The sequence below is a fragment of the Nocardia sp. NBC_00565 genome (assembly GCF_036345915.1).
Lineage (GTDB): Bacteria > Actinomycetota > Actinomycetes > Mycobacteriales > Mycobacteriaceae > Nocardia.
On sequence record NZ_CP107785.1, the window covers coordinates 2,344,546 to 2,401,294 of the forward strand.

Annotated in this window: 55 protein-coding genes and 2 pseudogenes (2 of these 57 running past the window's edge); 34 read left to right on the plus strand and 23 right to left on the minus strand. The window is 65.4% G+C overall.

Annotation, left to right across the window (positions count from 1 at the left end; all coding sequences use genetic code 11):
- Positions 1–260, plus strand: the 3' portion of a protein-coding gene (locus OG874_RS11270) for an NDMA-dependent alcohol dehydrogenase (RefSeq protein ID WP_330255067.1). It extends 883 nt beyond the left edge of the window; the window shows 260 of its 1,143 coding nt (coding positions 884–1,143); the start codon falls outside the window, past its left edge; the stop codon is at positions 258–260.
- A gap of 9 nt (positions 261–269) precedes the next feature.
- The gene (locus tag OG874_RS11275) at positions 270–1,064 is read left to right on the plus strand and encodes a hypothetical protein (protein WP_330255068.1); all 795 of its coding nucleotides are present in this window, start codon (positions 270–272) and stop codon (positions 1,062–1,064) included.
- Positions 1,065–1,130: 66 nt separating this feature from the next.
- Here OG874_RS11275 and OG874_RS11280 read toward each other — a convergent pair whose 3' ends face one another.
- On the minus strand, positions 1,131–1,922 hold the full coding sequence (locus OG874_RS11280; RefSeq protein ID WP_330255069.1) for an SDR family NAD(P)-dependent oxidoreductase: 792 nt from the start codon (positions 1,920–1,922) through the stop codon (positions 1,131–1,133).
- Positions 1,923–2,165: 243 nt separating this feature from the next.
- Between OG874_RS11280 and OG874_RS11285 the strand changes: the two genes are divergently transcribed.
- From OG874_RS11285 to OG874_RS11320, 8 genes are all read left to right on the plus strand, one after another.
- A complete protein-coding gene (locus tag OG874_RS11285) occupies positions 2,166–3,380 on the plus strand; it encodes an amidohydrolase family protein (RefSeq protein WP_330255070.1) in 1,215 nt (404 codons plus the stop codon).
- A 13-nt stretch (positions 3,381–3,393) separates the two neighbouring features.
- Entirely contained in the window at positions 3,394–3,609 is a 216-nt protein-coding gene (locus OG874_RS11290; protein ID WP_442943328.1) for a hypothetical protein, read from the plus strand.
- 107 nt (positions 3,610–3,716) lie between these two features.
- Positions 3,717–4,907: a cytochrome P450 gene (locus tag OG874_RS11295; protein WP_330255071.1), complete on the plus strand. Its 1,191-nt coding sequence runs from the start codon at positions 3,717–3,719 to the stop codon at positions 4,905–4,907.
- On the plus strand, positions 4,907–5,101 hold the full coding sequence (locus tag OG874_RS11300; protein ID WP_330255072.1) for a ferredoxin: 195 nt from the start codon (positions 4,907–4,909) through the stop codon (positions 5,099–5,101). The genes OG874_RS11295 and OG874_RS11300 overlap by 1 nt, the downstream gene beginning before the upstream one ends.
- Positions 5,102–5,507: 406 nt before the next feature.
- Positions 5,508–6,764 (plus strand): cytochrome P450, encoded by a 1,257-nt coding sequence (locus OG874_RS11305; protein ID WP_330255073.1) that lies wholly within the window; start codon positions 5,508–5,510, stop codon positions 6,762–6,764.
- Positions 6,761–7,558 (plus strand): enoyl-CoA hydratase/isomerase family protein, encoded by a 798-nt coding sequence (locus tag OG874_RS11310; RefSeq protein WP_330255074.1) that lies wholly within the window; start codon positions 6,761–6,763, stop codon positions 7,556–7,558. Before OG874_RS11305 ends, OG874_RS11310 begins: the two co-directional genes overlap by 4 nt.
- A gap of 49 nt (positions 7,559–7,607) precedes the next feature.
- Complete coding sequence (locus tag OG874_RS11315) at positions 7,608–8,021, plus strand: Zn-ribbon domain-containing OB-fold protein (protein WP_330255075.1); 414 nt, start codon at positions 7,608–7,610, stop codon at positions 8,019–8,021.
- A gap of 37 nt (positions 8,022–8,058) precedes the next feature.
- On the plus strand, positions 8,059–8,982 hold the full coding sequence (locus OG874_RS11320; protein ID WP_330255076.1) for an SDR family NAD(P)-dependent oxidoreductase: 924 nt from the start codon (positions 8,059–8,061) through the stop codon (positions 8,980–8,982).
- A gap of 82 nt (positions 8,983–9,064) precedes the next feature.
- Here OG874_RS11320 and OG874_RS11325 read toward each other — a convergent pair whose 3' ends face one another.
- From OG874_RS11325 to OG874_RS11335, 3 genes are all read right to left on the minus strand, one after another.
- Entirely contained in the window at positions 9,065–9,994 is a 930-nt protein-coding gene (locus OG874_RS11325) for a hypothetical protein (RefSeq protein WP_330255077.1), read from the minus strand.
- A gap of 106 nt (positions 9,995–10,100) precedes the next feature.
- Positions 10,101–11,288, minus strand: a complete 1,188-nt coding sequence (locus OG874_RS11330; protein ID WP_330255078.1) for a phosphotransferase — start codon at positions 11,286–11,288, stop codon at positions 10,101–10,103.
- 34 nt (positions 11,289–11,322) lie between these two features.
- Positions 11,323–11,463 carry a hypothetical protein gene (locus tag OG874_RS11335; RefSeq protein WP_330255079.1) on the minus strand — a complete coding sequence of 47 codons (141 nt, stop codon included), beginning with the start codon at positions 11,461–11,463 and terminating at the stop codon, positions 11,323–11,325.
- 100 nt (positions 11,464–11,563) lie between these two features.
- On the opposite strand from OG874_RS11335, the gene OG874_RS11340 reads away from it, so the two are divergent.
- Positions 11,564–11,932 carry a hypothetical protein gene (locus OG874_RS11340; protein WP_330255080.1) on the plus strand — a complete coding sequence of 123 codons (369 nt, stop codon included), beginning with the start codon at positions 11,564–11,566 and terminating at the stop codon, positions 11,930–11,932.
- A 250-nt stretch (positions 11,933–12,182) separates the two neighbouring features.
- Here OG874_RS11340 and OG874_RS11345 read toward each other — a convergent pair whose 3' ends face one another.
- From OG874_RS11345 to OG874_RS11380, 8 genes are all read right to left on the minus strand, one after another.
- Positions 12,183–12,386: a ferredoxin gene (locus OG874_RS11345; protein WP_330255081.1), complete on the minus strand. Its 204-nt coding sequence runs from the start codon at positions 12,384–12,386 to the stop codon at positions 12,183–12,185.
- The gene (locus OG874_RS11350) at positions 12,383–13,936 is read right to left on the minus strand and encodes a class I adenylate-forming enzyme family protein (RefSeq protein WP_330255082.1); all 1,554 of its coding nucleotides are present in this window, start codon (positions 13,934–13,936) and stop codon (positions 12,383–12,385) included. Before OG874_RS11350 ends, OG874_RS11345 begins: the two co-directional genes overlap by 4 nt.
- Positions 13,933–15,084: an acetyl-CoA acetyltransferase gene (locus OG874_RS11355; protein WP_330255083.1), complete on the minus strand. Its 1,152-nt coding sequence runs from the start codon at positions 15,082–15,084 to the stop codon at positions 13,933–13,935. The genes OG874_RS11350 and OG874_RS11355 overlap by 4 nt, the downstream gene beginning before the upstream one ends.
- Positions 15,081–16,109, minus strand: a complete 1,029-nt coding sequence (locus tag OG874_RS11360) for an acyl-CoA dehydrogenase family protein (RefSeq protein ID WP_330255084.1) — start codon at positions 16,107–16,109, stop codon at positions 15,081–15,083. Before OG874_RS11360 ends, OG874_RS11355 begins: the two co-directional genes overlap by 4 nt.
- A gap of 16 nt (positions 16,110–16,125) precedes the next feature.
- Positions 16,126–17,298: an acyl-CoA dehydrogenase family protein gene (locus OG874_RS11365; protein WP_330255085.1), complete on the minus strand. Its 1,173-nt coding sequence runs from the start codon at positions 17,296–17,298 to the stop codon at positions 16,126–16,128.
- 84 nt (positions 17,299–17,382) lie between these two features.
- Positions 17,383–18,096, minus strand: coding sequence for an aldolase/citrate lyase family protein (locus OG874_RS11370; protein WP_330257259.1), 714 nt, complete (start codon positions 18,094–18,096; stop codon positions 17,383–17,385).
- 53 nt (positions 18,097–18,149) lie between these two features.
- Positions 18,150–18,965 carry a 2-oxo-hept-4-ene-1,7-dioate hydratase gene (gene hpaH, locus OG874_RS11375; protein ID WP_330255086.1) on the minus strand — a complete coding sequence of 272 codons (816 nt, stop codon included), beginning with the start codon at positions 18,963–18,965 and terminating at the stop codon, positions 18,150–18,152.
- 9 nt (positions 18,966–18,974) lie between these two features.
- Positions 18,975–19,862 (minus strand): alpha/beta fold hydrolase, encoded by an 888-nt coding sequence (locus OG874_RS11380; RefSeq protein ID WP_330255087.1) that lies wholly within the window; start codon positions 19,860–19,862, stop codon positions 18,975–18,977.
- 280 nt (positions 19,863–20,142) lie between these two features.
- Here OG874_RS11380 and OG874_RS11385 point away from each other — a divergent pair, with 280 nt between their 5' ends.
- From OG874_RS11385 to OG874_RS11455, 15 genes and pseudogenes are all read left to right on the plus strand, one after another.
- Complete coding sequence (locus tag OG874_RS11385) at positions 20,143–20,427, plus strand: hypothetical protein (protein WP_330255088.1); 285 nt, start codon at positions 20,143–20,145, stop codon at positions 20,425–20,427.
- Positions 20,428–20,480: 53 nt separating this feature from the next.
- A complete protein-coding gene (locus OG874_RS11390) occupies positions 20,481–21,602 on the plus strand; it encodes a thiolase family protein (protein ID WP_330257260.1) in 1,122 nt (373 codons plus the stop codon).
- The gene (locus OG874_RS11395; protein ID WP_330255089.1) at positions 21,599–22,090 is read left to right on the plus strand and encodes an OB-fold domain-containing protein; all 492 of its coding nucleotides are present in this window, start codon (positions 21,599–21,601) and stop codon (positions 22,088–22,090) included. The genes OG874_RS11390 and OG874_RS11395 overlap by 4 nt, the downstream gene beginning before the upstream one ends.
- Entirely contained in the window at positions 22,087–23,379 is a 1,293-nt protein-coding gene (locus tag OG874_RS11400; RefSeq protein ID WP_330255090.1) for an aromatic ring-hydroxylating oxygenase subunit alpha, read from the plus strand. Before OG874_RS11395 ends, OG874_RS11400 begins: the two co-directional genes overlap by 4 nt.
- 3 nt (positions 23,380–23,382) lie before the next feature.
- Entirely contained in the window at positions 23,383–23,892 is a 510-nt protein-coding gene (locus tag OG874_RS11405) for an aromatic-ring-hydroxylating dioxygenase subunit beta (RefSeq protein ID WP_330255091.1), read from the plus strand.
- Positions 23,893–23,950: 58 nt separating this feature from the next.
- Positions 23,951–25,504, plus strand: a complete 1,554-nt coding sequence (locus OG874_RS11410; protein WP_330255092.1) for a class I adenylate-forming enzyme family protein — start codon at positions 23,951–23,953, stop codon at positions 25,502–25,504.
- 8 nt (positions 25,505–25,512) lie between these two features.
- A pseudogene (locus OG874_RS11415) lies at positions 25,513–26,958 on the plus strand (class I adenylate-forming enzyme family protein); the annotation flags it as partial.
- A gap of 132 nt (positions 26,959–27,090) precedes the next feature.
- Entirely contained in the window at positions 27,091–27,873 is a 783-nt protein-coding gene (locus tag OG874_RS11420; RefSeq protein ID WP_330257261.1) for an enoyl-CoA hydratase/isomerase family protein, read from the plus strand.
- Between the two features lie 23 nt (positions 27,874–27,896).
- On the plus strand, positions 27,897–29,387 hold the full coding sequence (locus OG874_RS11425; protein ID WP_330255093.1) for an aldehyde dehydrogenase: 1,491 nt from the start codon (positions 27,897–27,899) through the stop codon (positions 29,385–29,387).
- A gap of 38 nt (positions 29,388–29,425) precedes the next feature.
- The gene (locus OG874_RS11430; protein ID WP_330255094.1) at positions 29,426–30,628 is read left to right on the plus strand and encodes a thiolase family protein; all 1,203 of its coding nucleotides are present in this window, start codon (positions 29,426–29,428) and stop codon (positions 30,626–30,628) included.
- A 108-nt stretch (positions 30,629–30,736) separates the two neighbouring features.
- Positions 30,737–31,624 carry an alpha/beta hydrolase gene (locus OG874_RS11435; protein ID WP_330255095.1) on the plus strand — a complete coding sequence of 296 codons (888 nt, stop codon included), beginning with the start codon at positions 30,737–30,739 and terminating at the stop codon, positions 31,622–31,624.
- A 31-nt stretch (positions 31,625–31,655) separates the two neighbouring features.
- The gene (locus tag OG874_RS11440) at positions 31,656–32,240 is read left to right on the plus strand and encodes a flavin reductase family protein (protein WP_330255096.1); all 585 of its coding nucleotides are present in this window, start codon (positions 31,656–31,658) and stop codon (positions 32,238–32,240) included.
- A gap of 7 nt (positions 32,241–32,247) precedes the next feature.
- Positions 32,248–33,438: an acyl-CoA dehydrogenase family protein gene (locus OG874_RS11445; protein ID WP_330255097.1), complete on the plus strand. Its 1,191-nt coding sequence runs from the start codon at positions 32,248–32,250 to the stop codon at positions 33,436–33,438.
- A 13-nt stretch (positions 33,439–33,451) separates the two neighbouring features.
- Positions 33,452–34,375: an LLM class F420-dependent oxidoreductase gene (locus OG874_RS11450; protein ID WP_330255098.1), complete on the plus strand. Its 924-nt coding sequence runs from the start codon at positions 33,452–33,454 to the stop codon at positions 34,373–34,375.
- Between the two features lie 9 nt (positions 34,376–34,384).
- Positions 34,385–34,972: a PaaI family thioesterase gene (locus OG874_RS11455; protein WP_330255099.1), complete on the plus strand. Its 588-nt coding sequence runs from the start codon at positions 34,385–34,387 to the stop codon at positions 34,970–34,972.
- A 117-nt stretch (positions 34,973–35,089) separates the two neighbouring features.
- Here OG874_RS11455 and OG874_RS11460 read toward each other — a convergent pair whose 3' ends face one another.
- Positions 35,090–35,731, minus strand: a complete 642-nt coding sequence (locus OG874_RS11460; RefSeq protein WP_330255100.1) for a TetR/AcrR family transcriptional regulator — start codon at positions 35,729–35,731, stop codon at positions 35,090–35,092.
- 95 nt (positions 35,732–35,826) lie between these two features.
- Between OG874_RS11460 and OG874_RS11465 the strand changes: the two genes are divergently transcribed.
- Positions 35,827–37,299 carry an MFS transporter gene (locus OG874_RS11465; protein WP_330255101.1) on the plus strand — a complete coding sequence of 491 codons (1,473 nt, stop codon included), beginning with the start codon at positions 35,827–35,829 and terminating at the stop codon, positions 37,297–37,299.
- Here the strand turns inward: OG874_RS11465 and OG874_RS11470 are convergent.
- Together OG874_RS11470 and OG874_RS11475 are read right to left on the minus strand one after the other, a co-directional pair.
- Entirely contained in the window at positions 37,271–37,555 is a 285-nt protein-coding gene (locus OG874_RS11470; RefSeq protein ID WP_330255102.1) for a hypothetical protein, read from the minus strand. The genes OG874_RS11465 and OG874_RS11470 overlap by 29 nt on opposite strands.
- A gap of 26 nt (positions 37,556–37,581) precedes the next feature.
- Entirely contained in the window at positions 37,582–38,385 is an 804-nt protein-coding gene (locus OG874_RS11475; RefSeq protein WP_330257262.1) for a Gfo/Idh/MocA family protein, read from the minus strand.
- Between the two features lie 291 nt (positions 38,386–38,676).
- Between OG874_RS11475 and OG874_RS11480 the strand changes: the two genes are divergently transcribed.
- Genes OG874_RS11480 through OG874_RS11495 form a run of 4 tightly spaced genes read left to right on the plus strand, consistent with a single transcriptional unit; the run spans position 38,677 to position 44,005 of the window.
- A complete protein-coding gene (locus OG874_RS11480) occupies positions 38,677–39,867 on the plus strand; it encodes an ABC transporter substrate-binding protein (RefSeq protein ID WP_330255103.1) in 1,191 nt (396 codons plus the stop codon).
- A 12-nt stretch (positions 39,868–39,879) separates the two neighbouring features.
- Positions 39,880–42,675, plus strand: a complete 2,796-nt coding sequence (locus OG874_RS11485; protein ID WP_330255104.1) for a branched-chain amino acid ABC transporter permease/ATP-binding protein — start codon at positions 39,880–39,882, stop codon at positions 42,673–42,675.
- Complete coding sequence (locus OG874_RS11490) at positions 42,672–43,394, plus strand: ABC transporter ATP-binding protein (protein WP_330255105.1); 723 nt, start codon at positions 42,672–42,674, stop codon at positions 43,392–43,394. The genes OG874_RS11485 and OG874_RS11490 overlap by 4 nt, the downstream gene beginning before the upstream one ends.
- Positions 43,395–43,426: 32 nt before the next feature.
- Positions 43,427–44,005: a TetR/AcrR family transcriptional regulator gene (locus tag OG874_RS11495; protein WP_330255106.1), complete on the plus strand. Its 579-nt coding sequence runs from the start codon at positions 43,427–43,429 to the stop codon at positions 44,003–44,005.
- Between the two features lie 46 nt (positions 44,006–44,051).
- Here OG874_RS11495 and OG874_RS11500 read toward each other — a convergent pair whose 3' ends face one another.
- The 4 genes and pseudogenes from OG874_RS11500 to OG874_RS11515 all read right to left on the minus strand — a co-directional run bounded on the left by OG874_RS11500 (position 44,052) and on the right by OG874_RS11515 (position 50,608).
- Positions 44,052–46,136 carry a tannase/feruloyl esterase family alpha/beta hydrolase gene (locus OG874_RS11500; RefSeq protein ID WP_330255107.1) on the minus strand — a complete coding sequence of 695 codons (2,085 nt, stop codon included), beginning with the start codon at positions 46,134–46,136 and terminating at the stop codon, positions 44,052–44,054.
- 508 nt (positions 46,137–46,644) lie between these two features.
- Positions 46,645–48,903, minus strand: a complete 2,259-nt coding sequence (locus OG874_RS11505; RefSeq protein ID WP_330255108.1) for an acyl-CoA dehydrogenase — start codon at positions 48,901–48,903, stop codon at positions 46,645–46,647.
- Positions 48,904–48,971: 68 nt separating this feature from the next.
- Positions 48,972–49,746, minus strand: a pseudogene (locus tag OG874_RS11510) (acyl dehydratase).
- Position 49,747: 1 nt separating this feature from the next.
- A complete protein-coding gene (locus OG874_RS11515; protein ID WP_442943329.1) occupies positions 49,748–50,608 on the minus strand; it encodes an HpcH/HpaI aldolase/citrate lyase family protein in 861 nt (286 codons plus the stop codon).
- Positions 50,609–50,800: 192 nt separating this feature from the next.
- On the opposite strand from OG874_RS11515, the gene OG874_RS11520 reads away from it, so the two are divergent.
- Together OG874_RS11520 and OG874_RS11525 are read left to right on the plus strand one after the other, a co-directional pair.
- A complete protein-coding gene (locus OG874_RS11520; protein ID WP_330255109.1) occupies positions 50,801–51,979 on the plus strand; it encodes an acyl-CoA dehydrogenase family protein in 1,179 nt (392 codons plus the stop codon).
- 30 nt (positions 51,980–52,009) lie between these two features.
- Entirely contained in the window at positions 52,010–52,765 is a 756-nt protein-coding gene (locus tag OG874_RS11525) for a GntR family transcriptional regulator (protein WP_330255110.1), read from the plus strand.
- Positions 52,766–52,827: 62 nt separating this feature from the next.
- Here OG874_RS11525 and OG874_RS11530 read toward each other — a convergent pair whose 3' ends face one another.
- The 4 genes from OG874_RS11530 to mftA all read right to left on the minus strand — a co-directional run bounded on the left by OG874_RS11530 (position 52,828) and on the right by mftA (position 56,654).
- Complete coding sequence (locus OG874_RS11530) at positions 52,828–54,501, minus strand: FAD-dependent oxidoreductase (protein ID WP_330255111.1); 1,674 nt, start codon at positions 54,499–54,501, stop codon at positions 52,828–52,830.
- 125 nt (positions 54,502–54,626) lie between these two features.
- Entirely contained in the window at positions 54,627–55,019 is a 393-nt protein-coding gene (locus OG874_RS11535; RefSeq protein WP_330255112.1) for a WhiB family transcriptional regulator, read from the minus strand.
- A gap of 9 nt (positions 55,020–55,028) precedes the next feature.
- Positions 55,029–56,501 carry a mycofactocin biosynthesis glycosyltransferase MftF gene (mftF, locus tag OG874_RS11540; RefSeq protein ID WP_330255113.1) on the minus strand — a complete coding sequence of 491 codons (1,473 nt, stop codon included), beginning with the start codon at positions 56,499–56,501 and terminating at the stop codon, positions 55,029–55,031.
- Between the two features lie 33 nt (positions 56,502–56,534).
- Positions 56,535–56,654, minus strand: a complete 120-nt coding sequence (mftA, locus tag OG874_RS11545) for a mycofactocin precursor MftA (protein WP_330255114.1) — start codon at positions 56,652–56,654, stop codon at positions 56,535–56,537.
- Positions 56,655–56,723: 69 nt separating this feature from the next.
- Between mftA and mftR the strand changes: the two genes are divergently transcribed.
- A protein-coding gene (gene mftR / locus OG874_RS11550; RefSeq protein WP_330255115.1) for a mycofactocin system transcriptional regulator crosses the window boundary here: on the plus strand, positions 56,724–56,749 show its start. 673 nt of this gene lie beyond the right edge of the window; 26 of the gene's 699 nt are visible here — the first part of the coding sequence; it begins with the start codon at positions 56,724–56,726; the stop codon falls past the right edge of the window.

Sequence of the window (56,749 nt, forward strand, 5' to 3'; positions counted from 1 at the left end):
TCTCGGTCAACATGATGGATTTGACCCTGACCGAGAAGCGGATCATCGGAACCCTGTACGGCTCGGCGAATCCGCGAGCCGATATCCCGAAGATCCTCGAGCTCTGGAGCGCCGGGCAAGTCGACCTCGATTCGGTGGTGACCAGGACCTATCCGCTGGAGAAGATCAACGACGGGTACGACGACATGCGCGGCGGCCGGAACCTCCGTGGCGTGCTCCGATACCCGGCTGCCGACGCACTGTCGCGGTCGGCTGAATAGGAGCTCATCATGGAATGGGACATGCCGGTGCACTCGAGTCCTACGGGGCCGTCCGCGGTGTTCACGATCGGTTGTTTGGTGATCCTCGTCGGCCTGATCGTGTGGTGGGCCCTGTCGGGCGAATCCAAACGTGGCCCGGCGCTTCCGCTGTTCATGCTGGGAACCGCGATCTCGGCGGTAGCGGTGGAACCGGTTTTCGACAACACGCTGCTCTATTGGTATCCCCCCGACAACGGACTGGGCGTCTTCGCGGCCTACGGCCGCACGGTGCCATGGTTCGTCCCGCTCGGGTACGCGTGGTTCTTCGGTGGAATCGCCTACGTCGTGTGGCGGTATCTGCAACTCGGTGTCGACCGGCGGCAGGTGTGGTGGACATTCGCCGTTGTCGCGCTGATCGACGCGCTCGCGACCTCGCTGGCCGGCTGGCTCGACTTGAGCGGGTTCTACGGTCCACAGCCGTTCATGTTCGGCGGCGTGAACGTGTGGTTCGCCTTCGCGGACGCGACCGGCGTACTGGTCGGTGCCACCATTCTGTTTGTGCTTACGCCGCTGTTGTCGGGCCGAAACTGGTTGTGGCTCCTGGTTATTCCGTCGATCTCCTACGGTGCGGTGCTCGGCGGAGTCTCCGGGCCGGTGACCCTCGGCCTGCATTCGGACTGGCCGACGCCGGTGCGTTGGCTGGCGGGTGCGGTGACGATAGGTCTGTGCTGCGCCGTCATACACGGATGCTCGTATCTCACCGCCGGGGCACGTCCCACCGAGTTGTGGGCTGAGAAGGGCAGCCGGGAATCGGCGTCCTCGTAGCGAGTCGAACGGCGGGGCGAGGGACAGTGGGGAGCGCTCGGCGCGTTGCCCACTGTCCGGCTCAGGTCAGAAGTTCGTGCCGCCGTCGATATTGATCAGCGCACCGGTGAGGAAGCCGGCCCGGGGCGAGAGCAGGAACGCGATCAGCTCGCCTACCTCGTGCGGCTGTCCCGGTCGGCCCAATGCCGCCGTGAAGCCCCATTCTTCGACCATGACTCGTTCGAGGGCTTCGTCGTGCGGATAGCCGCGCTCCTTCGCGATGTAATCCCGGACCGCACGCAGCGTCTCGGTCTCCACGGCGCCAGGGCAGACACAATTCGCTCGGACGCCATGTTTTCCGTACTCCTTCGCGATCCCTTTGGTGAAGACGGCGACGGCGCTCTTGAGACCGGCGAACGGCAGTCGCGCGATCTCGGGTGATCGAATCGAATAGGCGGCCGTGGTGACGATAGTGCCTTTGGTTGAGACCAGGTGGGGCAGTGCGGCTTCGATCGTTCGGGTCGTGCCGAGCAGGACGTCGCGGAACGCGGCGGTCCACGTCTCATCGCTTGCCGAAATCGGCTCGTGCCCGGTCGTGCCCGTGGTGATCGCGACACCATCGAGTCGCCCGAGGAATTCGACTGCCTCCTCGACCGAGCGCGCCGCGCCGCCGTGCTTGCCGACATCGAAGGACAGGCTGGTCGCGCGTGCGGCGCCGGCCTCGAGGATTTCGGCGGCGGCCTTGCTGCCTCGTTCCTGATCTCGGCCGACAACGACGACCGCTGCTCCGTCTTCGGCCAGCGATCGTGCGGCGGCAAGCCCGATCCCTGCGGTTCCACCGACGACGAGATAGCCCTTTTCGCGAACTGACAGATCCATGAACCAGATTCCCTCTCGCAATGACACGTAGTGACGGTGTTGTCAGAATATGGGTTTCGAGGGTTCCTGTATAGGTCGGCAGGAGCTATCTAAAGGCGATCAGATCTGGCATCCAACCACGTAGAGACCACATGTTGACTGTTGTGACTGCGATCACTAGAGTACACGGTGTCAGAAGTTGATCCTGGATCCGATCGTGTCGACGCACTCCGGGGTTATCGTTTTTAAGCCAAGGGAGGCGTTGTGCCGCTGCAAGATTCCATGCAGATGATTTCGGTGGATGATCATTTGATCGAGCCACCGTCGGTGTGGGTTGATCGGTTGCCGAAGAAGTTCGTCGAGGACGGCCCGCGCATCGTCGAGATGGATATGTCCCAGAGCGGTGGCGATGAGGAACTGTCGAGGGTGCTTCTCGACGCGGCGCGCGCCGGCAGCACGGGCCAGAAGCGGCTCGCCGAGGTCTGGGTGTACGAGGGCCGGGTGTATCCGAATATCGGATTGAACGCGGTGGCGGGGAAGAAGCCGCAGGAATACGGCATGGATCCGACGCGGTATTCCGACATGCTGCCGGGCTGCTACGACCCGGTGGCCCGGGTCGCCGATATGGATGTGGACGGTGTCCAAGCGGCACTGTGTTTCCCGTCGTTCCCCCGCTTCTCTGGCACCGTCTTCCTGGAGGGTAAGGACAAGGAGCTGGCGTTGCTGTCGGTGCGGGCGTGGAATGACTTCCACCTCGATGAGTGGGCGGCCGCCGCGCCGGATCGATTCATTCCGCTGATGATCCTGCCGCTGTGGGACCCGGTGGCCGCGGCCGCCGAGATCTACCGCTGCGCCGCGAAGGGCGCCAAGGCGATCTCGTTCCCGGAATGTGCTGTGCCGCTTGGGTTGCCGTCGTTCTACACCGACCACTGGGATCCCGTCTTCGCCGCCGCGCAGGAGACGGGCATGCCGCTGTGCATGCACTTCGGGTCGTCGGGCCGTGCGCCGATCACCTCGCCCGAGGCGCCGATGGCGGTGATGATCTCGCTGTTCGGCACGAACTCGATGTACGCGACGGCCGATCTGTTGTTCTCTCCGGTCTTCTACAAGTTCCCGAATCTGAAGGTGGCCCTGTCCGAGGGCGGCGTTGGTTGGGTGCCATATCTGCTCGAGCGGATCGACCAGGTGTGGGAGAAGCACCGCTGGTACCAGAACATCAACAAGGAAGTGCGCCCGTCGGACCTGTTCCGGGAGCACATCTGGGGCTGCTTCATCGACGACTCCGAGGGCATCGTGCGGCGGGACGCGATCGGTGTCGACAACATTCTGTGGGAGTGCGACTACCCGCACTCGGATTCGAACTGGCCCAACAGCCGGGAGTTCACCGCGAAGCTACTGCAGGACGTTCCGGACGCGGAGGCCCACAAGATCGTGGAGTTGAACGCGCGCAAGCTGTACAACTTCCCCCGGGTCGGCTGAGAGGCGGATCGTCGTGGCTGGCAAGGATATCGACGCGGCAGACTGGATCGATCAGGATCTGCTCACCAGGGACGAAGCGGGCGAACGTCTGGACGAGGAGATCGTTCGGGTCAGGGCCCGGCTACGGGATCTCGAGTCAGGTCCCGGGGATGATCCCGCGGTCGCGTCATCGGTGGCAATGGTCTCTCGTCGCCTCGCGGCGATGGAGTCGATTCGCAACTCGCTCTAGGCTTCCGGGCCACCGTGCCGGGTCTTGAGGGCTGAATTATTTAGCTATACAGTTTGCTAGCGGCCGGTTGCCATCGGTCTACGAGCGGGAAGTAACAAGGGTCAGTGATGACAACCGAAGCATCAGGTGTGATCAATACGGATAACCTGCCGATGGCGCAGGACCGTGACGGTTCCTGGCGCACGATGCGCCGGCATCCGTTGGTCGAGGTCGAAGGCGGTTACGCGGTGACCCATCGCGATCTTGTCGAGACCGTACTCAAGCAGCCGGGGATCTTCTCCTCGAAGAAGGCCTTCGATGTGCTGGCCAGCCCGATTCCGCTGGTTCCGGTGGCCTTCGATCCGCCGGAGCAGACCCGCTACCGGCGGATTCTGCAGCCGTTCTTCAGTCCGCGGGTCATCAAGCCGATGGAGCCCGAGCTCCGCAGACAGGCGATCGAGCTCATCGAGCCGATCGCGAAGCGGGGCAGCTGTGACTTCGTTGCCGAGGTCGGTGGTGTCTTCCCGGTTCAGGTCTTCCTGACCTTGTTCGGACTTCCGCTGGAGATGCGCGATCAGTTCGTCGAATGGAAGGACGCGGTTCTCGGTCTCACCAGCGCCAGCGGCCAGACCTCGGTCGGCGCCGCCGCCGACGAGGGGCTGCAGAAAGCGGCCGAGCTGTTCATGTACCTGTCGGAGCTGATCCAGCAGCGGCGCGGTCAGCCAGGTGACGATGTGCTCAGCCGGGTGCTTGCGCTGGAGGGCGAGGATGCCTTGAGCGACGAGGAGGCCATCGGATTGTGCTTCCTCTTCGTGCTGGCCGGCCTCGACACCGTGATGGATGCGCTCGGTTTCGGTATGCAACGCCTGGCCGAGAACCCGGACAAGCGTCAGCAGATCCTGGATGATCCCGCGCTGATTCCGGCCGCGACCGAGGAATTGCTGCGGCTGGATCCGCCTGCGCCGTTCATTCCGCGCGTGACTGCCGAGGAGACGGTGCTGGACGGGCAGTTGCTGCCGGCCGGAACCCGGGTGACCGCCTATCTGGCCGCCGCGAACCGGGATGAGGACCGGCATCTCGACCCGTACGCCGTCGACTTCCATCGCGGCGAGAACCCGCACATCAGTTTCGGCATGGGCGTGCACCGCTGCCTGGGATCGCATCTCGCGCGGCTGGAGATGCACATCGTCTACGAAGAGTGGCACCGGCTCATCCCGCACTACCGCATCACCTCCGGCACAACTCCCCAAGTCCATTGGCCGCGTGGGACAACGGGGCTCGAGTCGCTGCACCTTACTTTTGACGGGAAGGACACCTGATGAAGGTCTCGATTGATCACAGTGTGTGCACCGGCCATGGCATGTGCTACATGAGCGCGCCGGATGTCTTCACCGACGATGAGCAGGGGTACGGACAGGTCATCGGGGATCGGGTGGTGGCCGACGAACTGGCCGAGTCGGCTCGCCACGGCGCGAACAGCTGCCCGGAGCGAGCGATCACTGTCGAGGACTGATCGTCGCTCGAAGTGGCGGGCGTCGCCATGCCGGCGGATGGCATTCTGTTGCTCCGCCGCTCGCAGTACATGCGAGCGGCGGGGCTGTTTCTCGTTGTCGGCGGGTGTGGTGAAAGCCGGACAGCAGGTACCGGGCATGTGGTGCCACGTGAATCGCGCTCGGTGAACAGGGATCAGCTGCCGTGACTTTAGTGACACTGATGGCAAGTGTTGGCCATAGTCAAGATCTAAAATTAGGAAAACGCGCAGGTGAAGCCAGTTGCAAATTAGTGACACTAGTGCCAGAATCGAAGTCGGTGATCGGATCGCCGGACAGTCCCCTTTCGCGGCGGTCCGGTCACCGGCCGCGATCCGGCACCGGCCGGACGTCACTGCACATGTGGGAACGACAAGCGAGGAACAGCGGATGATCGGAGCCGACGAGGCCGCGGACGTGCTCATTAATTTCGACTGGTGGCAGCAGACCGACCGTGCGGAGCGTGACGCGAAGTTCGACGCGCTTCGGCGGCACGCCGGACGGGTATTCGTGCCACTCGGCGACCCGAAGACGGGATCCTCGAAAGGGTTCTGGGCGTTGGTTCGGTATGAAGATGTGCTGGAGGTGAGCCGTCGCCCCGAGGACTTCGCATCCGGCGAGGGCACCCAGATCTTCGATCAGCCTGCCGCGTTGCGCGAATATCGCGGATCGATTATCGACATGGACAATCCCGAGCACTCCCGCATGCGGAAGATCGTGTCTCGTGGATTCACCAATAAGAACCTCGAGTCGATTCGAGATCTGGTCGAGTCGACGACCCATGAAATTCTGGACGAAATGCCGGCTTCGGGGGAGTGCGACTTCGTCGACAACTTCGCGGCACTGCTGCCGCTCCGCATTATCAGTAATATGCTGGGAATTCCGCGTGCGCACGAAGCCGATATTCTCGCGGCCACCAATACGATCCTGGGTGCCTCCGACGCCGAGTACATTCCGGACCAATCCGGAGCGGGCATCGGCGCCGCGGTAACGAAGGCGAGCGAGGATCTGATCCAGCTGCTCCAGAGTTTGTCCGAAGAGCGGATCGCCGAACCGCGCGACGACTTGATCACCATGATGGTTGCTGCCAAGGAGGGGGACAATTTGACCCCCCAGGAAATGGCGAAGTTTTTCATTCTACTGGTCGGGGCGGGTAACGAAACCACGCGAAATGCCTTGACTCATGGTGTGTATGCGCTGAGCCAGCATCCTGACCAGCGAGACACCTGGATGGCCGACTACCGCAGCCATGCCCGCACCGCCATCGAGGAGATTCTGCGCTGGGCCAGCCCGGTGATCCACATGCGTCGCACGGTTACCAGTGATGGCGTGCAGCTCGGTGAGCAGGTGTTCGCCAAGGGCGACAAGGTTGTCCTGTGGTACACATCGGCGAACCGTGACGAGAGCAAGTTCGCCGACCCGTACGTTTTCGACATCACCCGCAACCCGAATCCGCACCTGGCCTTCGGCGCACCGGGACCGCATTTCTGCCTGGGCGCACATCTGGCCCGACTGGAGCTGGATGTCGCCTTCGAGGCGCTGTTCGCGCGCTTCCCCGACATTCACGCGGTCGGTGCTCCAACCATGCTGCGATCGAACTTCGTGAACGGCATCAAGCACCTGAACGTGAGGTACACGCCGAAATGACCGAAACGGTCTTGCGGAAGACGGAAAATGGCGTCCTCACGATCACACTGAATCGCCCGGAGGCCGCGAATGCCATCCGGCCCGACGACCGGGACGGGCTTATCGAACTGTTCGCCGCGGCCGACGCGGACCCGGAGATCCGGGTGGTCGTGCTGCGCGCGAACGGCAAGCACTTCTGCTCCGGCGCGGATGTCGTGAAACTCGCCGACGGTCACGCGAAGAACGTCAAGCGGGTCACCGATCCGATGCGCCGGATCATGACCGGCGCACAGCGCTTGATCGCCTCGGTGCTCGACTGCGGAAAGCCGGTGATCACCGTGGTGCACGGCGCGGCCGCCGGCATCGGTGCGCACCTGGCATACGCCTCGGATCTGGTGCTCGCCACTGACACGGCCTACTTTTCGGAGTCGTTCGTCAAACGTGGACTGGTGGTCGACGGGGGCGGCGCCTACCTGCTGCCGCGCCTGATCGGAATGCAGCGGGCCAAGGAGATGGTGTTCTTCGGAGACAAGCTTTCGGCCGCCGAGGCATTCGGGCTCGGGTTGGTGAACCGGGTTGTTCCGGAAGAAGAGCTGGAGTCGGTGATCGACGAGATCACCGGTCGGCTGGCCACCGCGCCGACGAGTTCGATTGCGCTGACGAAGCGTCTGTTCAACAGCTCCCTGGACGGCGATCGCGCCGCGGCATTTCTGGCCGAAGCGATGGCCCAGGAAATTCAGTCGTACTCGGCCGATGCCAAGGAGGGCGTGCGCTCGTTCGTCGAGCGGCGCCCCGCCGAATACCACGGCTGGTGACGCTGATGAATACGGCAGCGACGCGGCGATCGCGCCAGGAGGATCAGTGATGTCGAAAAATCGTGCCGATGTTCCCGTTGTCGAGGGCATCAGTCGCCAGTACTGGGACGCGGCTCGCGAAGGCAGACTGCTCATCGCGCAGTGCGCGGACTGCGGGCGAGTTCACCACTACCCCAGGGTGTTGTGCCCCTTCTGCTGGAGCGAGGCGGTCTCGCCGATCGAAGCAACAGGTACCGGGGCCGTCTACTCGTATTCCACGGTGTACGTGAACGACCTCGAGCCGTTCAAGTCGCGGCTGCCGTATGTGGCCGCGGTCGTCGAACTCGACGAGGGACCTCGCGTTGTCACCAATATCGACGGCATCGAACCTGACCAGGTGCGGGTCGGAATGCCCGTGCGGGCCGCATTCCGGGAAATCGTCGACCAGACCTATGCGGTCGTCTTCACGCCGATCGAGTCGTGACGGCAGCACATACCGATTCTGAGGAGGATCGCTAGACATGAGCGGATTGCTCGACGGAAAAGTCGCACTTGTGACAGGCGCTGGGCACGGGATCGGGCGTGGACACGCGCTCGAACTGGCCAAGCATGGCGCGACGGTGATCGTCAACGACCTTGGCACCTCGATCGAGGGCGAGGGGACCGGCAAGGTCGCTGATGAGGTGGTGCGCATCATCGAGGACCGCGGTGGTAAGGCGATCTCGGATTTCAGTGATGTCGGCGATGAAGAGCAGGTCGATCTGCTGGTCGAGCGAGCGTATTCCCAGCTCGGCCGGCTCGACATCGTTGTCAATAATGCGGGCATTGTCCGCGACCGGGCGGTCTGGAACATGAGCGCCGACGATTTCGACCTGGTGATGCGAGTGCACGTCCGCGGCACTTGGCTGACGAGCCGGGCGGCGGCCAGGAAGTGGCGGGACGAATCGAAGGCAACGGGTGCGAAGGTGTACGGCCGCATCATCAATACGACCTCCGGTGCGGGCCTGCAGGGTCACTTCGGACAGACGAACTACAGCGCCGCGAAGGCGGCCATCGTCGGATTGACCCAAACGCTGAGCCTCGAACTCGCATCCATCGGTGTGACCGTGAATGCCATCAGCCCGGGCGGGCGCACCCGCATGTCTGCGACCATGGCAGGCGCGGCCGCGCCGATCGAGCCCGGCGAGCGCGCCGACGAGGAGTTCGACCCGAAGGACCCGTCCCTGGGCTCCCCGGTTGTCGCGTGGCTGGCCAGCCCCGAAGCCGGTCATGTCAGCGGTCAGGTCGTCCGAGCAATGGGTGAGACGATTCAGCTGATGCGCGGCTGGACTCCGGTTGCCACGGTGTCGAGCAATGGAAAGCGTTGGGACGCGGACAAACTCGGTGTCGTCCTGGGAACGGACGTATTCGGCACTCGCGCGGCCGGCCTGCGGTTCGGCGGGTAGGACGGCGAGTACCGGGTACGTGCCGAGATGGTGGTCGATGAAGCCCGCCGTCGGCGGGGAGGAACGCGCGACCTCTCACACCTCAGGGGACGTAGATGCTGTCGTGTCCGGTCAGCATGTGCATCGCGACCAGCGGAACGATCAGTAGCACGAAGAAGCTGACCTGGAAGACGACGAACCAGGCGCCGAACCTGGCCGCCTCGAATTTCCATCGCGGGATCGTTATTTCGTACTCGAGCAGGGCGTCGTGTTGTTCCCGTTTGCCGATCCGTGTGCTGCGTTGTGCGGCGAGGGCCACCAGGCCTCGGTCGCTCTGGCCCGGTCCGGTCGAATCAGGGGTGGCCGCCGCGGGTTTCGGTCGCGTGAAGCGGTCGAGCCGGAAGAAGCGTTCGAAGTGGTTGAGCGTGCGGACTGGGGGCTTGCCCGCCCAGTAGGCGATGAGGTTGGGCCAGAACGTCATCAAGCCCACCGTCCACAGCAGGGTGACTTGGCCCCCTTCCGCGAACCGGAGCACGGGACCGAATCCGGGATCGTAGGTCCACCAGCCCATCCGTGCGGCGATGCCCTCGACGAAGATGTCCCAGACATAGTTGACCGGCAGGGCCAGCACCGCCATCGACTTCAACAGGCTCCAGCCGAGACGTTCGACCAGCATCTGGCCGAGGGCGAGCACCACCAGTGCGTGCACGGTCCAGTAGACCGCGTACGCGAACGGCATGAACATCGGATCGTTGGGCGTCTTCAACGGCAGCCAGTCGAGCAGATGGTGCTGTCTGAAGACCGGACTGTAGACGAGCTGCTGGCCCCAGTCGCCGACCGTCTCCATCCAGTAGACCAGCATGCTATTGACCAAAAATAGAAAACCCCAGGTCAGCCGCCGTCGCCGGATCACGTCGAGCACGGCGGCCAGCAGGATCAGCCCCCCGGCCACCGGTATCACCCAGTCGAAGAACCAGGTGCCGCTCGGCGCGAGAAGGGCGGGGGGTGTGGGCGGGCTGGCATGCAGAAGCATCGGCGGTTCTCCCGGCTTGTCGCCGCTGGGCGACAGTTCATCTAGATTCGAGCGATCGTCGGCTCTGTCCGCGTTGACCCTGCTGCGGCACAACGCGGAAGCGATCTCAGCCGAGTGCCGCGCGGAGGGCTTTGTCGACTTCGAGATCCTCGATGGTGGCGTTCGCGCGCCGGAAGGCAGCGTCGACATTGGCGGGATTTTGGAGGCCCGGCCATACGGTGCAGATAGCGGCCGAGTCCCAGGCGTCGAAGGCGAAATACCGATAGTCGTCCCATGCCTGATCGAAGGTCGGGGCGTCGGGCACTCCCTGTTCGTTCAAGGTCTCCAAATAGCGGCGCAGCAGGTCCTTCTCGTGCTGACGGCGCAGCTCCGTCCCTAGCGAGTGGGTGAGGAAATACGACACCTCTCGCATGCCGGGTGCCCTGCCGACGACCTGCCAATCGAGCAGACCCGCCCGGCCGTCGGCCAGCCGGAAGGTATTGCCGAGATGGGAGTCGCCGTGGATCAGTGTGAGCGGACCGTCTTCCCAGCGCGCGTGCAGCTGCCAGTCGTGTTCGTTGACGAACTCGGCCATCCGGTGCACGGCGCCCGGAAGTTCATACTCACCGGATCGCATCAGTGTCTTGCGCATCTTGCGGAACTGTCCCAGCATCAGGCCGAATCCGGGGCGTCTGCTCTGCGTGACCGCATAGGCAAGGTCTGTGGCGAAGCGAGGGCTCTCCCAGAAGGTGGCATGCAAGGAACCGAGGGCGACCATGAGGCCTTCGGCGTGTTCGAGCGTGCAGTCATCGGCCATGGCGTAGGTGGTGTGGCCGTCCGCGACGAGGTCTTGTAAGAGGAGTAGGTGGCGTGCTCCATGGCCGGCATGTGCCGCGAATGCGGTCGGTGCCACGCCGTCGGGCAGGGTGGGGCGGGCCGTCAGATAGAACTTCACTTCGTTGACGGCCATGTCGAGCGCGGCGACCATGGTGCGATTCTTGCCGCTCAGCGGGGTGGACTTCACGAACAGTGAATCCGGTAGTCCGGCATCGCGCCCCGCCGTATTCCAGCCGACCCGGACCCGGCGACGGTCGGTCGTACCAGTGGTGCCGCCGACGTCTCGAACGTCCTCGGCGATGGCTCCTGGCGCACGATCGGCGAAGACCGACGTGATCCATTTCGGCGTGACGTCTTTGGCGGCGTGCGGCTTGGGCCCCGGTGCCCACGGTGACAATGCGAGTGCGACCTGACCGAGCGCACGCGCCAGGGTCGTCGTCTGGTGCCACCGGTGGGGCCGGCCGAATGTGTTGTTCATGGATGTTGGGCCTTCTTCGACAGAGATGACTGGATCACGTAACGGTGAGGAGATAGACCACGAGGAAAAGTGCGGCGATTCCGCCGACACACGCCAGGAGCAAGGCGAAGGTCTGCTTCGCCAGTGCTTCTTTGCCTGCCGGTGGCAGCATCCTTGCCACGACTTCGTCGTTCATCTTGTGCTCCATCACGGTTTCCTCGAGCCTCGGTACCTACACCTCACCGCATGTGGGCTTGCTCACTTGAGAGTATAGATTATCTAGATTCGCAGACTGTATGAATTGCGCAAGATCCACGGGAGCCATCGGCTTCGAGGCCATAAGTGCGCTTATATTTGGCGCTGCCTGGAAGGTCCTGGATCTGTTGATCGAGTGGCGTCTGGTGCAGCTCGGCATCCACGAGAGCAAGAAAAAGCCGCTGCACTACACCATCGAGTTCAAGACGAAGGCCATCGGCAAGGGCGACCTGAAGCCTATGGCACCGTTTGATGCTCAGCCGGACCTGTGGGAGCGGATTGCCGAAACATATGCGGCTACCGCGAATCTTCGGCGTTCGCTCGTCCATCGGCGAATTTTGGAGGATGCTCCTCCTGGCCCTGTTCGGCTTTCCGTGAGTCAGCCACCGGACTGGTCGCGGTGGATGTAGCGTAAAAACCCGTTTCAGGCCGGTTCGCCTACGTGGATACGGTTGGGCGGAAATGCCGACCACGGAAGAGCTGGATTTGGTCGAGGGCCGCGTCCTCGGCTACTGCAGCGAAGAACCCGGTGGCGCTATCGAACTCGCATCTGACCTGGGCACCTTGATTGGACTGCGGGAGCGCCGGGTATCTCATTCGCAGCTTCCGCCGACAGTGCAATTAGCCCCTAACCTGCGCCTTTGAGATTTGACCGGCGCCTCAAGAAGCCCACCGGATGGCGCTCATCGGGCAGGCGCCGATGCCCGCCTCAGCGTCGCTGACGAGTTCGCTCGATACTTCGAAGTCTTGCCTCAGGGCGAAGCCGTCGTCATCCAAGTCATAAATGCCGGGAGCTGTTGCCGCACAGAGCCCGTGCCCCTCGCACTGTTCTAGCTCGATGTGGATCTGTCGCGGAGCGCTCATGATTGCGCCTTTCTGGGCGGGGGCGGATTGTCGGCGGCCAAGTGCCGCAGCCGATTCCGGTCGATTTTGGACATCGCGGTCAGCGGCAATTCGTCGAGCACGATCAAGTGGTCGGGGGCCTTGTAGTCGGACAGGTGGGCTTTCGCCCAATCCCGAAGTGCTGGTAGCGAAATCGGGTCGGCTGGGTCGTCGGGGACGACGAACGCGACGCCGATCTCGCCGATCACGTCGGCAGGATGTCCGACGACGGCGGCGTTGCGCACGCGGGGGTGCTCGGCCAGCACCTGCTCGACCTCGACCGGGTGGATGTTGAATCCGCCCCTGATGTACATGTCACCGGAGCGGCCGACCAGCACGAGGTTTCCGTCGGTGTCGAATTTGCCGAGATCGCCGCTGACCAGATATCCCTCGGCGTCGAAAGCCGAGTCGGTCAACGGCTGGTTCTGCCAATAGCCGCGCATGACACAGCCACCCTTGATGCGTACCCGCCCGACTTCTCCAGTGGGCACCGACAATCCGGTGTCGTCGGTGATTCTGACGTCGACGCCGGCCTGGGGGCGACCCACGGTCCGGTACTGGACCTCCGGGGGATCGTCGGGCTCGGTTCCGCAGATTGTCGGTGATTCGGTCATCGCATACCGCACCACCAGGGCGACGCCGAGGCGCTCGGCAGTCTGCGCGACCAGCGCGGGCGATGCGGGTGCGGTCGCGACGACGCCGATCCGTAAGCAGGGGAGTGCTTCGGGTGTGACGCCGGGCAGATCCAGCAGTTTGGCCCACTGCGTCGGCACCGCACCCGCGACCGTGATTCGTTCGGCGCGTAAGACATCGAACATCCCGGCCGCGGTCCAAGGTGCCGGGGAGATCACTATCGTTGTGCCCCAAACCAATTGGTCCCAGAGCTTGGACATGTAGCCGACATGGGCGAACGGGGTCGAGGTCAGCCGCCGGTCATACGGCGCGCTCATGACTCCCGCGGCCGCCGCCGACGCGGCGAGATTGTCCGCGTCGAACCAGGCGCCCTTCGGCAAACCGGTTGTGCCACTGGTGAATACGATCGACACTGGGAACTTGCGCTGGATCGTTTGCGCCGAGAGGCTGTCGGCATCGGCGCGGCCGGTCGCCAGATCGGACCTGGCGAGTTCGGTCAGTCCCGCCGGGACCGGCGGCAACTGGTCGTTTCCGGTGTCACGGATGACCAGGACCGGGGCGGCCTGGTCCAGCACCGCAGCGATTTCGCGAGGGCCGAGCCGTGGATTCAGCCCGGTGGTGATGGCGCCGAGCATCGCCGCGGCGGCGTAGCACACCGCGTAGTCGATGCAGGATGGCAGCATCAACGCGACCACATCGCCGGTGCCGACACCGACCGATGTCAGCTGTGCGGCGACCGCATGCGCGCGGGCGATCCAGTCGGCGAAGCTGATACGGGTGCCGTCGGCTTCGACATAGGCATCCCTGGAGCCGTGTGCGGTCGCTGCGGCTTCCAGTAGCTCGGCGGTGTTGGCGTACGCGCCGGCTCGAAGCGGGGCACTCACCCGGATCGCGGTCATGGCTGCTCCGCTCCCAGCAAAACTGTTCCGCTGGAGCAGAACCACCCGCCGGTGCCGCTGACGCAGGCAACCTTGGCGTCCGGCACCTGACGGGGACCGGACTCGCCGCGGAGCTGGCGAACCGCCTCGACGAGCAGGAACAGCCCGCGCTGCCCCGGGTGGCATGCGGACAGCCCACCACCGTCGGTGTTGGTCGGCAGCGCGCCACCCAACCGGAGCGCGCCGCTCTCGACGAACGCCCCGCCTTCGCCCTTGCCGCAGAAGCCGAGATCCTCGAGCGTCAGCAGCAGCATGTAGGTGAAGGCGTCGTACAGTTCGGCGACATCGACGTCGGCCGGTGCCAGCCCGGCCCGCTGGAAGGCCAGCGGGCCGCTGACTGCGGCGGGGCCGATGGTCATGTCGTCCCACTGACTCGTCAGCATGTGCGACGTGGCCTCCGCCGAGCCGAGGATCCAGACCGGATCCGACTTCAGATCGGCGACCCGGTCCTCGGCGACGAGGATCGCGGCGGCGCCGCCGTCCGAGCGAATACAGCAGTGCAGCTTGGTGAACGGGTCCGCGATCATCGGCCCGGACAGCACATCGTCGATGGTGATGGCGTCGCGGTAGTACGCCTCCGGGTTGTCGGTTGCGTTGAACCGCGCGGATACGGCGACCTCGGCGAGCTGCTCGATGGTGGTGCCGTACTGATACATGTGCCGCCGGGCCGCCATCGCGTATTTGGATACCAGTGTGTGGCCGTAGGGCGCGTCCCACTGCAACGGTCCGCGGGAGCCCCAATTGATATTCGCGGTCCGTAGTCCCTTACGGAGGTCGGCGCGCGCGGTGGAGCCGTAGGTGAGCAGCACGACATCGGCATGCCCCGCCGAGATCGCGTCGGCCGCATGCGAAACCATCACCTCCCAGGAGGCGCCACCTACCGAGGTCGAGTCGATCCACCTCGGCCGCAGACCGAGATACTCGCCGACGTCGGTGGGTGGCAGCATGCCCTGGCTGGTCGAGCCGAGGCCGTCGATGTCCTGCGGGGTCAGCCCGGCATCGGCGAGCGCGCGTCGACTTGCCTGGGCCATCAGCTCATACGCGTTCTTGTCGTCTACCCGGCCCACGTCGGACAGCGCGACACCGGCGATGGCAACCTTGCGACTCATGCGGCGACGTCCTGGCTGAGCAGTTCGGCGAGCACCTCGGATGGCTCGGCGATCAGGTGTTTGTAGACGTGCGCACGTTTGAGATAGAGGTGTGCGTTGTGTTCGTAGGTGTAGCCCATTCCGCCGTGTACGTGGATGCAGGCTGCCCCATTGTCCACCGCCGCGCTCGCGGCGACGGCTCTGGCCGCCAGCACTTGCGCCAGGGTGTTCGGCCGGGCCGAGGCCAGGCACACCGCGGCGAAACATACTTGGGCGAACGCCGATTCGGTGCGCACTGCCATGTCGGAGCACGCGTGCTTGATCGCCTGGTGCACGCCGATCGGACTGCCGAACTGAACTCGCGTCTTCGCGTGTTCGGTCGCCAGTTGGGTTGCTCCGTCCGCGATTCCGGCAAGGAATGCCGCCGACAGCAGGACTGCGCGTAGCCAGATCGAATCGGCACTGTCCGGCAGCCAGTGCACTACCGCCCCCGCGGTGACAGTCGCGGTGGCCAGCCGGGTGGCGGGGTCGACGGAGTCGAGGTCGGCCACGTCGGCGAACTCGCTTGCCGCCACGAGCGCGGCGCCCTGCCTGGTGATCAGCAGTAGGTAGCTGCAGCCTGCGGCGTCGATGAGATCGAAGGTCCCGTTGAATCCGTCTGCCCCGGCCGACCCGTCGCCGCGCAGTTCGGCCAATCCGACTACGGCTGATCCGTCGCCGATCCGTCCGGACAACTCGCTGTCGCCGCAGTGCGCGGCAACGCGCGCACCCAGTGTGGCGGCCAGGAAAGGTCCGGTGGCCAGCTGCCTGCCGAGTTCGACGAAGAGCAGGGCCTCGTCGTCGAAGGGCTGGCCCGCGCCACCGTATTCCTCGGCGAGCCCGAGGGTCAGTAACCCCAGTTCGGCGCCTTCTCTCCAGACGGCCGGGTCGACCGACGACTCGTCGCTCGCGCGTCGGCGGATGTCCTCGATGGGCATCCGCGCGCGAACGAATTCCGCTGCGGCGGCGACGAGTTCGAGTTGGTCGTCGGAGGGTAGGAGGTTCATGATGTGCTGCTTTCTGTCATCGCGGCAGGCCGAGGACGCGCTCGCCGATGATGTTGCGCTGGATCTCGGACGTGCCGCCGCCGATGGCCTGCGAGAACGAGTAGAAGTAGTTGCCGACCCATCCGTCCGGATCCCACCGGGACGTGCGCCGCAGTGCATCCGTGCCGACGATGTCCATCGCGAGCGCGCCGACTTCCTTGGCCAGATCGCCGTAGAACAGCTTGAGCATCGATCCCTTCGGACCGGGTGTTTCGGTCTGCATGCTGCGGCAGATGCCCGCGTAGGTCATCGCACGCAAGGAGGTGACCGACGCTCGGGCGCGGGCGAGCCGGCGCGCGATCTCCTCATCGAGGATGGCGGGTCGTTTGCCATCTGGTCCGACATGGTCACGGGCGAAGTCGATCAGATCCTCGACCACCTTGGTGAGACGAACCTGATTGGCGGTGAAGGCGGTTCCGCGTTCGAAGGACAGCGTCGACATGGCGACGCTCCAGCCCGCACCCACCGTGCCGACGACATTCGAGACCGGGATCCGGACGTCGTCGTAGAACACCTCGCAGAATTCGGCGCCGCCTTCGATCGTTTCGATGGCGCGGATATCGATGCCCGGGCTGCGCATATCACAGATCAGCCAGGTGATTCCCTGGTGTTTCGACCCGGAGTTGTCGGTCCGCACGAGCAACTCCTGGTAGTCCGCGCAGTCCGCGAAGCTGGTCCAGATCTTCTGTCCGGAAATTACGAACTCGTCGCCGTCCAGCACCGCCTTGGTCCGCAGCGCGGCCAGGTCCGAGCCCGCTTCGGGCTCGGAGAAGCCCTGGCACCACACGACCTCGCCCTGCAGAATCCGGGGCAGGTGGAATTCCTTCTGTGCCTGGTCGGCGCGAGTGATCAAGGTGGGTCCCGCGTGACTGAGCCCGACGAAGTTGGCGTCGATGCCCGGGAATCCCGCGGCCGCATACTCCTCATACCAGATGAGCTGCTGCAACAGGGTCAGCCCGCCGCCACCGTATTCCTTGGGCCAGGCGATTCCGGCCCAGCCACCCTTCCACTGGGTGCGCTGCCAGGCCATGTCGTATTCGCGGATACCTGCGTGATCACGGGGCCGCGGCTCCGAGGGCTTGTTCTCGCGCAGCCAGGCGCGGACCTCCTCGCGGAACTCCCACTGTTCCTTCGTGAAGTCCAAATCCATCGGTAGACCTTTCCTCGGAATGTACGCGCCTGCAGCCTGAGTATAAGTGACACAACCGTCAGATGTAACACTGATTGCGGCCTGCTATGCGCCACATCCATACTCTTGCGCCAGCATCTCGGCGCCACGCGCGAGTAGAGTCACGTCGGCCCCGACCAGCACGAATGCCGCACCGGCTGCCATATATCGCCGCGCGATAGCTGGATTGAACGCGTTGACGCCTGCCGCGACGCCACTAACGCGAATGGTGTGCAGCGCCGCTTCGATCGTGGCGACTACTTCGGGAGACTCGGGTTTGCCGAGGTGCCCCATCGACGCCGCGAGATCGGCGGGCCCGATGAAGATCGCATCAATGCCGTCGACCGAGGCTATCTTCGCCAGTTCGGCGATGCCCTGCACGGACTCGATCTGAACCGTCACCGTCATCGACTCATTCGCGGTGATGAGATAGTCAGAAACGCGGTTCCAGCGGGAGGCGCGGGCCAGTGCGCTTCCGACGCCGCGGATCCCCGCGGGCGGGTAGCGGGTGGCCGCGACGACCGCGCTCGCCTCGGCCGCCGATTCGATCATCGGCACGACCAGGTTCGTGACGCCGATATCGAGGAGTTGCTTGATGACGGCGGGGTCGGCCGATGGCGGACGGACCAGTGCCTCGACCGGATAGGTTGCGACCGCCTGGAGCTGGGCGAGCGTGGACCGCAGATCGTTGGGCGCGTGCTCCTGGTCGATCAGCAGCCAGTCGAGTCCGGCGCCCGCGCAGATTTCGGCCGAGTACGGGTTGGCGCCGGCGACCCACATGCCGATCTGTGGTCGACCGGAGTGCAGGGCATCGCGCCATCGATTGCCGGCCGTCACGGTTGTGGCCTTTCGAACGAGCACGAGACGGTCCCGAGCGGTCCGTAGTCCGCGACGAAGGTGTCACCGGGTTCGGCGAACACCGGCGTGGTGAACGAGCCCGATAGGACGACATCGCCTGCCCGCAGCCAGACACCATACGGCGCAAGGCGATTCGCCAGCCAAGCCACGCCGTTGCCGGGGTGGTTGAGCACCGCCGCGGCGACTCCGGATTCCTCGATCGTGCCGTTGCGCAGCAACAGCGCGGCGATCCAGCGCAGGTCCGTATCGAGGGGGCGGACCACGCGGCCGCCGAGCACGATGCCCGCGTCGGCGGCATTATCGGCGATGGTGTCCACGATGGTGCGCCGGTGCCCGGTGTCGGGATCGGTCATCTGCACTCGCGCGTCGAGGATCTCGAGCGCCGGGGTGACGAACTCCGTTGCCCGCAGTACGTCGTAGAGCGTGACGTCATTCTGGGACAGATCCTGTCCGAGAATGAACGCCAGCTCGACCTCGATGCGTGGCCGGATGAACCGGCCCGCGGGCACGACACCGCCGTCCTCGAAGAACATGTCGTCGAAGAGCACGCCGTAGTCGGGCTCGGAGATGGATACGGCACGCTGCATGACCTTCGAGGTCAGGCCGATCTTCCGGCCGCGGATCACCCGGCCTTCGGCGACCTTGAGGTCCACGAGAACTCGTTGGACTGCGTAGGCATCCTCGATCGACATCTCCGGATGATCGAGGGACGGTTGGCGAATCGGCACGCGTGTGCGTTCGGCCTCGTGCAGCCGCCGGGCGAGATCGTCGATGGTGGTGGAGTCAAGCATCTCGATCGCTCACTTCCCGAGGAATTGCAGCGCGGCCCGATTGAAGCTCGGCGCGTCCTCGAAGTGCGGCCAGTGCCGGACCTCGGGCATCTCGAAAACCTCGGAGTCGGGAATCAGGCGGGCGATGGTTCGTGCCGTCTCCTGGTAGACGCCGTGGTCCGCGCCGGAGGCGACAATCATGGTCGGCGCCGCGATCGTGGTCCACTGCGCCGCCGGAATCAGGTTGCGGTCGCGGGCCGCGGGATCCTGCAGGATCAGCAGGTGGTTGATGGTCTCGCGGGTATCGGTGCGCCGGTAGATCGCCTGGCGCAACGCGATCAGGTCCGGGATGCGGTTGTTCTCGTCGGCGATCAGGTGCTCGAACACCTTGTGGATCGACGCCCAGCTCGGATCGTTCACCGCCTGCGTGCGCTCGGCGCGGATCCGCGCCATGTTGGACACCGAGGCCTCCATGCCGGCCGGTGACATGAGGATCAACTTGCCGACGCGATCGGGATGGGCAACCGCGGTTGCCGCGGCCACCCAGGCGCCGAGCGACATGGCGACGAGGTGGGTCTTGGACATGCCGAAGTGGTCCATGACGCCGAGAACCTGCCGTACGTAGACCGCGACCTCGTAGTCGTAGTCGGGCTTGTCGGAGAAGCCGTTGCCGACCATGTCGATGGCGACGCAGTGGTACTGCGAGCTGAGCGCGGACAGGTTGGGCGCGAACGTTTCCCAGTGCCCGCCGGTGCCGTGCAGCAGGATCACGTGCGGCTTGTCGGGCGAGCCCGCCTCGGCCACTCGGGTGCGCACGCCGTCGATGTCGACGAAGGTCTGCCGGAAGTCGAGTTCGCGCAGGTAGCCCCAGATGCTCCGGTAGTCGTCCGTGCTGGCAAGAGTCGTCGTCTCCGTCATGCGCCCTCCATGGCTATGTGCGGTATTCAGGTGCGATCTACTCATCGAGATGGCCTCGATGTCGGTCCGATCTGTCCATCGCGTTCATCTTTATAAGGTCCAGATCAATGGCTCTGACCTGGGTGGTTGTGAAGAATACACGATGAGGGCAACGGGCTACAGCCTATTGTTTCTGACAGTCGTATACGCTAATACTGAAAAGGGGCCGCCGAGCGAGGGAGGCGGATCTCTCCGTCACCGGCCCGGTGTCGGATCAGCAACGATCGGGTTATCGAGGAACATGTCTGGAGCAGAGGAAAACCACGTCGTCAAGCGGCGGGAGTTGGCCCTGTTGGCCAACGAGTTCGCCGCTGTCCGGATCTCCTTGGACACGAGTGGCAACGGGCCGCGACTTCTGGTGGAGGATCTCGACAGCAACGACCGCATCTTTCTCTCCCCACTGGAGCTGGCCTGTTTCTGTCTTGCCACCGGCGAGGACCGAGATGACTGGTTGCGTGTCGGCAACTATCGCGACGAACGGCGGCAGCGGCCTGCGGAGCCCGTGCGAACGGAGGAGCCGCGGTGATCGCCGGGATCGGCGCTTCGAGGCCGAACCGGGTGGCGATCGTCGGCATGGGGATGACCGAGATGTCCCTGCGCCCCGGTCGGACACCGCTGCAACTGGCGGTTGAAGCCGCGCGAGCAGCGCTGGCAGACGCCGGTATCGAGCATCGAGATATCGATGGCTTGCTGGTCGGTTCCTCGCAAGGCGTCCGCCCGGACCGTTTGGGTGTCGGCTTCGCGGCGCAAGGGGGATTCTCCGACCTGCGGCTGCTCGAACACATCGAGATCAAGGGCGCCACGACGATTGCCATGGTTCAGCGCGCGCAGCTTGCCATCGAGACAGGTGCCGCGCGGACCGTGCTGTGTGTCTTCGCGGACGCGCCACTGGTTGCCGGTAAGGGCTCCGGGTCGACGTACGCGCACAGTGGCGGCAATGCGGGAACACGCGGTCTGGAGCGCGCGTCGGGTGTGCTCGGGTCGGTGCCGACCTATGCGCTGCTTGCCCGGCGCTGGCTGCATACGACCGGTGGATCCGAGGCCGACCTGTGCACCGTCGTGACCACCGCCCGGCGCTGGGCGCGGGGAAACCCGGCGGCGGTCGTGCGTGCGCCCCTGGACGAGCAGGGTTACTACGACAGTCCGATGGTTTCCGATCCGCTGCGCCGCCTGGATTGCGCCCGGCCCGTCAATGGAGCGGTGGCGGTGATCGTGAGCGGCGATCCCGCCGTGGGACATTCGGTTCGGCTGAATATCCGCGGCACCGGTCGCGACCACCCCGTGCGGCATCGGCGAGCCGGCGGCGAGTCCTGGTTCGGCGGCGGACGGCGCGCGGTCGACGACGCGCTCGAACAGGCGGGGATGTCGCGTCGCGACCTCGACATGGTGCAGCTGTACGACCCGTTCTCCGTGGTCACCCTGATGCTTCTGGACGAATATGGGCTCACCGGATCGCAGACCGTGCCGGAGTTCGTCGCCGGTGGCGGCCTCGGTCCGGATGGGCCGCTGCCGACCAATACCGGTGGGGGACAGTTGTCCGGGTTCTACCTACAGGGCATGACGCCGCTCGCCGAGGCGATCGTCCAACTGCGCGGCGCGGGTGGCGAACGCCAGGTGCCCGATGCCGCGACGGCGCTCGTCGGCGGCATCGGCGGCCGAGTGGATCACCACGCGGCCATGATCCTGGAGCGTGCGGCATGACGACGGCACTCGACGTGGACTGGCTACTGGACGCGGGCCTTGCCCCGGACGCGGCCGATGACACACTCGCGCCGCTGTATTCCGCCGCCGCCGCCGACCGGCTCGACCTGCCGTTCTGCGCGGACTGCGAATCTCCCATCGATCTGGACCAGCATGTGTGCGACAACTGTGGATCGGTTCGAACCCTGTGGCGCACTGTCGAATCCACGGGCACCGTGCACTCCGCCACGATGATGCACAGGCTGGAACCCGGGTTGGTCCGAACCGGTGCTCCCTATCCCATCCTCGATGTCGAGCTGACCAGTGGTCATCGACTGATCATGACCTCGCGGGACCGAACCGAAGCCGTATTCCACATCGGTGACCAGGTCACGATCGGGTTCCGCAGTCTCGGCGGAGTAGCCATCCCCGCTGCCTGCCTGGTGCGCCTGCCCTCTCGGCCCACCAAAGAATCTACCGCCCAAAGTATTTCGGAGGAACACCCATGACCACACTCGAACCGCCGCCCGTGGCGTCGGAGGAATTCGATGTCTCGCAGATCGTGCACGAGGACCGGGTGCACGGATCCGTCTACACCTCGCCCGAGATCTTTCAGCGTGAGCTGGACACGATCTTCCGGCGCGGATGGGTCTATGTGGCACACGAGAGCGAGGTCAGTGAGCCGGGTGACTACCTGACTCGCCGGATTGGGAGCGACCCGGTCGTTGTCGTACAAGGCCGTGACGGTGAGATCCGGGTGCTGCTCAACCGATGCACCCATCGCGCGAACAAGCTCTGCAACGCGGAGAAGGGAAATGCGTCGTCTTTCCGCTGCCCCTATCACGGGTGGACGTTCAGTAACACCGGAGCGCTGAGTGCGGTCCCGATGCGTGAGGGATACGGCGAGACATTCCAAAAGGTCCGGTCCGAGCTGGCTCTCGCCGAAGCGCCACGGGTGGAGAGCTACCGCGGATTCATCTTTGCTTCTCTTGCGGCCGAAGGGATTTCGCTCACCGAGCACCTCGGCCGGGCGACCACCGCCATCGACCGTCTGCTCGCGCTGTCGCCGACCGGCACCATCGATCTGCGGGCCAACTGGATGAAGCACCACCATCGGGCGAACTGGAAGATGGTGGTGGAGAACAACGTCGACGGCTACCACGCCTTGTTCACCCACGCGTCGGTCTACGACGCGATCCGCCCGGCGAAAGTCTCCCATATTCCGACCAAGGTCGACGTCGTGGTGCGCGATATGGGCGGCGGCCACTCGGAGATCGATTACTCGGCCGAGTACCGCAAGCTCGACGAGGAGTTCGTCTGGTACGGGCGGACTCCGCGCGCCAAGCTGGCGAAGTACATCGAGTCGATGGAGGCCGCCCACGGACCGGAGAAGGTCCACGAAAGCCTCGTTGTCGGACCGCCGCACACGCTGATCTGGCCGAATCTGTTCCTCGCCGAAATGAACATCATGTATGTCGAACCGATCGCGCCCGACGAGACGATCGCGTACACGACGGCGGCGCTGTTCCCCGGCCAGGACGAGATGAACCAGCGCATGCTCCGGCGCGCGGAGGGTGCGATGGGGCCCTCGGGCTTCCTGATCGCCGACGACGGTGAGATCGGGATGCGCAACCAGGCCGGCCTCGCCGCGCACAAGCCCGACTGGCTGCGCCTGGCCCGCGGCATCGAAACCGACGTGACCGACGAGACCGGAATCGTCAACAGCGACAAGAGCGCCGAGACCCCACAGCGCGGTTTCTACCGGCAGTGGGCCAGCGTCGTCGGACAGGAGTTGTAGGACATGACCACCACCGAGAACGCGATCGCTACACCCGAGTCTCTGCCCGTACCGAGTCCCGACATCGAGGCATTCCTCTACCTCGAGGCGCGACTCGCCGATGAGGCCAGGTACTCCGAGTGGGAGACCCTGTGGGCCGATGACGCGCTCTACTGGGTCCCGATGAGCCCCGAGGACGATCCGAAGGTCAACCTCGCCTACATCTACGACAACCGGCGCCGGATCAAAAGCCGGGTGGCGCAACTCAATACCGGCAATCGGCACTCGCAGACGCCGCCATCGGTCATGCGCCGGATGTTGAGCAACATGGAGGTCTCGGACGAATCGGCCGACGGTGTCGTGACGGTCGGGTCCAACTTCGCGCTCTTCGAGTACCGCTACAGCCAGCGCGTCTGGGCCGGGCGCGTCATCCACCGGATCCGGCGGACCGAGGACGGTCTGCGACTGGTTGCCAAAACCGTGCACCTGGTCAACGCGGGCGGTCCCCTCGAGACCCTGGCGTTTCTCATCTAGCGGCTCGGCTCGACAGCCCGAACCGAAATGTTTTTTCACGACAACATTGCGAGGAACAGTGCTCGTAGGCGATATCCCCACCAACAACGCGCGACGGTACCCGGACAAACCGGCCGTCGTCGAGTCCGACTGCGTGCGCACCTGGGCGCAGGTCGATGAGCGAGCCCGGCGGCTCGCGAATTACCTTGGCGCACAGGGCTTGGTCAAAGGTGACCGCGTGCTGGTCATCGCCAGGAACTGTGCCGAATGGCCGGAGATCATGTTCGCCGTCGCCAAGGCGGGCATGGTCGTCGTACCGGTCAATATCCGCCTGGCCCCGGACGAACTCGCCTATCTGCGCGACGATTGTGCTGCTCGGGCAGCGGTAGTTCACGGTGATCAGGCCGAACGGTTCGGCGGCGAGCTCGCCACGCTGCACGCGGTGCTGGAAATTCGGCCGGACGGCCGGGCGCAGGGTCTCGGCACCGACTACGAGACCGCGCTCGTGTCGGGCGCGACCACCGATCCCACCCCGGCCGACCTCCGGCCGGACGACATCCTGAACATCCTGTACACGAGTGGCACCACCGGCCGCTCCAAAGGGGTGGTGAACACCCATCGCAACCTGCTGGCTCAGGCGATCGACACCACACTGGTCACCGAGAGCAACCGCTCGGATGTCTTTCTGGCCACCACCCCGTTCTTCACCGCGGGCGGCAGCGTGCGCACGCTCTCGTGGATGTATCTCGGCCAGACCATGGTGATCCACCGGAAGTTCGACCCGCAGGCCGTGATCGACGAGATCGAACGCAGCAAGGTGACCTTCACGACGTTCATCCCGACCATGCTGGCGCGCACCTTGCGCATCCTGGAGGAGGGCCCGCCGCGCGATATGTCGAGCCTGCGCCGGATCAGCTATGGGTCCGCGCCGGTTCCGCCCGGTCTGGCGAAGAAGGCGATGGACCTGCTCGGCTGCGATCTGCAACAGCGCTACGGCTTGACCGAATGTGGTGGGCAGGCAACGATTTTCACACCGGCCGATCATCGGGACATGGTGGCCGGGAAGACCTCGGTGCTGACCTCGTGCGGCCAGGAGACACCGATGTGCTCGATCCGCATTGTCGGCGAGGACGGCGTCGAGCTACCCACCGGCGAGATCGGCGAAATCGTTATCCGCAGCGACGCCAACGCCATCGGCTACTGGAACCGGCCGGAGCAGACCGCCGAGACCTTCCGGCCGACGGGTCTGTGGTCCGGCGATCTCGGATACCTCGATGCCGAACGCTTCCTGCATATCACCGGACGCAAGACCGACATGATCATCTCGGGTGGGTTCAACGTGTATCCGGCCGAGATCGAACGCGTGATCGGCCACCACACCGGTGTCGAACTGGTCGCCGTCGTCGGTGTGCCCGACCCGGAGTGGGGTGAGACGCCCGTCGCCGTGGTGATCGCGCGCGCGGGCTCGGACGAGGAGACGCTGACGGTGGAGCTGCGGGAGCTGTGCCGGGCCGAGCTGGCCGGGTACAAACAGCCCCGGCGCTTCGTCTACCGATCCGAGTTCCCGTTGGGACCGGCCGGAAAGATTCTCAAACGCGTTATCGCCGAAGATCTTCGAGTCGCGGCAGAGTAGGACCAGCGATGGAAACAGCAGCATTCTTGCCTGCCGCGACGGAGTCGATCGGGGAGCTCGTGGCGCAGCGGGCACACGCGACGCCGACTGCGGAATTCCTTGTCGACGAGAACAATCGCAGGTTCACCTTCGGCGAGTTCGCGGAACTCGTCTCGGCTATGGCCGCCACGCTGGCCCGCAACGGGATCGGAGCCGGTGACGTCGTCTCCTGGCAACTCCCGAACACCGTAGAGGCTATGGCGTTGTCGATGGCGCTGGCCCGGCTCGGGGCGGTGCAGAACCCGCTCATCATGATGTTGCGGGCCGATGAGGTCGCACACATCACCGGTCGGCTGCGGACCCGATTGCTCATCGTCACCGAGCGCTTCGCGGCCGAGGAGTTCGGCTCGGCCGCCGGACCCGACGAGCAGGTTCCCGCGGTGCATGTCATGGTCGATGATCTGGCGGCCGACATCCCGATAGTGCTGCCGGAGCGAGCCGCGCCCGGATTCGAACCCGATGTGCGCTGGATCTTCTACACCTCGGGAACGACGGGGGTACCCAAGGGCGTCAAGCACACCGACCGCTCGTTGCTGGCGGCGGCAGCCACATTCATCGCCAATGTCGCGGTGCGCCCGGAAGATCGATGCGCGGCGCTGGCCCCGTTCGCCCACATCGGCGGCGTCGCGCACCTGCTGCACGCGCTGCTGGTCGGGCATCTGCTGATCATCGGCGCGAAGTTCGTACCGGAACAGATCGCCGACCAGCTCATCGCCGAGGACGTGACGTTGGTCGGGTCCGGCCTGCCGTTCACCAACGAGTACCTCCGGATCGCACGCGAGCGGGGTGTGTCACCGCTGTTCCCGACGTCGCGCGCCACCCTAGCGGGTGGCTCGCCCCGGCCGCGGGAACAGCATGAACAAGCGCGCGACCGGCTCGGCGGTGTCGGCATCATCTCCGGGTACGGAATGACCGAATGTCCTTACATCTCCTGGGGTTCACCGTCGGATACCGACGAACAGCACGCGATCTGCGAGGGAAAGCCCGGCCCCGGCGGTTTCGTCCGGATCGTGCGGTCCGACGATACGGTCGCCGAGGTCGGCGAGATCGGTGAGATCCGGGTCTACGGACCCCAATTGTTCAGTGGCTACGTCGATTCCGCGCTGAACGCCGACGCGCTCGACGCCGACGGGTTCTTCCGTAGCGGGGATCTGGGGTATGTCGATGCGGACGGTTGCCTGGCCGTGACCGGTCGCATCAAGGACATCATCGTCCGGAAGATGGAGAACATCTCCGCGCGCGAGGTCGAGGACACGCTCATCGCGGATCCCGCGATCGCCGATGTGTGCGTCATCGGTGTGCCCGACCCCGTGTCCGGCGAGCGGGTGTGTGCCGTGGTGGTACCGCAGGTCGCTGACTCGCCGCCCACGCTCGATTCGATCCGCGGCTACCTGCGCGGTACCTCGCTCAATATCCGGAAGTACCCGGAGCAGGTGGAGATCGTGACGGAACTGCCGCGGAACTCACTCGGCAAGATCGCCAAACCCGCACTGCGAAAAAGGTTCTCCACCGATGCCGAACCAGCACAGCAAGATCGGCGGATCGAGATGCCTGACGTGCACTATACGACGATCGAGTTCGAGGTTGCCGACCACATCGCGACCATCACACTCAACCGCCCGGATCGCCTGAACAGCTTCAACAAGGCGATGGCCGACGAGATGGTGGACGTGTGGCAGCGGGTTCGCGATGACGACGACATCCACGTCGCGGTGCTGCGCGCCAATGGCGAGCGCGCCTTCTGCACCGGCATCGACCTCGGCGAGGGGCCCTGGTGGACGCACCAGAGCCGCTGGAATCAAGAGGATCCCGGCGTCGCGCTCGGTCCGCGGCAGCACCGGGTGTGGAAGCCGGTCATCTGCGCGGTCCATGGCATGGCGGCCGGTGGCGCGATGTACTTCATCAACGAATCCGACATCGTGATCTGCTCGTCGGAGGCCACCTTCTTCGATCCACACGCGAACGCCGGGATCGTATCGGCGCTGGAACCGATCGGCATGCTGGCGCGGGGGATCCCGGTCGGCGAGGTGTTGCGCTGGGCGTTGCTCGGTAGCGATGAGCGGATGACGGCGGAGACCGCGCTGCGAGTCGGCATCGTTACCGAGGTCGTCGAGCCCGGCCAACTGCGTGCGCGTGCACAGGAACTCGCGCAAGAGATCGCGGCCCGCCGCCCGGAAGCCATTCAAGGCACGGTGCGCGCGATCTGGGAAGCGCTGGAGATGACGCCGTCGGTCGCGCAGCGAAACGGCCTGTCCTACACCCAGATCGGTAACCCCGGCGACGGGCGCACCGACTCCCGAACCAACAAGCGAGCTCCGCGCTTTCGCTGAACCCGACCAACCAGGAGTGTGCTGTGACCAGTGCCGGAACAGATGAAATTGTCAGCCTTCCGCTCGTCATCGGTGGTATCGAGGGGGGTGCCGAGTCGGGCGGAACCTACGAATCCCTCGACCCCTACACCGGACAGGCGTGGGCCCGGGTGCCCGACTGTGGAACGGCGGACGTGGATCGTGCGGTGCACGCCGCCCGGACGGCATTCAACGGTCCGTGGGGGTCGTTGACCGCCACCGCGCGCGGAAAGCTGTTGTGGAAACTCGGCGATGTCATCGCCCGCGAGGCCGACAATCTCGCCGAACTGGAGGTTCGCGACGGCGGAAAGCTGTTGCGCGAGATGGCCGGTCAGATGCGGGCGCTGCCCGAGTATTACTACTACTACGCCGGAATGGCCGACAAGCTGCAGGGCGAGGTCATTCCGACGGACAAGCCGAACTATCTCGTGTACACCAGGCACGAACCCGTCGGGGTCGTCGCCGCGATCACGCCATGGAACTCCCCGCTGCTGCTACTGGCCTGGAAGCTGGCGGCGGGACTGGCGGCCGGGTGCACCTTTGTGATCAAGCCGAGCGACTACACACCCGCCTCCACACTGGCCTTCGTGCGACTGTTCGATGAGGCGGGGTTCCCGCCGGGTGTCGTCAACGTGGTCACCGGCTGGGGGCCCGAGACCGGTGCCGCGCTGGCCGCGCATCCGGGGGTCGACAAGATCGCCTTCACCGGTTCGACCGCGACCGGCATCAAGGTCGGTCGGGCCGCGCTCGAGAATATGACGCGGTTCAGCCTCGAACTGGGCGGGAAGTCGGCGCAGTTGGTGTTCCCGGACGCCGACCTGGACGCCGCCGCCAATGGCATCATCGCGGGAATCTTCGCCGCGACCGGCCAGACCTGTCTGGCCGGTTCGCGACTGCTGGTGCACGAGAGCGTGGCAACAGAGCTGATCCGCAAGCTGGTCGACCGCGCCGAACGGATAGTCCTCGGCGATCCCCAGGACCCGGGGACCGAGATGGGGCCGGTATCGAATGAGCCGCAATACCGGAAGGTGCTGTCCTACTTCGATATCGCGCGAGCAGAAGGCGCCACCGTCGCCTGCGGCGGCGCGGCGGTTCCGGAGCTCGGCGGGTACTTCGTGCGACCGACCATCCTGACCGATGTGACGCCGGAGATGAGCGTGGTCGTGGAGGAAATCTTCGGCCCCGTGCTGACTGTCGCCACCTTCACCGACGAGGACGAGGCCATTGCGACGGCCAATGCGACTCGGTTCGGTCTCGCCGGTTCGGTATGGACGAAGGACGTTCATCGCGCGCACCGGGTGGCCGCCGCGCTGCGGGCAGGCACGGTGTGGGTCAACGCCTATCGCGCGGTGTCCCCGAGCGTGCCCTTCGGCGGCATCGGCGAGAGCGGCATCGGCCGCGAAAACGGGATCGATGCCGTCAAGGACTTCACCGAAACCAAGGCCATCTGGGTCGAACTGAGCGGCCAGACCCGCGATCCGTTCACCCTCGGCTGACGACGCGGTCCACCCATCCACTCCAAAGGAAAATCGGAATGACAGATTCGAACAAGACAGCAGCTGTCATCGTCGCGGGCGTGCGAACCCCGATCGGGACGGCTTTCAAGGGCACCCTCCGCGACACCACCGCGATGGAACTCGCGCAGATCGTCGTAGCGGAAGCCCTGCGCCGATCCACCCTCGCACCGGCTCAGGTCGATGACATCATTCTGGCCGAGTCGAACTACGGTGGCGGTGATATCGCCCGGTATGCGGCGGTCACCGCCGGGATGCCGCAGGTTCCTGGGCAAGCGGTGAATCGGCATTGCGCAGGCAGCCTGACCGCGATCGGCACCGCCGCCGCGCAGATCGTCGCGGGGGCCGAGCGGGTCATCATCGCCGGCGGCGTGAACTCGCAGTCGACCAGTCCGATGCAGCAGTTCCGGACGCCCGGAACGATCGATGAATTCACCGAGCAGTGGATGCCGCCGACGCATCCGGACAGCCCGGAGGCGCCGAACATGGATATGTCGATCACGGTCGGCTGGAACACCGCCAAGAAGGTGGGGATCACCCGCGAGGAGATGGACGCGTGGGCGTTTCGCTCGCATCAGCGGGCCGTCGCGGCGATCGATTCCGGTGTGTTCGATGACGAGATCGTCCCGGTGAAGGCACTGCAGGCCGACGGTTCACAGGTGGACTTCACGGTCGACGAGCATCCGCGCCGGGCCACCAGCCTCGAGAAGCTGGCCGGTTTGAAGGTGCTGCACCCGGAAATCGAGGGGTTCTCCATCACCGCGGGCACGGCCAGCGGCATCAACGATGCGGCGGCCGCGGTCGTCGTCGTCGACTCCGAGCTGGCGCGCGAACAGGGCCTCGAGGCGCTGGCCACGGTCACCGCATGGGCGTCGACCGCGATCGATCCGGCGAACACGGGACTCGCGGTACTGGATGTCATCCCGAAAGTGCTGAAGCGCGGTGGCATCTCGATCTCCGATGTCGCGCTCTGGGAGATCAACGAAGCCTTCGCGTCCGTGCCCCTGGCAGCATGCAAGACGCTCGGTATTGATGACGAGATCGTCAACACGGCGGGAAGTGGTTGCAGCCTCGGTCACCCGGTCGCGGCGTCGGGTGCGCGGATGATCGTCACTCTGGTGCACGAGCTGCGGCGACGTGGCGGTGGCTATGGCGTGGCGGCCATGTGTGCTGGTGGCGGGCAGGCGGGAGCGGTGCTCATCAATGTTGGGGCGCCCGCGTGATCCGAGATAGAAATTGACAATACTGTCAGATATGGTTGAGGTGTTTTGTCGAGCCAGGCGGCACCGAGACCTGGACGGTTGGCAATGGCATAGAAGGGAACGGTCGCAGTGCGGCACCTGAAGCTGAACTTGCCCGGCGCCGGCCTGCGCCTGGCAGCGGACCAATGGACGCCGGGCCGGGTTGGCGAAGGTCGGGGCGTGGTGTTGTTGCTGCACGGTGGCGGCCAGACGCGATATTCGTGGCACCGGACCGGCGCGCTCCTGGCCGAAGCCGGCTGGGTGGCCTATGCGATCGATCTGCGCGGCCACGGTGACAGCGACTGGCACCATGGCGGCGACTACAGCGTCGCCGCGAACGTCGACGATGTCCGTGCGCTGGTCGCCCATGTGCGACATGAGTATCCGGGTCTGCCGATCGCGTTGGTCGGTGCGTCGCTCGGCGGGAAAGTCTCGCTGATCGCGGTCGGCGAGGATACCGGTTTGGCCGATGCGATCGTACTGGTCGATATCGCGGTGCGGGTCGAAGTCACCGGCGGTCTTCGGGTTCGTGACTTCATGATGAGCGCGCCGAACGGGTTCGCCTCGCTCGAGGAAGCCTCGGCGCGGATCGCGGCCTACAACCCGCATCGCAAGCGTCCGGCCGGGGTCGATGGACTGAAGAAGAACCTGCGCTTTCGCGAGGGGCGCTGGCACTGGCACTGGGATCCCGCGATGTTGCGATCGCCGGACGCCGACGGCGATATGCCGGTCAGCAAGGAGATCTACGAGCGGGCCAAGCGGGCGGCGCAGCAGATCACCTGTCCCGTCCTGCTCGTGCGTGGCCAACTCTCCGACGTCGTCTCCGATGAAGGGGTCGCCGAGATGCGCGAACTGATACCGCACTCGCTGGTCACCGATGTCCGCGAAGTCGGTCACATGGTGGCAGGCGACGACAACAACGTCTTCACCGCGAGCCTGCTCGACTACCTCGACTCATCGATGCCGGCGAGCAGGTAACCGTGCATTCGATCCGAAAGGAATCACCACAATGACACTCGACGCCACTGCGGCAAACAAGGTCCTGGGCGGACTGCGCCCATTTCCGGTCGCGGTCACCACGATCGAAGGCGGATTCGCCAACGGACTCATGAGCCTGTCCGCGGGCGCGGCGAGCATCGTGCCCGAATTGCCCAGGGCCACAGTAAGTCTCACCAAGTACAACAAGACCCATGAGATGCTGCTCAACTCCGGTGTCTTCGTGATGCACCTGCTGAGTGCCGCTCCCGAGCAGGTGGACAAGTCGCTCGAGATCCTGATGACGCTCGGTGGCAGCTCGGGTCGCGACGGCGACAAACTCTCGAAGCTGCGCACCAAGACCGGAGTGACCGGAGCGCCGATTCTGCTCGACGCGCACAGTTACGTCGAAGCCCGGGTCATCGCCACCCTGGACGTCGAAGAGAACACCATCTTCGTCGGCGATGTGGTCGCGGCGGAGATCCTCCACGAGGGTGAACGCCTCCGGATCGGCGAGGCATGGGGCAAACTGCCCGCCGACTGGATCGAACAGTACGAGACCAACCACATTCCGCAGCTGGAGAGTGCCCGCTCCTACCGTGCGGGCGAGAAGGTCTGATCAGCCGATGTCATCGCTGACCTCCGATCGTGTCGAGGCCGGGCAGCTCACGGGCGCGTGGGAGCTGCCCGAAGAGTTCCGGATGCTGCGCGACACCGTGCGACGGTTCATGGAGACCGAGGTGCATCCGCTGGAGGAGCACCTGCCGCACGATGCCACGGGATTACCGCGCGAGCAGCTGATCCCGTTGCAGGACAAGGCTCGTCGGCTGGGACTGTGGGCCATGCAGACTCCCGAGGAGTTCGGCGGAGCCGGATTGAGCGTGCTCGGGCAGGTTGTGGTGGCCGAAGAGGCCGCAAAATGCCGGATGGGCGCATTCTTTCCGGCGCTCGGCGCATTCGGTGGAAACCCGCCGAACGTGATGTTCAAGGCGACGCCCCAGCAGTTCGCCAAGTACGCGCGGCCGATCATCGACGGCACCGGCACCAAGGCCTACACGGCGATCAGCGAGGCATCGGGCGGGTCGGACCCGGCCCGCGCGATCAAACTCAAGGCCACCCGCGACGGTGACCACTACGTGCTCAATGGCGCGAAAATGTGGACCAGTCACGCCGACAGCGCCGACTGGGGTGTGGTCTACGCGCGCACCGGGGAGGGGCGCGGTGGCATCTCCTGCTTCATCGTCGAGAAGGACACCCCGGGTCTGTCATTCCGCCGGATCGGTGTGATGGCCTCGTTCTCGCCGTTCGAAGTGCATTTCGACGATGTGCGCATCCCGGCCGAGAACATGATCGGCGCAGAGGGCAAAGGGTTTGCCCTGGCCAGCGACTTCCTGATCTACGGCCGGATCATCTATCCGGCCGGACCGATCGGCATCGCCCAGACCGCGCTGGATATGGCCTGCCGGTGGGCGAAGGACCGCGACGTATTCGGCGGCAAGCTCGCCGAGAAGCAAGGCATCCAATGGATGCTGGTCGACAGCGAGGTCGAGCTGCGCGCGGCTCGGCTGCTGATGTACCAGGCCGCGTGGAATGCCGATCTCGGCAAGGACGTGAAGGTCGACGCGTCGGTCGCGAAGCTGTACGGCACCGAGGTCGCGTTCCGGGTCGTGGATCGGTGCATCCAGATTCACGGCGCGCTCGGCCTGGCCGATGAACTGCCGTTGGAGCGGTGGTTCCGGGACTTGCGCGTGAAGCGTCTGGGGGAGGGGGCGACCGAGGTACAGCGGGTGGTTGTCGCCAGGAAACTACTCGAGTGAAGACAGGTATGTGATGAATCTGAAGTTCAATCTGATGTTCCCGATGCGGGCGGTCAAGCATTACCCGCGCTGGATCGGCGAGTCCAGTCTCGGCGCCGTGGCAAAGTTCGTCGAGGACGCGGGATTCGACGCTTTGTCCATGAGTGAGCATCCCTATCCGGATAAGCAATGGCTCGCCAACGGCGGGCACCATGCGTTCGATCCGTTCGTGTCGCTGAGCATCGCGGCCGAGGCCACCCGGGACCTGCGGCTCATCACCTATGTGATGGTCGCCGGATACCGGAACCCCTATCTGGGTGCGAAATCGGCGGCCAGTCTGGACCTGCTGTCCGGCGGCCGACTGACGCTCGGTCTCGCGGCCGGTTACCTGAAATCGGAATTCGATGCCCTCGGCGCGGATTTCGCGCGACGCGGCAAACTTCTCGACGAAGCCATCCTCGCGATGCGGGCGACGTGGGCGGGCGCCGAACACGATGGCCCGGAGTTCGGTGTGCCAGGCCACATTTCGCTGCCCGCACCCGCCCAGCCGAATGGCCCGCCGATCTGGATCGGCGGCAACAGCACGGCCGCGCGACGGCGCGCGGTCGAACTCGGGGACGGCTGGATGCCGATGGGACAGTCGGCCGAGATGGCGAAGATCACCAGGACGCCGCCGCTGGAAGATATCGCCACGCTACGGACGATGATCGCGGACCAGAACGCGCGACGATCCGAGGCCGGGAAGCCTGCTATCGACATCTCGTTCGTGCCGTTCGAAGCGAACCTGCTGCACAGCGGTGACAGTACGGCGTTCTGTGACGCCGTGGAGCCGCTGCTCGCGGAGTACACGGAGGCCGGTGTCACCTGGATCACGGTCGAGCCGGCCAGCCGCAGCATCGACGATTTCTACCGTGACGTGTCCTTGATCGCCGACCGCTTGATCAAGCGGAGCCGGTGAGAGCTGTCGATGGTTTCTCAGCTGCCCGATATCAATACCGGCACCACACCTGGATATGTCGAGTTGGCCGCGGCCTTCCGCAACCTGCAGTCGGCACTGTGCGCGGCAGCACCGCCGGTGCCGATCCTGCGTCACCTGATTCGTGAATTCGCCTCCACCGCAGCAGAACTGGAGTGCTATCGAGTTCCTGAGCCGGACCGGCCCGCGCAGCGGCGTATCTCCCCGGAGGTGGTACATCCGGCAATCATTCCGTACATCATGAGCAGAATCGACGATTCGACCGCGGAGGCCGTCGTGGAATTCACCGACGCCCACCTCGGTGGCAACGGTGCGGTCCATGGTGGGCACATCCCGGCGATGTTCGACGATCTGCTGGGCATATTCGTCGGGATGAAAGCCCAACCCGGTTCGCGCACCGCCTATCTGAAAGTGAACTATCGCCGGATCACGCCGATCAATCGGCCGCTGCGCGTGGACGTGTCGATCGACCGGGTCGAGGGCCGCAAAACCTTCATCTCCGGTCGACTGCTGGACGACGGTGAGCTGTGTGCGGAAGCCGAGGCGCTATTCGTGCGTCTGCTGCCCGGACAACCGTAAGTCGGATCCGGGCGGTCGAGCAGTACACCCACCACAACATGGACCCATTGATCTGCTGACGGGCCAGCGCAGGGGGACCTCCCACAGCTGTGGACTTCAAGTTCCGGATCGGTCGGGTCATGGGCGCTCAGCTTTGTTGAGCATCCAGTCGGGCAATGTCGCGACGACGATGTCGAGCACAAAATCGTTACTGACCGCCGGATTGTCCAGAGCCTTCTCGATGACACCGGCGTACGCGTGCGCGACGAAGGATGCGTGCAGATCTATCGCCGCCAGGTAGCGGGTGGATCCCGCGCGGACACCATCGATTTCGGGTATCTGTCGCACCGACGTCAGGATGGAGTGTCGTACCGCGTCGAAGAAGTGGTCGCCGAGCAGCACATAGAGCTCTGGATGCACTCGGCCGGTGACAGTATCGCGATAGATGGACCCATTGCGGTGGACGTGCTCGAGTATCGCCCCGAGACTGTGCCGCACCGCGACGGAAAGGTCGACATCCGATTGGGCGCTCTCGGCCCGCATCTGGTCACCGATCTCATCCAGTTCGGCGGTCAGCGCCTGCTTCAACAGCTCCACTGGCGATCCGGCGTAGTTGTAAAAGGTACGACGTGTCACCCCGGCCCGCTCGCACAACGCTGTGATCGTCACCTGGTCTATCGGCTGCTCCGCCGCCACCTCCAAGATCGCACGTGACAGTGCTGCCCGGCTTCGTATCGACCGAGGGTCTGCCCCACGGTCGCGCCCCGGCCTGCGTTCCATGGCTGCCAGCCTACGAGAGGGCACCGCACATCCCCCAACTATTACACAGTTGTATATTAGTTGGGATGGGTGCCGATGAAACGAGGTTGTGCGTCATGACTCGCACGGATGCGAAAGTTCGACAAGCGGTGCTACTACCCGCATTGGTGTTGTTGGGCGTGGTCTCCACTGCAGTAGGCAGCTTGGGCGCGCCCCTGTTACCGACGATTGTGACCGACCTACACGTGTCGTTGGCGACATCCCAATGGGCACTGACCATTTCACTGGTTGCCGGGGCCGTAGCCGCCCCGCTTCTAGGACGACTCGGTGATGGGCGTCGCCGCCGAGAGACGATCCTCTGCGCGTTGGCTGTTGTCGCGTCGGGATGCGTATTGTCGGCACTGCCGCTGGGTTTCGAATGGCTGCTGGTCGGTCGCGCCTTGCAAGGCGTGGGGCTCGGGCTCGTTCCGCTCGCGATCACTGCCGCCCGTGACGGACTGCCAAAACGTAAGCAAGCGTCGGGTATTGCCTTGATCGGCGTCACCACCGCGGCAGGACTAGGGATCGGGTACCCCGTCGCCGGGCTGATCACTGCCTACGGTGGACTGTCGGCAGCGTTCTGGTTCGGCGCCGCACTGACCGTGGTCACCATTGCCGTGGCCGCCTGGGCACTGCCGCCCAACCCCGACCGGCAACCGCGTCGCCTGGATGCCGTCGGCCTCGCCCTGCTCGGAGTGGCCATCGTGGCCCTCCTGCTGGCGTGTTCACAAGGCCCACAGTGGGGTTGGACATCGCCGGCGCTGGCATCAGCCGTCGTGGTCACCGTTATCGCCACTTGCGCCTGGATATGGTGGGAGCTTCGCCACAGCACCCCCCTGGTCGATGTCAGACTGCTCCGGCATCCTTCTGTACTCGCAGCCGATGTCATGGTCGTGCTGGTCGGAGCCGGAATCTACCCACTGCTGTCGCTCGTCGTCCGCTACACCCGAACACCGACCAACGTCGGCTACGGCTACGGTTACTCCGCCGCCCTCGCCGGCGTGATGCTCGTGCCGTACTCGGTCGGGAGTTTCCTCGCCAGTCGGCTGGCTGTCCGAGCCATGCGTCGATTCTCGTTGGAAGCACTCACCGCCGCCAGTAGCGCTGTTCTCATCGCCTCCATGGTGCTGTTTCTCACCACCCGCGCGCACCTTGTGCTGCTGCTGATGTCCATGGGGTTGGCAGGATTCGGCATCGGTGTTGTCTTTGCCGTCAACCCAGCCCAGATCCACCGAGGGGTCCCGCCGCACGAGACCGGAAGCGCCAACAGCTTCTACCAAGTCCTCCGATACGTCGGTTACTCCGTCGGCAGCGCGCTCAGCGCGACCCTCCTTGCCACGCACACTCCCGACAGCGCCGACATACCCACTGAAAACGGCTACGCCGCAGCAGCTTGGACAGGAATCATCGCCCTTGCCGTCGCCGTCGCCGCGGCTCTGCTCCTCAACCTCAACACCAAGAAGCGCAAAGGCGTCGACGCAGAACACGGCACGAGCCGCCCAACGCCTGACGGTGAGCTACTCACGCCCGCACTGGCACCTCTGAGATAAGGGATTCATCGACACCGTCCGCGGACTGGTCTTCGTATATCTGGGCGATCGTCGGGGGCGTTTCGCGGTAACGCTGACCATCGCGCTGATGGGCGTATCGACGGTGCTGATCGGCCTGCTGCCCACCCAGGCGCTGATCGGCCGCGCTGCCCCGGTATTGCTCGTGGTTGCGAGTTTCCGGGCCGGGTGCGCCGCCCCCGGACTCGATCCGTGGCGAGGAGATCCGGTCCAGCATGGGCGAGATGACAGTCCCCATCGGCCCGGAACAGCGAACCCCACGGGTCACACGGCGACCCATCCGTGCCCGGCAGAGCTCTGTCGCGCTGCGGTGACGATGCGCTGGACCCGAAGACCATCGCTCAGATTCGGTACCTGCGGAGTCGATTTGCCGTCGAGGGCCGGCAGCCAGTCTTCGAGTAACAGCGCTAGCTGACGTGCGGCATTGTTACGCGCTCTGCCGTCGAAAGCCAGTGCGCCGGAGCGGGGTACGCGCGATGAGCCGGGCACTGCGGTCATCCCGGAGTCGTCTGTCGTCGCGGCCTGCAGTGTGCGTTCGAAGAGTGTGCCCGCCAGCGAAACGGCGCCGTCGCTTCCGGTGGCATCGAGCTGATACGCCGCCTTGGCGTGCAGGCTCATCGCGGTGATCGATACCGTGGCGACGACCCCCGATGCGAAACGGATCAGAATCGACGCCGTATCGTCCGCATCGACCCGGAGCACGGTGTCGTCCGGGCGTTGCCGGGTCGCCACCGTGGTGCGGACGTCCGCGCATATCTCACTGGGATCGCCGAACAGCCAGCACAGGTAATCCAGGTCGTGAGCGCCGAGTCCGAGCAGGTAGCCGCCGCCGTCGGCGCTGCGGTACATCCACTCCGATTGCAACGGGTGTGTCGGATGCCAGTAGTCGACCCGGGCGGTGACCCGCGCCGAATACGGAGAATCCGACGCCGATGATCCCGACTCGCACTCGATCAGCCATTCCAGCTCCCGCCATTGCGTCGTCCGCGGTGACTCTATCCGGGTCGCGATCAGCTGTGGCCGGAATTCGTGAACGCCGTTGACTGATGTGATCTGCGTCTCTACTATCGGTCGCTAGCCGGTCATTTCTAACACCGCGTTCACAGAAATGCAGGGTCCATGGATCCCGAATATTCCTCCAGATACGGCAGACGCGGCTGTGCTCGCAGGTCGCCGTTGTGCCTGACCTACGCGCCGGACGTCCGGGCCGATATCAACGCCACCTCCTGCCGTGTGCCCACGGTGGCGTCCGCTCGCATCGTCGCGACCTGCACCCGACACCGCCGATTCTCGGGCCTCGTCGGCCGGTGATGTCGGAGGCCTATTCGCATGCCGGAAATCAACACCCAAGGAGATGCAATGAAGCAACGCAAGGGGATCGGAGCCGTGTTCGCCCTCGGCTTGGCGGGACTGCTCGCAGTGTCGGGATGCGGTTCGTCCGGCAGCGATTCCACCTCATCGAGTAACAGCAGTTCCGCCACCGCGCCGGCAGGTGGTTCCGGCATCAAGGCGAAGATCCTCGTTGTCGGCGACTTCACCAGCACGATCCCGTTCACGCTCCCCGAGATCGTGCCGATGGTGAAAGGGGTCTTGAAGGACTTCCCAAATGTGGAAATCGAGACCTGTGACGGCAAAGGCACTGCGCCGGGCTTCCTGGTGTGCGCGCAACAGGCGGTGCGGGACAGGGTCGCCGGCGTGGTGCTCGGCTTCTCCGCCGGTGGGCAGGACCTGAGCGTATTGACCAAGGCCAACATCCCCACGATCGGAGCCGGGGACTCCCACAGCCCGAACTCGTACCCGACGGCGGAACCGTTCTCGATCTACGTCGCACTCGGCGCGGGTCTGGCAGCGACCGGCTGCACCAAGCTCGGCATCGTCTACCTGGACGGCTCGGACTTCCTGATCGACTACATCAAGGGCGGCTTCGAGGGCAAAGGTGGCAAGGAGGTTGCGCGCGGATCCGTTGCGGCCAATGCCGCTGACCTCTCGCCCGCGGTGTCCAAGGTGACCGGCGCAGGCGCCGAGTGTGTGGCCGTCAGCCTCACCCCGTCCGGTGGCGCACAGGCACTGACTGCCTTGAAGCAGAGCGGCAAGACGTTGACCGTCGGCGGCATCTCCGCGGTCTTCAGCACCGAACTGCTCAAATCTCTTGGCGCGCTTGCCGAAGGGCTGATCGTCGTGGATACCGTGCTCAACTCGTCCGACGATGCGCCGGGCATCAAGGATGCGGCGGCGGCGATGCACTCGGTCGACGCCAAGGCCAAGATGACCCAGCAGGCATTGGGCTCATACATCGCGGCCAAGCTCGTCGCGGCCGCGCTGCCGAAGGTGAGCGGTGAGGTCACCAGCGCGTCGCTGACGACGGCACTCGACGGGCTCCGCAACGTCGACATGAACGGCGTGATCCCCCCGTGGTCGTCGATTCCTGTCGAGGGCAAGACGTTCCCGCGGATCTTCAACCACTACGGGATCAACTACAAGATTCAAGGTGGGAAGGCCGTCAAGGAGGGCGATTTCTACGACATCCTTGCCCTGCTGACCGGAAAGTAGCGGCGACCGATCATGACCGAAGTCTGGAGATTCGCGGCACTCGGGCTGGGGGCCGGCGCATTGTACGCGCTGGCCGCCATCGGCCTGGTCCTCGTATATCGCGGTTCGGGCGTAGTCAACTTCGCCCAAGGTGCAATGGGCATGGTCGGTGCCTACGTTTACTTCGAGGCGCGCCAGGAGCACGGGCTGGCACAGCCGGTGTCCGTGCTCCTGGGGTTGCTGGCCTCCGCTCTGCTCGGAGCCCTGTTTCACGTACTCATCCTGCGGCGAATGCACCATGCCTCGGCACTGGCCAAGATCGTGGCAACGCTCGCTCTACTCGTCGTGCTGCAGTCGACGGCGGTGCTGCGCTACGGCCCGCTGCCGAAGGTGGTGCCGTCGATGCTGCCGATCGAGCCGGTCGCGATCTTCGGTGCACAGATCGGCGAGGACCGCGTCTACATCTTGCTCATCGTGGTCGCACTGGCCGCCGTGTTGTGGCTGATCTACCGCTTCACCGCCTTTGGCATCGCGACCAGTGCGGTCGCTGAGAACCCGCGGGCCGCGGCGGCCCTGGCCGTCTCGCCGAACCTGATCGCCGCCGCGAACTGGGCAATCGGGTCCGCGCTCGGTGCCATGGCCGCGATCCTGCTGGTGCCGATCACCGGACTCGGCACGGCAAACCTGACCTACCTCGTCATCCCGGTATCGGCCGCGGCTGTCGTCGGGCGGTTCTCCTCGTTCCCGGTCACTGTGCTGGCCGGACTCGTCATCGGTGTGGCGCAGTCCGAGGTCACCCGTTATGTCACCGAGCCGGGTTGGGGCACTGCGGTCCCGTTCGTTCTCATCGCCATCGTCCTGCTGGCACGTGGTAAGGCGATCGCCGGAAAGGACGAGAAGTTCGGTCGGATGCCACGATTGGGCACCGGTCGGATTGCGAAGGCGCCGTTGCTGGTCGCGGCCGCCGTTGTCCTGCTGTGCATTTGGGCACTGATGCCGACCAGTTGGGTGAATGCGCTGCAGGCGCAGCTGCTCGGCGCCATCATCGTGATGTCGTTCGTGGTCGTCACCGGGTACGCGGGTCAGCTTTCGCTGATGCAGGTCGGTTTCGGCGGCATCGGTGCGCTGATGGCAGGCTGGCTGGTCGCCACCCACGGCTGGCCGTTCGAAGTCGCTCTGATCGCGGGCGTCCTGGCAGCGGTACCGGTGGGCATCGTGGTCGGGCTGGCGGGAGTGCGAACCCGCGGGGTATACCTGGCCATCCTCACTCTGGGCTTGGCGATATCGCTGGAAGCCGTCGTCTTCATGAACCCGGAGTTTGCGGGCGGCGTGACGGGTTACAACGTCGGTGACACCACGGTGTTCGGGATCAACGTCAACGGGCTGTTCTATCCGAAGCGCTATGCCACCTTCGCTCTGGTGATCCTGGTTCTGGTCGGCTTGGCAATCGCGAACCTACGGCGATCGCGGGCCGGTCGTCGGCTGATCGCGGTCCGTACCAACGAGCGGGCGGCCGCGGCCCTGGGTGTATCAGTGCTGCAGGCAAAGCTCTATGCGTTCGTCCTCGGCGGCATGATCGCGGCACTCGGCGGGATCATGGTGGCGTTCCGGAGTCCGGTATTGCAGTTCACCAACTTCGCGGGCCTGCAGTCGGTGGCCGCCATGCAGAACGCGGTGCTCGGCGGTGCGGGCACGCTCGCGGGCCCGCTGGTCGGCAGCGGCTTCGGCCAGGACTCGCTCGGCCAGCAGATCTTCAGCTTCCTGGGTGCCGAGGTCGCGCTCTACATCGCTCTGGTCAGCGGCGTCGGGCTGTTGTTCATGCTCACGATCGCACCGGATGGCTTGGCGTTTCAGCTGCTCCCCACTGATCGGGCCAAGGCCATGATGTCCGGGCCATTCGGAAAACGGCTGCGCCGTGGCGCGCCGAAGGCCGCCGCGCAGTTGCCGGTGACGGACGTCGACGTGCACCGGGTGGCACCGAAATCACTCGAACTGCACGATGTCTCGGTGCGTTTCGGCGGCGTGACCGCCTTGAAATCACTGGCATTGCAGGTACAGCCGGGCGAGATCGTCGGGCTGATCGGGCCGAACGGGGCAGGCAAGAGTACGGCGATCGACGCCATCACCGGGTTCGCGGTGCCGGCGACCGGAGCCGTCTACCTCGACGGTCAGAATATGACCGGGTGGAGCCGCGAACGCAGAGCGCGCGCTGGTCTCGGCCGGTCCTTCCAATCGCTGGAACTCTTCGACGACCTCACTGTCCGGGAAAACCTGCAGACCGCGTGCGACAGGCGGGACATGGCCGCGTATGCGACGAACCTGGTGGTACCCGATCGCGCCGAGTTGAGTCCGGCGGCGCTGGCCGCGGTCGCCGACTTCGACCTGCGGCAGCACCTGGAAACGAAGGCATCCGATCTCGACTACGCGCGGCGACGGATGCTCGCGGTTGCTCGCGCGGTCGCGGGTGGACACTCGGTACTGCTGCTCGACGAGCCTGCGTCCGGCCTGGGTGAGCCACAGACCCGCCATCTCGGCGAGGTATTGCGCAGGCTCGCTGCTGAGCGTGGCATGGCAATCTTGCTGGTGGAGCACAACATCGACATGGTCCTGCGCACCTGTGATCGCGTGTACGCCTTGGACTTCGGGGTTTTGATCGGCCAGGGCACACCGGCAGAAATCAGGAACAACCCAGCGGTGATCGAGGCCTATCTCGGCACCAGCCGGTTCACCGCGGACAACGCTGCCGCGCAGCTCGAGCAACAGGCCCGCGCCAGTGATCCCGCCGGTAGTAGCCACCCCTCGGCCAGGGGATCGGTGATCTCCCGATGAGCGCGACGAACAACGGACCGGTCCTCGAGGGTCGATCCCTGACGGTTGGCTACGGCCACACGCCGGTCGTGCACGACATCGACATCACGGTGCGCGCCGGCGAGGTCGTCGCGCTGCTCGGCATGAACGGCGCGGGAAAGACCACCACGGTGCGGGCGCTGGCCGGCGACCTCGAGCCGTTCAGTGGTGAAGTACGGCTGCGCGGACGACGAACAACCGCACCGCTGCACCGTCGAGCCAAGCAGGGGTTGCGCTACATCTCCGAGGAACGCTCGGTGTTCATGGGCCTGTCCGGCGCGGACAACCTGCGCCTCGGCCGGACCGAACGCAAGCGCTGCCTCGAGCTGTTCCCAGAGCTCGAACGGCTGCTCGGTCGCAAAGCCGGCCTGATGTCCGGCGGCGAGCAGCAGATGCTGACCTTGGCCCGAGCTCTGGCAGCCGATCCCGACGTGCTGCTGGCCGACGAACTATCCCTCGGGCTGGCCCCATTGGTGCTGGAGCGGCTGTTGCTCACGGTGCGCGCCGCAGCCGACAACGGGGCCGCCGTGCTGCTCGTGGAACAGCATGTGCGAGATGCCCTCGAGGTGGCTGACCGCGCTTACGTGATCAGCCACGGTAGGGTGGTCCTTCAGGGAGCCGCGAAGGACCTCACGGACCGGATCGGCGAGATCGAGCAGGCGTATCTTGCGGGCGCGGAGATCGGCACGGCGACTGCGTAGTCGCCGCTCACCGAGTCGGCAGAAGGAATTGCGTGCCCAGTTCGAAGACTCGTGCAAGTCTGAATCTCGACGAGATCGTCGACAACGCACTGGGTTTGATCCGCGAAGGTGGAGTGGCTTCGCTGTCGATGCGCCAGCTCTCCACCCGCCTCGGTGCCTCTCTCGGCGCGACGTATCGGCATCTGCCGACCAAAGAAGCACTGCTCGACCTATGTGGCAAAGCGCTGTTCGATCGCTGCTGGCAACCGCTGCAGGTCGGCGAGGACCCGCTGGAATGGCTCGAACAGCAGGTGATGAACCTGTACAACGTGCTCACGGAATACCGCGGTATGGCCGAATATGTCGTGCGGCACACCCGCGATGTGGTGAATCCGGTGCACGAGGTGTTGATCGAGTCCGGCTTCTCCGAGTCCGAAGCGCCGCTGGTCGCCACGGTGCTCACGCTCTACACCGCCGGTGCCCTGCTGACCGATTTCGAGCACACCATCGCCGTCGATGCGCCCGACCCCAAGGCCATGATCGCTGCTGGAATGCATTTCGTGCTGTCCGGCCCACGTCCGGTCACCGGCGCGAAAGGCACTCGCGGTAAAGGGATGCCCGCACGTTCGTGAGGCAGCGGTGCCTCACGAACGTGCGGGCGGTGCAGCCCGGCAATCGTCAGGCGACGACGATTCGGGCCGAGGCGAGGTTCTCCACGCGCCGCGAGCGGGCCGTCACATCGCCTTCACGGTGCGCGGTGACCCTGGCCGTGACGAAATAGGTCCCCGGTTCGGCGTAGCTGGTCGTGAGGGTCGACTTGCTCGTCGCGGCCGAGCCGTCCACCGTCTCGTCGTGCTCGGCAAAACTGCCGCTGCCATCGATATCCCATTCCACCGCGATGATTTTGCCAGCGCCGGGCGGCACCTCGGCCACCGCGACCAGGGTCACCTGCGTGCCGACGCCGACCTCGGCCCGGTCCGAGCCGTCGACCTCCACCGTGACCACCGGTTGGATGCCGCCGCGTTCGGATGCGGTGGCGGGCAAGGAGATCTTGCCATCGTGGTAGGTGTAGGCGGTGGCGGCCGGGGCGACGTCGTCCTCGACCCAGCGGGCCAGATCGACCAGACTCTGCTCGATGATCGGCTGGTAGTTCACCAGCCAGGTCGCCGTGGCGCGCTGGGGATCGGACGGTGCGAACATCGGCGGAACATGCTCGGCGTTGTCCGTCCAGCGCAAGCAGAATCGGTCCAGCCCGGCCTCGCCCTGAGCCTGCTCGACGGCCTGGCGATAGATGATGCCCTGCGGCGGCCAGAGCGAGGAGTCGTGGGTGTGGTGCACCCACAACAACTTTCCGTCGTACTGACCGGAGTACGACACCCCCATCAACGAGGACTGCAACGGTACGTCGTGGCTCGGGTAGAGCGGGTTGCCGTCCACCCGCAGGAAGTCGAACTGCTCGTCCGGCATCAGATGATGGCGGCTGTAGTAGCAGTAGGCGAGGAAGGCCTGGTTGTCGACGTGGACCGTATCGCCGACCTCGACACCCCGGAACCGCTGTAGATTCGCCTCGGCAACGCCGTCGCAGAAGAAGATGTCCTCGGTGAACGCCGTGCAGTACAGCTGGCGACCGGCGGCCGCGCCGCTGGTGATCTTCACCCCGGTGCCGAGCCGGTAGCCGTCACCGACCCCCTTTATCTCGACCGCCATGGGCAGATCCATCCCGGAAGTGGCGCCCATCAACGTGGCCATGGTCATCAGCAGCTTGTGCTCGGGGGCACTCCACTTCTCCGGTTCGCCCAGGAAGTCGCCCGGGGTCAGGATCCGGCTTACCGTGCCCTCGAGGTCGATCCGGTCGTGGACCACATGCTGCGGCGCGTCGTGTCCGACGTAGCCGGGACGTGTCCAGAACGATTCGAAGTAGTCGGCATCGGTGTCGAGTAGGCCATCGGCCATGGACGACCAGAGCCAGATCTGGCCCATCGGCTGGCTGATCATGTACTCATCACCGCGCGGGAAGCCGAGGCGGTAGAGATTGGCCAGTTCTTCGCGTTGGTTGGTGTCGAGTCCGGTGAACGGGTTACCGCTGCCACCGGGCCGCATCGCATCGATCACCTGGTCGAGCTTGTCGCCCAGCAAGCGCTGCACGTTGAACATCTGGCCGAAGGACATGGTCTGCGCACCACGGATCTTCTCGTTCGTGCCGTGCGGGGCGATATCGCCGCCGCCCATGAACGGCAAGGCGCCATCGAAGACGTCCGGAGCGTTCTCCAGGCTCAACGGTGAGCGGCGACCGCCCCCGCTACCGCCCCACACGTAGGAATACTGCGGCGGGCGACCGTAGACCTGGTTGGCGATGTGCTTGGAGAAGCGGGCCGATTCGGCGGTGGCGCGCCATCCGTACAAGCCTGGGTCTTCGCCACCCCTCGGGTCGATATCGTCGCCGACGTGGCCGGAATTCGACTCGGACATGTAGCCGCCCAGTCGAGCGGTCATCGCCAGCCCGCCGATCAACTCGCCCATCGGTCCGCCGAAGGCCTCCTCGTGCCCGGCGTGTGCGCCCTCGATCGGTTGGTACATCCGGCCCTGCCACTCCTGCACCTTCGGGAAGTAGAAGGTGAACCGGGTGGCGGTGTCGCCGAAACCGCCGTGCACGTGACGATGCGGGTACGGCGCCTCCCGCCATTCGTCCACGTCGATGTACGGCTGACCGAAGAAGCTGTCGGTCGGCACGTAAGACTCGACCTCGAGTGGTTGCGATGCCATGTGAACGTCTCCTAACGCGATGGGCGTCCGGCGCCGACAGTCGCCGCGGTTGGTCGCCGAGCGAGCTCCGCGGTGTTGACCGACCACGAGTTATTGACCGATCAGCTGTATCGACGGATCCGCGTCAGTACCGTCTGCCATAGCTGTGAACGACGTTCACTATAGGCGGGCAGAACGTGTCGCACAACACACGTCTGGCCCTTATTTCTGACAGGAGTGTCTACGGTCTTCAGGCTGCGCCCTTCTGCCGATTCAGTTGCCGATTTCTCGGCGATACACATCGCCGACGCCGAGCGCCGCGCCGAGGCAGCCGACGCCGAAGCGACCAGACTGCACCGACAACCCCGAACTCACCGGCACCCACTCCTGGGCCTAACCCGTAGGATGCAGGACACCGGAGGAACGACAAACTCGCCCCGCCGATTGGCGGAGCGAGTTTGCGTTTCGGGCTGGTGACCTACGGCCGACGCTCTCCGTCGCTCCCACCTCGATTACCTTGTGCCCAAGGCTATTTCGGCATGCCCAGAACCCGCTCCGCGAGGATGTTGCGCATGATCTCGGTGGTGCCGCCCGCGATCGTGGCCGAGCGGGACATCAGGTAGTCGTGATGTGCGGCCGAGCCGGTGGTGTCGGCGATGCCTGCCAGTCCGAGGACGCGCAGGTGGGTATCGCCGATCGCCTGCATGGTCGTGCTCCAGACCAGTTTGATCACCGAGTGTTCTGCTCCGGGAGCGCCGCCCGCCGCGATCCGGCCCAGCGCCCGCTTGCCCAGCAACCCCACAGCGCGTGCCGCACACAAGCGGTCGGTCAGTTCGGCGCGGGCGTGTGAGTCGAGGTTGTGTGCCTGCACGGTGGCCACCAGATCGATGACCGTCTGCTCGAGCCGACCGGCCAGCATGATCACGCCGGCCCGTTCGAAGCCGAGTGTGGTCATGGTGACCTTCCAGCCCTGGTGCAGCGGTCCGAGTAGTGCGCCGCGCGGCACCCGGACGTCGTCGAAGAACACCTCGGCGAATCCGCCCTCGCCGGTGATCTGGGTGATCGGACGGCGGGTGATGCCGGGGGTGTCCATCGGGACCAGCAGTGCGGAAATTCCCTTGTGCGGCGGCGCTTGCGGATCGGTGCGGACCAGCAGCAGGCAATGCGTGGCTTCCACGCCCTCCGAGGTCCAGATCTTCTGGCCGTTGATGACGAATTCGTCGCCGTCGAGCACCGCGCGGGTGCGCAGGCTGGCCAGGTCGCTGCCCGAACTCGGCTCGGAGAAGCCCTGACACCACACCTCGGTGCCGGCCTGGATGGCCGCGAGGTGCTGCTGCTGTTCCGGTGTGCCGTAGTGCATCAGGGTCGGGGCGACGTTGTTCACGCCGAGAATGCCGGCCATCAACGGTGCGCGCTGTCCGGCCAGGACCTGATCGCAGGCAACCTGGTCGACTATCGACAGTCCGCGTCCGCCGTACTGTTCCGGCCAGTGCGGGGCCATCCAGCCCGCCTCGTGCAGCCGCTGCTGCCAGGAAAGGCGCGCGGCGAACGAGTCGTCGTCGCCCCATTGCGCGCGGTGCAGCGGCATCAGCACGCGGACTGTTTCGGTGAGTTCGGCCGCGGGGCTGGCGGGTGTCGTCTCGGCGGCAACCGTCGTCGAAGCGCCGTGGCGGGTCGGGTCCAGCCGTTCCCGGTGCGCCGCCGGACCGCCGAACAGGGGCGCGGCGGCGCCGGCCCGGCGGTAGTAGAGGTGCGCCTCGTGCTCCCAGGTGAAACCGACTCCGGCGAGCACCTGGATGTAGTCCGCGGTGACTTGCTGTGCGGCCGTGACGGATTCGAGCAGGGCCAGTGCGACCGCCTGATCGAGTGCGTCGGCGGGCGCCGCCGAATCGAGCAGGCCGGCAACCTCGCGGGCCGTGGCCCTGGCCAGTTCGACGTGGGCCAGCATGTCGGCGCACTTGTGCTTGACGGCCTGGAACGAGCCGATCGGTTTGCCGAACTGCTCACGTTTTGCGGCGTAGTCGACGGCGGCCCACAAGCAATGGCTCGCGACGCCGGTCAGTTCGCTGGCCAGAGCGAGCCCTGCGGTGACCAGACTGCGCTGAACAGCCGCCACCGCGTCGTCGCCGTCGGCCAGCACCGTACCCGGCGCCCGTTCCATCGTGAGGGCGCCGATCGGGCGCAGCAGATCCAGGCTCTGCGTCGGCTGGATCCGGACCGTGTCCGCCGTCGTCGGAACCGCCACCAGCAGTGGTCCGGTCGGACCGTCGGCGAGCAGGACGACGATATGGGCTTCGGGGGTGAGTATCAGGCTCGCCGCACCCGATACCAGCACCTCGCGCCCGCCGTCACCGGCAGTGGCCTCGAAATGACCGGCGGCGCCGGGCATTCCGGTCTGCTCGGTCCACGCGACGGTCGCTACCCGCCGGCCCGACGTCAACTGCGCCACGAGCTCACCCGCCTGCACGCGCGGTGAACTCAAAGCCCCGAGGGCACCGGCCGCCGTGATCACCGGCGTGGGGGCGGCGACACTACCCAACGCCTCGGCGGCGACGGCGAGATCGGACCAGCTGCCGCCGGATCCGCCGAGGGATTCGGGGATCGGCAGTCCGGCGATACCCATCTCGGCAAGCTCCGACCACAGTGGCAGCTCGCTGACCTGGGCCGGGTCCTGGATGAGTTTGTGCGCGGCGCCGGTATCCCAGTGACGCGCGAGCAGCTGGCTGATCGCTTCGATCAGATTCTGCTGCTCATCCGTGTCGGCAACGGCTACAGACGGGTTGATCACGGGTGGTTACCTCCGACACGGTTGTCTAACAGGTGAATCATATAAATAATTATGCCATGATGCGTGTGCTACGCCATAACTGCGGTGAATCGCCAATCCAGCACGGGGCGGTCCACCGATTCGGTGTCGTGCGCGGACACGATGGAGCGCAGCCGCAGGAGGCCGCCGCCATCGTCGGAACCGGCGGCGCCTTCGACAGTGAGTTCGCTAGAGAGGGTGTCGCCCTCGCGCACCGGTCCGGTGTGATCGCAGGATTCCCAGCCGAGCACGGTGACGAGGTTCGGCAACGCCTGGGTGGCCTGTGCGAGCGCGACGGCTATGGTGTGGCCGCCGTATACGAGCCTTCCTTGCTCACCGACCCGGTAATCATGGTGTGTGGCAGCGATATTCAGGCTCAACCGGGCGAGTTCGGGTGCGTTCGAAACGACGTCGCCACTGGAACAGAACTGCTGCCCGGCCAGGGCCTGGGTGAAGTGGGCGCCCGGCACGTTCTTGCGGAAGGCGGCCAGATCCCATCCGTCGGGTGCGGTCCAGGACCGATCGTGATCGACGCCGATCGCGGAGAGGTAACCGGAGTCCGCGATAGAAAAGATTCGCCTTCACCCGGCGGGTGACGACGGTGGACTGCCCGATCGCCACATCCCACACGAGAGCCGGATGTGCGATGGGCGCACCGGTGACGGCGGTGGACAGGTGCCGGTCGAGCGCGAGCCGCAGGCGATCACCGGCAATCGCCTGATGGGTCGCGGCAAGACCGTCTGTCAACGTGATCGAGGGTGCGTGATCGTAGACCTGTCCCACGGCAAGGTCATCGAAGTACGGTCCATTGCCGGGGGCGGTCATGTCAGTTTCCTTCGGTTTGCGTGAGTACCCGTCGGGCGGCGACCGCGACGGCCTCGTCCAGCATCTGATCGCCGAGGCGTGCGACCCCCAGTCCGCGCTCGGCCGCCTCGTCGAGGGCGGCAAGGACGCGCCTGGCCGCCTCGACCGCCGCCGGATTCGGCGTGAATTCCGCTGCGGTGGTGTCGATCTGGCCGGGATGCAAGACCCACTTGCCGTCGAAACCGGCCTCGCGCGCCCAGTGGACGCGGCCGCGGAAGTCCGCGTTGTCGGCGATGCCGAGGTGCGGCCCGTCGATCGCCGCCACGCCGGACGCCCTGGCGGCCAGCAGTACTCGATCCTGGATTGCCGCCCAGCGCTGCGGCGGCAGTTCCGCACCTCGGCCGAGGGCCGCACCGAGGTCGGCGTAGCCGATCACTACCGCGGCCAATGGTGCTGTGGTGCGGCAGATCTCGTCGATGTCCTGAACTCCGCGCGGGGTTTCGATGAGTGCCTGCAGGGTGGCCGGATGGCGGCCGAGCAACTCGCGCGCGCGGACGAGGTCAGCCGCCGCCTCGACCTTCGGGAGCACCACGCTGTCGAGCGCGCTCACCTCGGCCAGCGCGGCCAGGTCATCGGCCGCCCACTGGGTGGCGAGCCCATTGACGCGGACCGCGATCGATCGCGCCGGATCGCGGTCGAGTTCGCGCAGGACGCGCACCACCAGCGCGCGGGCCTTGGCTTTGGAATCGACCGCGACCGCATCCTCGAGGTCGATCACCACCTCATCGGCGCCGGCGGCGAGCGCCTTGGTGATCTTGCGTTCCTCGAATCCGGGAACGATGAGCACCGCGCGTCGTCGCGTCGGTGCGTGCAGTGCGCGCATGGCGGAACTCCTCGACTGGAGAAGGAAATGTACGGTCATTTGTCGCGCCGACCGTGTCGTCGGTGTAGGGGGAGAATTTGACTTTATCCCGGTAGTTCCCGCTGGAACGAACCTCATGGTGGCTGCCGGTCCGGTTGCTGTCAAGGCGTACGCTTGCCGATTGAACGTATCTTTGGTGAAAATGGCGCGCAAATGTTGCGGTCTGAAGGAGTCGACGTGAGCTATGGGTTGAGTGCCGAGGAGGTCTTGCTGGTCGAGACGGTCCGTGCCTTCATCGACCGAGAGGTCAAACCCAGTGTCCAGGAGTTCGAGCACGCGAACCGGTATCCGGAAGAGTGGATCGAACAGATGAAGCGGATCGGCATCTACGGGTTGGCGGTACCCGAGGAGTACGGCGGAACTCCCGTTTCGATGCCCTGCTATGTCCAGGTCACCGAGGAGTTGGCGCGCGGCTGGATGAGCCTGGCCGGCGCGATGGGCGGGCACACCGTCGTCGCGAAGCTGCTCGCGATGTTCGGCACCGATGAGCAGAAGCAGACCTACCTGCCCCGGATGGCCACCGGTGAGGTCCGCGCGACGATGGCGTTGACCGAGCCGGGGGGCGGTTCGGATCTGCAGGCCATGGCGACGCAGGCCAAGCCCGACGGCGATCACCTCGTCATCAGCGGTGCCAAGACCTGGATCAGCAATGCGCGCCGATCGTCGCTGATCGCGCTGCTGTGCAAGACCGATCCGGCCGCGTCGCCCCGGCATGCCGGGATCTCGATCGTGCTGGTCGAGCACGGACCCGGGCTGACGGTATCGCGCGATCTGCCCAAGCTCGGCTACAAGGGTGTCGAGAGTTGCGAACTGTCCTTCGACAACTATCGAGTGCCCGCCTCGGCGATCCTCGGCGGCGTTGCGGGCAAAGGGTTTTCGCAGATGATGAAGGGTTTGGAGACCGGCCGGATCCAGGTCGCCTCGCGGGCGCTCGGCGTCGCGGCGGCAGCCATGGAAGACGCGCTGGCCTACGCACAGCAGCGGGAGAGTTTCGGCAAGCCGATCTGGAAGCATCAGGCGATCGGCAACTACCTGGCCGATATGGCGACGAAGCTGACCGCGGCCCGCCAGCTCACCCGCTACGCGGCCGAGCAGTATGACCGCGGCGAACGGTGTGACATGGAGGCCGGCATGGCCAAACTGTTCGCCTCCGAGGTGGCCATGGAGATCGCGCTGAACGCCGTGCGCATCCACGGCGGCTACGGGTACTCGACCGAATACGACGTGGAGCGGTACTTCCGGGACGCGCCCCTGATGATCGTCGGCGAGGGTACCAACGAGATCCAGCGCAACGTCATTGCCGCTCAACTGGTCTCCCGTGGCGGCATCTGAACCGGGCGGGATACGTAGGATCTGGTTCCCATGAGGCTGGACAAGCAGGAATCCGAACCCGCGTACCAGGTGGTGGCGCAGAGCCTGCGTGATGACATTGCCGCGGGCCGCTACAACGGCGGCGTGCAGCTGCCGACCGAACTGGAGCTGTCCGAACAGCATCGGGTCAGTCGCCATACCGTTCGCCGCGCCTTCCAGGACCTGGTCGCCGAGGGGAGCGTGTACCGGGTGGCCGGCCGTGGCACGTTCGCCACCGGAACCGAGCGGCGGTATCTGCGGCAGTTCGGATCGATCGAAGACCTCATGCAGTTGTCCTCGGACACGACCATGGAGGTGCGGTCGGCGCTGCACCGGCACGTCGATATCGAGGCGGCGAGCAGGCTCCGCCTCGATACCGATGTTGTCTACACCGTCGGCTTCGTGCGCTTGCACGATGGTGTTCCGTTCGTTCGAACGACAGTGCATCTGCCCGAGCGAGTGGCCGGCCTCGTGGCAGGCGCTCCGGAACTGGCGGCCGGCAGGTCGAGCACGTACACGGTCATCGGGCTGCTGGAGCCGCATTTGACCAGCCCGATCGTGGAGGCCGCGCAATCGATCACCGTGGCGCTCGCTTCCACGGATATCGCGCGAGACCTGGGCTGCTTGCCCGGGCATCCGATGTTGCGCGTCGACCGGCTCTATTCCGATGCGGCGGGCGCGGCGGTCGAACTCTCGGTAAGCCATTTCCTGCCCGAGTACTACACCTATCGCGTCACCCTCCGACGGTCCGACCTTCCCGCGGGGTAGTTGTCCAGCGAATCCGCCTACACGGTAGGCGGATTCGCACCAGCTGGTTCGAGCCGAGCGTTTCAGCCCTGCCTCGATACGGCGATCATCTCGTCGATGGAGATGAACTTGATCCTCGGCCGCTTCTGCTGCTTTCCGCGTTCGCGTTCGGCCTTGTCGATCGCGCGCCAGCCCGCCCTATCGATCAGATCGGGCTGGCGTTCGGCGAGCAGTTGCCGCAGTGTCTGTCGGTCGTGTTCGGGTGCGGTGAGGTGACCGGCCACGAAGTCCTCGAGCAATTTGCTGACCGTTTCTTGTGCGCAAATCTTGTTCGTGCCGATCACACCTCGGGGGCCGCGCTTGATCCATCCGGTTACGTAGCTGCCGGTGACCGGGTTGCCGTCCGCGTCGATCACCCGGCCGTGGTCGTTGGGAACGATATGTCCGGCTTCGTCGAAGGGCAGATCGGGGACGGGCTGTCCGCGATATCCGACCGAGCGCAGCACCAGCGACGTCGGTATCGTCTCGGTGTGGTCGGTAGGCCGTGCGGTGAACGCGCCCTGGGACGCCACGAGCTCGTTGCGCACGATCGTCAGCCCGATCACGCGGTCGTCGCCGAGGGCTTCGACCGGCGAGACCAGGTACCGGAACACGATCCTCCGGCGAGTGGGATCCTGCGATTGCCGCGCATACTCACGAGCCAGGTCGACCTTGAGAATCGTCGAAGGCTCGGTCGCCGGATCGTCCAGCATTGCCTGGGTGGCGGCATCGAGTTCGATGTCGGACTCGTCGATGATCACGTCGACGTTCGGCAGGTTCCGCAGGGCCATGAATTCCGGCGAGGTGTACGCCGCCTGCGCGGGTCCGCGCCGTCCCAGCAGGACGACTTCACGAATCTTGCTGTTACGCAGCGCCTCCAGCGCGTGATCGGCGATGTCGGTCCGCGCCAGATCGTCTGGATTCATCGTCAGGACTCGGGCGATGTCGAGTGCGACGTTTCCGTTGCCGACGATCACCGCGCGTTCGCCGGAAAGATCGTATTCGCGATCCGCGTACTCAGGGTGCCCGTTGTACCAGCCGACGAACTCCGTGGCCGAATAGCTGCCCGGAAGTGATTCACCCGGGATGTCCAGGTTGCGGTCCTTCGACGCTCCCACCGCGTAGATGACGGCGTGGTGGTGGCGCATCAGCTCGTCGTGGGAAATGTGCTTGCCGACTTCGACATTGAGCAGGTACTGGAAGTTGTCTCGCCGTGCCGGGACTTCGAACATCGCGGTGATGGTCTTCGTACCGGCATGGTCCGGCGCCACGCCGGCCCGGACGAGTCCGTGCGGCGTCGGCAAACGGTCGATCATCTCCACTTCGACATCGGCGCGGCGCATGAGCTCTTCGGCAGCGTAGGCCGCCGCGGGACCGGCCCCGACGATGGCGACGCGCAGCTTGCCGAGTTCCTTGGCCACCCGACCGGGCGGCGATGGCTGGATCAGCTTCGCGTCGAGGGGGTGCCGCTCGAAGTAGGCGGCGTTGGTGTCCTTGAATCGTTCGAGGCCGCTGGGCAGTTCGTCTTCGGCGTAGATCGCTTCGACAGGGCACGCGTCGGCGCAGGCTCCGCAGTCGATGCAGGTCTGCGGGTCGATGTAGAGCATCTCCGCGGTGGTGAAGTCGGGATCCTCGGGCCTTGGCCGGATGCAGTCGACCGGGCACTCCGAGAGGCAGCTCGCGTCATTGCAGCATCTCTGTGTAACTACGAAGGCCATGTTGAGAGGTCCTCACATTCGGTTCCACGGCTCTTTGGCGTGTCCTGGATCGGGGCATCTGTACGCATCATTCTCGACGCGTCGACATCTTTCGAGAGATCAGCTTATTCAATACATCTATTGTACTATATAGAACTCGTAGGATAGAGGCCCCGCCAGCGGTTGTGCCCGGCGGAGACCGACGGCCGCTTGCGGCGCGACCGCTGACCCTCGACCAGCGCCAGTAGGCACGGTGCCAGTTCGACGCCCTCGAGGCGAGCTTGCAGTCTGCGGTTGTCGGCGCCGGGGCGGCCGTTCAGGAGCACCCCGGCGTGGATGCCCGCGGACTGCTGGGTGCAGAGGGCGTAGGCGGCGCATTCCTGCCAGACCGCGCACCGTCGCAGGCATACCGCGGCCGCGGTGTCCGCGGCGGGGTCGTTGTGGGCCTTCGGGAACCACATATCGGGATTCGGTGCATGGGCGCACTCCGCGTGGAGCATCCAGTCCCGGCCCAACACCCAGCGGGTTGTCAGTGGCAACGGGGCGTCCTATCTGCCACGGGGTTCTCCTTGTTTGTCAGTTGAAAGGTCTTGCGGCACAGACCGGTTCGCCCGTCGAGCCACCTGCCGGACAACGCGGGGCCGAAGCGGCGTCGCGATTCGCTGTCGCAGACATCCGCTCAGCACGCCAGCGCCGTAGGCGATATCGTCGGCGATGTCGGTCAGCACCGCACCGATGGGGTTGCGCTTGTTCCGTTGCTTCGCCCATCGCGTGACAGCCGGTCCCAACAGCAGCGATCCAGCGGCCGCGCGCCACCGCCAGCGGGTGCTGCGGCGGCGGCCCGGTGGTGTCGCACAAGCCAAGGCGAGCAGCGGTGCGGCGAACTGAGTGCAGTATCGGCCGATACCGAGCCAGGTCTGATACACGCCGGTGACGGTGGCAGGAACGGCGCGGTTGAGCGGTGCGCCTGCCCGGCGCAGAGCGCGAATCGTCGAGCACACGGACATGACAATGCCCACACCGGCGAGCAGCGGTTGTCGCATCAGAACGGCGAGCACGGTCAACGCCGGGCCGGGCGCGACGACCAGGGGCGGGATAGCGCTCGGATGGCGTTGCGCCAGTGGTGCGGCCGATGTTCCATACCGGAATCGGCGGATGAGCAAGTCGCCGATCGTGGCCGGTTCCTCGTGTTCGACCTGGACCGCCGGGTCGTACCGGATCCGCCAGCCGGCCCGGTGCAGCCGCCAGATGACGTCCACATCCTCGCCGACCCGCAGCGCGGGGTCGAACACGAAGCCGACCTGCGCGACATCGGCAAGGGCGGAACGGCGCATGATCAGCGCTGCCGTCGGCACAAAAGGCACGCGTGAATTCGGCGCCACCCGCGCCGGTTGATCGCCGAGGTCGAGTCCGCAGCGCCGCACGGCGCCGGCAGCCCCGAACGCGGTGATCCGCGGGGCCGCTGCCGCCACCGCCGGATCGGCGAAATGCGGTGCCAGCCAGCCGATCCATCCGGTGCCGGGGACGCAGTCGCTGTCCAAGAACGCCACCAGCTCGGTCGTCACGTGATCCAGCGCGGTATTGCGGGCAACGCCGGGACCACGATTGGCCGGGTGCCGCAACAGCTTCGCGCCGGCTTCGGCGGCAACCTCGGCGATCGCGTGCGGATCGTGGGATCCATCGTCGACGACGATCACGGGATAACGATCGCCGAGGGCGGCGAGGCACCGCGCCAGCATCGCGGCCCGATCTCGGACGGGAATGACTACGGTGACATCAAGTGGCCCATCGGTTTCTGGTGGATGGGGATGCGCCAGTCCCGCATCGGTGAGTCGGCGCGCCAGCGTACCGCCGGCTGCCGTCCGCACCGGTCCCGTCCGAATTTCCTGCCATGCGATGTGTCCCGCGGCTGTCATGCTCACGATGCGGGCGGGTGAGCCCCCGATCAACTTGTCGGGCGTCAGCTGTTCGACTCCGGAATCGAGGGTGATCCGGAAGCCGTTCGGCAGCGGGGCGGTCACGGCGCGTCGAGGTCGAACGGCGGCGCGGCGAGATCAGTAGACACCGCACATGCCATCGATCGAGACCTCCTCGATCAGCGACTCACCGATCAGAGCCTCTGCGGACACCTCGGTGGTCCCGTGGTCGATCGATTCGATCTGGTTGTCCGTCATCCTGATTCCTCCTGGTGGCGGTATTTATGACACTCAGTGTCGTATATCGGCATACGATAGCGTCACGGTGTGACGAAAACAAGTCCGCCGAGACG

What these genes read in the sequence shown, in the direction of transcription:
- OG874_RS11275 (WP_330255068.1), top strand. Translation starts at nt 270, where the DNA reads ATGGAATGGGACATGCCGGTGCACTCGAGTCCTACGGGGCCGTCCGCG.
- OG874_RS11280 (WP_330255069.1), bottom strand. Translation starts at nt 1,922, where the DNA reads ATGGATCTGTCAGTTCGCGAAAAGGGCTATCTCGTCGTCGGTGGAACC.
- OG874_RS11295 (WP_330255071.1), top strand. Translation starts at nt 3,717, where the DNA reads ATGACAACCGAAGCATCAGGTGTGATCAATACGGATAACCTGCCGATG.
- OG874_RS11300 (WP_330255072.1), top strand. Translation starts at nt 4,907, where the DNA reads ATGAAGGTCTCGATTGATCACAGTGTGTGCACCGGCCATGGCATGTGC.
- OG874_RS11305 (WP_330255073.1), top strand. Translation starts at nt 5,508, where the DNA reads ATGATCGGAGCCGACGAGGCCGCGGACGTGCTCATTAATTTCGACTGG.
- OG874_RS11310 (WP_330255074.1), top strand. Translation starts at nt 6,761, where the DNA reads ATGACCGAAACGGTCTTGCGGAAGACGGAAAATGGCGTCCTCACGATC.
- OG874_RS11315 (WP_330255075.1), top strand. Translation starts at nt 7,608, where the DNA reads ATGTCGAAAAATCGTGCCGATGTTCCCGTTGTCGAGGGCATCAGTCGC.
- OG874_RS11320 (WP_330255076.1), top strand. Translation starts at nt 8,059, where the DNA reads ATGAGCGGATTGCTCGACGGAAAAGTCGCACTTGTGACAGGCGCTGGG.
- OG874_RS11325 (WP_330255077.1), bottom strand. Translation starts at nt 9,994, where the DNA reads ATGCTTCTGCATGCCAGCCCGCCCACACCCCCCGCCCTTCTCGCGCCG.
- OG874_RS11330 (WP_330255078.1), bottom strand. Translation starts at nt 11,288, where the DNA reads ATGAACAACACATTCGGCCGGCCCCACCGGTGGCACCAGACGACGACC.
- OG874_RS11335 (WP_330255079.1), bottom strand. Translation starts at nt 11,463, where the DNA reads ATGAACGACGAAGTCGTGGCAAGGATGCTGCCACCGGCAGGCAAAGAA.
- OG874_RS11340 (WP_330255080.1), top strand. Translation starts at nt 11,564, where the DNA reads ATGAATTGCGCAAGATCCACGGGAGCCATCGGCTTCGAGGCCATAAGT.
- OG874_RS11345 (WP_330255081.1), bottom strand. Translation starts at nt 12,386, where the DNA reads ATGAGCGCTCCGCGACAGATCCACATCGAGCTAGAACAGTGCGAGGGG.
- OG874_RS11350 (WP_330255082.1), bottom strand. Translation starts at nt 13,936, where the DNA reads ATGACCGCGATCCGGGTGAGTGCCCCGCTTCGAGCCGGCGCGTACGCC.
- OG874_RS11355 (WP_330255083.1), bottom strand. Translation starts at nt 15,084, where the DNA reads ATGAGTCGCAAGGTTGCCATCGCCGGTGTCGCGCTGTCCGACGTGGGC.
- OG874_RS11360 (WP_330255084.1), bottom strand. Translation starts at nt 16,109, where the DNA reads ATGAACCTCCTACCCTCCGACGACCAACTCGAACTCGTCGCCGCCGCA.
- OG874_RS11365 (WP_330255085.1), bottom strand. Translation starts at nt 17,298, where the DNA reads ATGGATTTGGACTTCACGAAGGAACAGTGGGAGTTCCGCGAGGAGGTC.
- OG874_RS11370 (WP_330257259.1), bottom strand. Translation starts at nt 18,096, where the DNA reads ATGTGGGTCGCCGGCGCCAACCCGTACTCGGCCGAAATCTGCGCGGGC.
- hpaH (WP_330255086.1), bottom strand. Translation starts at nt 18,965, where the DNA reads ATGCTTGACTCCACCACCATCGACGATCTCGCCCGGCGGCTGCACGAG.
- OG874_RS11380 (WP_330255087.1), bottom strand. Translation starts at nt 19,862, where the DNA reads ATGACGGAGACGACGACTCTTGCCAGCACGGACGACTACCGGAGCATC.
- OG874_RS11385 (WP_330255088.1), top strand. Translation starts at nt 20,143, where the DNA reads ATGTCTGGAGCAGAGGAAAACCACGTCGTCAAGCGGCGGGAGTTGGCC.
- OG874_RS11390 (WP_330257260.1), top strand. Translation starts at nt 20,481, where the DNA reads ATGACCGAGATGTCCCTGCGCCCCGGTCGGACACCGCTGCAACTGGCG.
- OG874_RS11395 (WP_330255089.1), top strand. Translation starts at nt 21,599, where the DNA reads ATGACGACGGCACTCGACGTGGACTGGCTACTGGACGCGGGCCTTGCC.
- OG874_RS11400 (WP_330255090.1), top strand. Translation starts at nt 22,087, where the DNA reads ATGACCACACTCGAACCGCCGCCCGTGGCGTCGGAGGAATTCGATGTC.
- OG874_RS11405 (WP_330255091.1), top strand. Translation starts at nt 23,383, where the DNA reads ATGACCACCACCGAGAACGCGATCGCTACACCCGAGTCTCTGCCCGTA.
- OG874_RS11420 (WP_330257261.1), top strand. Translation starts at nt 27,091, where the DNA reads ATGCCTGACGTGCACTATACGACGATCGAGTTCGAGGTTGCCGACCAC.
- OG874_RS11430 (WP_330255094.1), top strand. Translation starts at nt 29,426, where the DNA reads ATGACAGATTCGAACAAGACAGCAGCTGTCATCGTCGCGGGCGTGCGA.
- OG874_RS11440 (WP_330255096.1), top strand. Translation starts at nt 31,656, where the DNA reads ATGACACTCGACGCCACTGCGGCAAACAAGGTCCTGGGCGGACTGCGC.
- OG874_RS11445 (WP_330255097.1), top strand. Translation starts at nt 32,248, where the DNA reads ATGTCATCGCTGACCTCCGATCGTGTCGAGGCCGGGCAGCTCACGGGC.
- OG874_RS11450 (WP_330255098.1), top strand. Translation starts at nt 33,452, where the DNA reads ATGAATCTGAAGTTCAATCTGATGTTCCCGATGCGGGCGGTCAAGCAT.
- OG874_RS11455 (WP_330255099.1), top strand. Translation starts at nt 34,385, where the DNA reads ATGGTTTCTCAGCTGCCCGATATCAATACCGGCACCACACCTGGATAT.
- OG874_RS11460 (WP_330255100.1), bottom strand. Translation starts at nt 35,731, where the DNA reads ATGGAACGCAGGCCGGGGCGCGACCGTGGGGCAGACCCTCGGTCGATA.
- OG874_RS11465 (WP_330255101.1), top strand. Translation starts at nt 35,827, where the DNA reads ATGACTCGCACGGATGCGAAAGTTCGACAAGCGGTGCTACTACCCGCA.
- OG874_RS11470 (WP_330255102.1), bottom strand. Translation starts at nt 37,555, where the DNA reads ATGGGGACTGTCATCTCGCCCATGCTGGACCGGATCTCCTCGCCACGG.
- OG874_RS11480 (WP_330255103.1), top strand. Translation starts at nt 38,677, where the DNA reads ATGAAGCAACGCAAGGGGATCGGAGCCGTGTTCGCCCTCGGCTTGGCG.
- OG874_RS11485 (WP_330255104.1), top strand. Translation starts at nt 39,880, where the DNA reads ATGACCGAAGTCTGGAGATTCGCGGCACTCGGGCTGGGGGCCGGCGCA.
- OG874_RS11490 (WP_330255105.1), top strand. Translation starts at nt 42,672, where the DNA reads ATGAGCGCGACGAACAACGGACCGGTCCTCGAGGGTCGATCCCTGACG.
- OG874_RS11500 (WP_330255107.1), bottom strand. Translation starts at nt 46,136, where the DNA reads ATGGCATCGCAACCACTCGAGGTCGAGTCTTACGTGCCGACCGACAGC.
- OG874_RS11515 (WP_442943329.1), bottom strand. Translation starts at nt 50,608, where the DNA reads ATGCGCGCACTGCACGCACCGACGCGACGACGCGCGGTGCTCATCGTT.
- OG874_RS11520 (WP_330255109.1), top strand. Translation starts at nt 50,801, where the DNA reads ATGTTGCGGTCTGAAGGAGTCGACGTGAGCTATGGGTTGAGTGCCGAG.
- OG874_RS11525 (WP_330255110.1), top strand. Translation starts at nt 52,010, where the DNA reads ATGAGGCTGGACAAGCAGGAATCCGAACCCGCGTACCAGGTGGTGGCG.
- OG874_RS11530 (WP_330255111.1), bottom strand. Translation starts at nt 54,501, where the DNA reads ATGGCCTTCGTAGTTACACAGAGATGCTGCAATGACGCGAGCTGCCTC.
- mftA (WP_330255114.1), bottom strand. Translation starts at nt 56,654, where the DNA reads ATGACGGACAACCAGATCGAATCGATCGACCACGGGACCACCGAGGTG.